Origin of the sequence: Mesorhizobium sp. M0207, assembly GCF_040321995.1 — a bacterium.
In the GTDB taxonomy this organism is placed as follows: Bacteria; Pseudomonadota; Alphaproteobacteria; order Rhizobiales; family Rhizobiaceae; genus Mesorhizobium.
In genome coordinates this window covers 339,267-396,937 of record NZ_JAMYSQ010000001.1, presented here as the reverse complement: position 1 = coordinate 396,937, position 57,671 = coordinate 339,267, and the positions used below count along the sequence as shown (strand labels likewise).

Sequence of the window (57,671 nt, the reverse complement as noted above, 5' to 3'; positions counted from 1 at the left end):
CGCCGCCAGACGCTGAGGCCGCAGGCCGTGCGCCTCGCCGCGCTCGGCGATACAATGAACGGGTTGGTGGCCCCGGTCCTGGGCGGCCTGATCCGTTTCGATTGGCTTGTCGACGACACTGTGTGGCCGGCGCATGTCGATGCCAGCCAGCTGGAGCTCGCGCTGATGAACCTGGTCTTCAACGCGCGCGATGCCATGCCGTCCGGCGGCACGATAATCGTGGAGGCGCAAAATCGAACGCTAGGCCGTGCAGCCGAGGATATTTCGGCGGGCGACTATGTCGTGGTCACCGTCAAGGACACCGGGTCGGGCATACCGGCTGACATTCTCGCCAAGGTCGTCGAACCGTTCTTCACCACAAAACCGGTCGGCAAGGGCACTGGCCTCGGTCTGAGCACGGTGCATGGTTTCGTCAAGCAATCGGGCGGCACGCTTCGCATTGAAAGCACCGTCGGCAGTGGAACATCCGTCCAGCTCTGGCTGCCGCGTTCAATCGAGCGTCCGGTCGAAATCCCCGAGAAATCCGATGCCGACGACAGCGTCGTGAATGCCGGCGAGGACTATCCATCGGTCCTGCTGATCGACGACAGCAACGTACTGCGGGAACTGACGGCGCAATCGCTTCGCCAACACGGCTTTGCGGTTACCTGTGCCGCGGGCGGTGCCGAAGCGCTGGCGATGATCGAGCGCGCGCCGTACGATTTCGATGTCATCGTCACCGATTTTGCCATGCCGCTCGTCTCGGGCCTGGAGGTCATTCGGTTCGCCCGCAATCTGCGGGCCGATTGGCCGGCGGTGATGATAACCGGATATGCCGATGCCGACGCGATCGCCGGCCGGCCCCCCGACGTGCCGCTGCTCGGCAAACCGCTGCGCGATAAGGATCTGGTGGAGAGCATTCTTGCAGCGGCCGCGCGCGCCGGCTCGCAGAAAGCCAGGCAGGCCCAGCCGGTGAAAGGCGGGTACCGGTTTTCGACCTGAGGAGACAAGCCTCATCGAATCGAAACGGTACGTTCCGTATCCTCGATCGTCCGCGACATCCAGCCTGTGCGCAACACGGAGCGCCGGCCATGCCGCGCTCGACGGGCTGTGATGCGATTGATAAGCCCTCTCCGCAAGGAGAGTCGAGACATGACCGTTGCGATCGAGATGGGCCAGACGAGCGCAGGCGCCCCGGCGGCGCTGGATCTCGAGGAGCTGCTGGCGACCCGCCTTTTGGTGCAGGGCAATTCGGGCTCCGGCAAGTCCCACCTGCTGCGCCGGCTCTTGGAGCAGAGCGCGCCCTGGGTGCAGCAGACCATCATCGACCCCGAAGGCGACTTCGTGACGCTGGGCGACCGTTTCGGCCACCTGGTGATCGACGCCGAGGAGCATACCGAGCGCGGCCTGCAGAGCGCCGGCGAGCGGGCGCGCATCCACCGCGTCTCCACGGTGCTCAATCTCGAGGGGCTCGACGCCGAGAACCAGATGCGGCGCGCCGCCGCCTTTCTCGGCGGGCTTTTCGAGGTCGCCCGCGACCACTGGTACCCGATGCTGGTGGTGGTTGACGAAGCGCAGCTGTTCGCGCCGGCTGTCGCCGGCGAGGTTTCCGACGAGGCGCGCAAGCTCTCGCTCGGCGCCATGACCAATTTGATGTGCCGCGGCCGCAAACGCGGGCTGGCCGGCATCATCGCCACCCAGCGGCTGGCCAAGCTTGCCAAGAACGTCGCGGCCGAGGCTTCCAATTTCCTCATGGGCCGGACCTTTCTCGATATCGACATGGCGCGCGCCGCCGACCTGCTCGGCATGGAGCGGCGCCAGGCGGAGGCTTTTCGCGACCTCGAGCGCGGGCAATTCATGGCGCTCGGCCCGGCGCTGTCGCGCCGTCCGCTGGGCTTGCGGATCGGCCCGACCGATACAAGTCCGCGCAACGCGACCCCGCGCCTGATGCCGCTGCCGGAATCGGCGTTGGAGGACGCGCGCGCGATCATCCTGGCGGCCCCGCCGCCCGAAACCGTCCGGCCGCAGCGCCGGTCGTCGCCGGACCTGCTCGACCAGCTGATGGCGGCGAAATCGGCGGCGCTGGAAATCCGCCCCGAAGCGGTGGAGCCGCCGATCAGCGCCGAGGATTTGGCGGAGCGCCGCGAGCGCGTCGACCGGGTGCTGCGCGCCGTGCTGGCGCAACCCGATGCCGGCTTCCGGGTCATCGGCGTGCTTTATCAGGAGTTCGTGGTCCGCTGCCGCATCGAGGGCCTCGCCTCGGTCGTGCCGGACCTGCCGGAGTTCCGCCGCATGCTGACCCGCGCCCGCGCCGGCCTCGGCTCCGACATGGCAGGCGATGACGCATGGCAGGACGTCTCGGCGCGCGCCTCGCTGCTCCCCGAGGACATGCAAGGCGTGTTCATGATGATCGCCCGCGCCGCCAAGGAAGGCTGGCCCTGCCCGAGCGACGCGGCGATCGCCCGCGCCTACGGCTCGCACTCGCTACGCCGCGCCCGGCGCCTGCTGATATATATCGAGGAGCAGGGGCTGATCGTCTGCCAGCTCGACGGGGTTGGAAGGCGGACGGTGACGCTGGTGGAGCTCGCCTGGGCGACCGCGCCGGGCGATCCCAATGCAGAGGACGCGGAGCAGGGGAGGTTGGTGGTGTAAGGGCTGACGCGGTTTGGGCGAAAGCTGACGTCGCTCAACATCAGCAAGCGCCAGAGTGTTCATCGCCGAACCAGTACTCAGACGTCGCGTTTGGGGCCGATAGCGAAATGGCGGCTTTAACGTTTGAAGAAGGATTGCGGACGTTCAGCCCGACGGGACCAAGGTCTGTTCCCAGGTCTTAGCCGCCCCCTCTCAATGGCATCCCCGGACCGCCCGGTGGATCTGCATCGCAAGTGGCGGGTGGCGGGGCAGCCACAGGGTGGACATTTCAGCCCACATCGAAAATGATCATGTTGCCATGCACAACACTGTAGTGCTCTGATTTCGACGAAAAGCCTGAGCGTAGAAGCGGATCAATCGACCTCCGGGTCCAGCGAGCGAGGACGCAAATGGACACCCAAGAGAATGGGCAATTGCATCGCGACGCGGGCGGGCGACCCTGTCGATCGGCCGGCTGGCTTACCCGCGCCGCCGTGTCGGCGGCATTCCTGCTCGGCATGGCTTTCAGCAGCACTGCGTTTGCGCAGGACCAACAGTTACCCGTGGTGACGGCGGCCAAGCCGGTGGTCCGTGAAATCGTCGAAGACGACGAGTTCGTCGGGCGCTTCGAAGCCCTCGACCAGGTCGCCATCCGTTCGCGCGTCAGCGGCTATCTGGACAAGGTCAGCTTCCAGGACGGCGCACTGGTCAACAAGGGCGACCTGCTCTTCACCATCGATCAGCGTCCGTACCAGGCGGCTTATGATGCCGCCAAGTCGCAAGTGGACGTCGCCAAGAGTCTGCTCGAATTCTCCAAGATGCAGCTGGATCGCGCCGACGAACTCGCCAAGACCGGCAATATCTCAACCGCGACGGTCGACGACCGCCGGCGGGAATACCTTTCGGCGCAGGCGCAGATGCAGGGCGCGACGGCTGCGCTGACGACGGCCAGACTGAACATGGAATTCACCGAGATCAAGGCGCCCTTGTCCGGCCGCATCGACCGCCGGCTGGTGTCGGTCGGCAACCTCGTGCAGCCGGATTCCACCTTGCTGACGACCATCGTTACGCGCGATCCGATCGACTTCTATTTCGACGTCGATGAGCGCCTGTATTTCAGCTACGCCCGCGACGCGAAGGAGCGCGGCGGCAGCATGCAGGAAGGCGCCGGCGGGCTCGAGGTGGTGGTTCGCGTCGCCGACCGCGCGGAGGCGGTATTCAAAGGCAAGCTCGATTTTGCCGAGAACCGGATCGACAACGCGACCGGCACCATGCGGGTGCGTGCAAGGTTTCCCAACGCCGACGGCATTCTCCAGCCAGGCATGTTCGGACGCATCAACGTGCCGGGGTCGCTGCCGCATAGCGGCGTGCTGGTGCCCGACGAGGCGATCGGCGCCGATCAGGATCGCCGCATCGTGTTCCTGGTGGATGAGGCCGGGATGGTGTCGGCGAAGCCCGTGCGCACCGGCCCGCTTCTCGACGGCTACCGGGTGATCCGCCAGGGCCTGACCGGCGATGAGACGATCATCGTCAACGGGCTGATGCACGCCAGGCCCGGCACCAAGGTCAAGGTCGAGATGGTGACGTTGCCGCCCAGGGCCGAGACCGCCGAGTTGCAGCAATGAGGTTCGCACATTTCTTCGTCGACCGTCCGATCTTCGCATCGGTCGTTTCGATCGTCCTGCTGATCCTCGGCGGGATTGCTTATACCCAGCTGCCGGTCGCGCAATATCCCGAGATCGCGCCGCCGACCATCGTCGTTCGCGCCCAGTATCCGGGCGCCGACGCCGAGACGGTCGCAGCGACGGTGGCAACGCCGATCGAGCAGGAGATCAACGGCGTCGAGGGCATGCTCTACATGTCGTCCTATTCGTCGGGCGACGGGGCGATGGCGCTGACCATCACCTTCAAGCTGGGCACCGATCTCGACCAGGCGCAGGTGCTGGTGCAGAACCGCGTGTCGGTCGCCGAGCCACGCCTGCCCGAAGAAGTCCGCCGCCTCGGCATCACCACCACCAAGACCTCGCCCGACCTGATGATGGTCGTGCACATGCTGTCGCCCGACAATACCTACGACCAACTCTACGTCTCGAACTACGCCCGCTCGCGGGTGCGCGACATATTGCTCAGACTAGACGGCGTCGGCGACCTCATCATCTTCGGCGAACGCGAATATTCGCTGCGCATCTGGCTCGATCCGGAAAAACTGTCCGCCCTGGGGATGACCTCGGGCGATGTGGTGCAGGCGCTGCGCGACCAGAATGTCCAGGTGTCGGGCGGCTCGATCGGCGCGCCGCCGACCAGCACCGGCACGGCGTTCCAGTACACGGTCACAACGCAAGGCCGCTTCAACGACGCACGCGACTTCCGATACGTGATCGTCAAATCGACCGACGACGGCCGCCTGATCTCGCTCCAGGACGTGGCGCGCATCGAGCTCGGCGCCAAGGATTACGTCACCAACTCCTATCTCAACGGCAAACCGGCGGTGGCGCTCGCCATCTTCCAGCGGCCGGGCACCAATGCGCTCGCCGCAGCCGCGGAGATCCAGGACAAGATGAAGGAGCTTTCCCGCGACTTCCCGAAGGGGTTGAGCTACGACATCGTCTACAATCCGACCGAGTTCGTCGCCGAGTCGATCCAGGAGGTCTACAAGACGATCCTCGAGGCGATGCTGCTGGTCATCATCGTCATCATCGTCTTCCTGCAATCGTGGCGCATGGCGATCGTGCCGATCGTGGCGATTCCCGTGTCGCTGATCGGCACGCTGGCGGTACTTTACGCCGCCGGCTTCTCGCTCAACATGCTGACGCTGTTCGGCCTCGTTCTGGCGATCGGCATCGTCGTCGACGATGCGATCGTCGTGGTCGAAAACGTCGAGCGCAATATCGCCAGAGGGCTGGCGCCCAGTCCGGCGTCGCACCTGACCATGGACGAAGTCGGAACGGCCGTCATCGCGATCTCGCTGGTGTTGATAGCCGTGTTCGTGCCGACAGCCTTCATCCCCGGCATTTCTGGGCAGTTCTATCTGCAGTTTGCTATCACCATCGCGGTGTCGACGGCGATCTCGGCATTCAATTCGCTGACGCTTTCGCCGGCGCTGGCCGCACTGCTGTTCAAGCCGCATCACGCCGCGGCGGCGCCGCCGCGCTTTTTCCTGGCGCGGTTCGGACGGGCGCTCGCCGACGGCTTCAATCGCGGCTTCGACAGGGTCGCCCATTGGTATTCGAGCATTATCCGCGTGCTGGTCGGCTCGTGGATAACGATGGCCGCCATGCTGGCCGTTTTCGCGGCCCTCATCTACGCCACGGTCTACATGGTGCAGGCGGTGCCGCGCGGTTTCATTCCGTCGCTTGACCAGGGCTATGCGATCGTCGTCGTCCAGTTGCCGGACGGCGCTTCGCTGTCGAGGACCGATTCGGTCATCCAGCAGGCGTCGCAGATCATCCAGAAAACGCCAGGCGTCGATTACGCTGTCGCCTTCGCCGGCTTCTCCGGCGCGACCTTCACCAACGCCAGCAACGCGGGCGTGATCTTCGCCAGGTTCAAGCCGTTTGACGAGCGACTGAAAGCCGGCCAGTCGGCGACCCAGGTCATCGGCAATCTGTTCGGCAGCCTGCAAAGCATCAAGGAAGCCTTCATTATCGCACTGCCACCGCCGCCGATCCGCGGCGTCGGCAATGCCGGCGGCTTCAAGCTGCAGATCCAGGAGCGCAACAGCGCCGACATGCGGCAGATCCTGGCGCTTGCCTACGAAATCGCCGGCAAGGCCAACAAGACGCCGGGGCTGACGGGCGTGTTCACCACCTTCTCCGCGTCGAGCCCGCAATTCTTCCTGGCGATCGATCGCGACAAGGCGCGCATCCTGAACGTGCCGATCCCCAACATCTTCGAGACGCTGTCGATCAATTTGGGCACCGCCTACGTCAACGACTTCAACGCGTTCGGGCGCGTCTACCAGGTGCGGGCGCAGGCCGACCAGGCGTTCCGCCTCGATCGCGCCGACATCTTGAAACTGAAGGTGCGCTCGGCGACCGGCGCGCTGGTTCCGCTCGGCACGTTGATCGAGATCCGCGACGTCACCGGCCCGGCGCTGGTCCAGCGCTACAACATGTACGTCTCAGTGCCGCTGCAGGGCAACGCCGCGCCCGGCGTTTCCACGGGCGACGCGCTGGCATTGATGGAAGGGATCACGGCAAAGACGCTGCCGGCCGGTACCTCCTATGAATGGACCGAGCTCGCCTACCAGGAGCGCAACACCGGCAATGCCGCTGTCTATATCTTCGGACTGTCGGTGCTGTTCGTGTTCCTGGCGCTGGCGGCGCAATATGAAAGCTGGGTGCTGCCGTTCGCCATTGTGCTGGTGGTGCCGCTCGGCGTGCTCGCGGCGTTGCTCGGCGTGTCTTTCCGAGGGCTGGACAACAACATCCTCGTGCAGATCGGCCTCATCGTGCTGATCGGGCTTGCCGCGAAGAACGCGATCCTGATCGTCGAATTCGCGCGGCAGGCGCAGGAACGCGGGCTGTCGGCCGCCGAGGCTGCCGTCGAAGCCTGCCGGCTCAGGCTGCGGCCGATCCTGATGACCGCCTTCTCGTTCATCCTCGGCGTCGTGCCGCTGATGATCGCAACGGGACCGGGCGCAGAAATGCGCCAGTCGCTCGGCACCGCGGTATTCTCCGGCATGCTCGGCGTCACCTTCGTCGGCCTGTTCCTGACGCCGGTGTTCTACGTCACGCTCAGGTCGCTGTTTTCACGGCGCAAGCCCCGTGCCGAGGCCGAACCTTCGGGGCCGGCAGAGGCGCCATCGGAGACGGCCGCCGAGTAGGGTTACGAATTCGCCGCGTCGAGCGCGGTTATCACTCCAGAAAATCGGCGCGGCGCGGCAACGGCTACGATCTGCGCAACCTCGGCGTCGAGGTGCCGCGGTGACCCTGCTCGGTCTGATCCAGCCTGACAGCCGCATCCAGTTCAGCGAGACGGTGCCGGGCGGCCAGGCCAATGCGATCTTCTATCTGGTCGACCAGGCGGGGCTTGAGGGCGCAACCGCGACCTCCGGAGTCCTCGCTTGCGATGTCTGCTTCCGCCCGACGCGATCACCGTGCGCCGACAGACCTGCAGGCAGCCGATCAGGCGGGTGCCGGCGCCCGCGGCGTCAAGTTCGTCGCGCCGGCCGTCGTCCAATTCCTCAGGCGGCGCCTGGACGCCGGCTTTGTTTCCGTGAATCTCGCCATGCCGCATTGCACAATCGTCTCGCCTGCGCAAAATGCGGCATGATCCGCAAATCCCTCACTGTTCTGGTGATCGATGAAAACCACATCCGCGCTTCGATAATCGAAGCGGGATTGCGGGAGGCTGGGCATCAGCAGGTCACGGTCATCCACGACGTCGCCGGCATCGCGCGGCGGATCGCCGAGATCGAACCCGACGTGATCGTCATCGATCTCGAAAATCCCAACCGCGACATGCTCGAAAACATGTTCCAGCTTTCGCGCGTGGTGAAGCGGCCGATCGCCATGTTCGTTGATCGCTCGGACCAGGCCTCGATCGAAGCCGCGGTTGAAGCCGGAGTGTCGGCTTATGTCGTCGACGGCCTGCGCCAGGAGCGGGTCAAGCCGATCCTCGACATGGCAATCAGTCGCTTCAACGCCTTCTCGCGCATGGCGCGCGAACTGGAAGAAGCCCGCAGCGAGTTGGAGAGCCGCAAGGTGATCGATCGCGCCAAGGGCATCCTGATGAAATCGCGCGGCCTGTCAGAGGACGCGGCCTACACGCTGCTGCGCAGGACAGCCATGAACCAGAACCGCAAGATCGCCGAAATCGCGCAGAGCCTGGTGACGGCGGCAGGACTTCTGGATCCCGAGGAGAGTTGAGAATGGCGGCCGAGCACCGGATCAATGCTGGCTTCATGCCGCTCTTCGACAGCGCCATCCTTGTCGCGGCGAAGGAAATCGGCTTTGCTTTGCGCGAAGGAATCGAGCTCACCCTCAACCGGGAAACGTCCTGGGCCAACATCCGCGACCGCATCGCCATCGGCCACTTCGATCTGGCGCACATGCTGGGGCCGATGCCGATCGCCTGCAATCTGGGGCTGACGCCGCTCGCCTCCGATACCCTCGTGCCGTTCTCGCTCGGCCTCGGCGGCAATTGCGTGACGGTTTCGAACGCGGTCTGGGCCGGTATGGCCGCGCACGGCGCCCAACCTGATCTCGATCCGGCGCGGGCCGGCAAGGCATTGCGAGCGCTGATTCGCGAACGGGCGAATGGCGGCGGCGATCCGCTGCGCTTCGCCGTCGTCCATCCGCATTCCGGGCACAATTACGAATTGCGCTACTGGCTCGCCGCCTGCGGCATCGACCCGTCGCGTGAAATCGAGATCGTCATCGTGCCGCCGCCATTCATGGCCGACGCGCTCGCCGCCGGCAGGATCGACGGCTACTGCGTCGGCGAACCTTGGAACAGTGCCGCGGTCGTCGCCGGCACCGGCCGCATCGCCACGGTCAAGGCGGCCATCTGGAAGACCAGCCCGGAGAAAGTCGTTGGCGTGCGCAAGGCATGGGCGGAAAGAGAGCCGGACGCGCTTTCAGCCCTGCTGCGTGCGCTTCATCACGCGGCGCGCTGGTGCCAGGATCCGGCAAACCGTGACGAACTCGCGGCCCTGATGGCGCAGCCGGCCTTCCTCGGGCTTGCGCCGGCGCTGCAGATGCCGATTCTCAGCGGGCATCTGGCGCTCGGCGGCGGCGCCGAACTCACCGTCGGTGACTTCTTTCTGCCCTTCAACAAGGCGGCGAACTTCCCGTGGAAGAGCCATGCGCTGTGGTTCTACACGCAGATGGTGCGCTGGGGGCATGTCCCGCACACGCCGGAAAACCTCGCTATTGCCCGCGACTGCTACCGCCCCGATCTCTACCGCTCGGCGTTGAAGCCGCTTGGCGTGGCGCTTCCCGGTGCCAATGCCAAGGTCGAGGGCGCGCTGAAGGCCGCGACTCCGGTCGGTTCGGCGGGGGCAAGCCTGGTGCTCGGTCCCGATGGCTTCTTCGATGGCCAGATATTCGATCCCGACGAGATCGACGCCTACATTGCCGGCCAGAAATTGGCGCGCGCTGAGGCCTGATCATTTCTCCGGCATTCTTGTGCGCTGCACAAAAAATGTGCGTGCAACTGCGCTAATGAACAATCCTTGGCTTGCTCGCCCAGCGGGCCGGCGCGCCGAAGATTGTGGCATGCCGTTGATCTCATTGATGTTTGTCACCCATTCCGAAACTGGCACGGTTCCTGCTTTGTAATAGGCAGACTCTTCTCGGGTCACGGAATAGGCGTCCAATGGCGGGCGCTACAGGCAAAGCTGCCGCTCAGGTCAACACGCGATCCCGGATGGACGGACGCGCGCGGCCTGGCCGGCGGCTTTTTTTGTTTTGGTCGAACACGCAATCGACGGCGCCGATCCCAAGCCGCGCCCAACCGGAGATGACGATGACGAAAAGCACCAATAGCCATTCCGCCCAAACGGCGATCAGCCGCCGGGATTTCCTGAGGATCAGCGCGGCCACCGCGGCAACGCTGGCCGCGGCGCGTGCGCTGCTGCCCTCCGGCGCCTATGCGGCGCCCGCCGCGCCGGAAGTCACCGGCGCCAAGCTCGGCTTCATCGCATTGACTGATGCAGCACCGTTGATGATCGCCAAGGAGAAAGGCCTGTTCGAGAAATTCGGCATGCCCGATGTCGAGGTGCTCAAGCAGGCCTCCTGGGGGGCGACGCGCGATAATCTGGTGCTCGGCGGCGAAGCCAACGGCATTGACGGCGCCCATATCCTGACGCCGATGCCTTATCTGATGCACACCGGCAAGGTGACGCAAAACAAGCAGCCACTGCCGATGGCGATCGTGGCGCGGCTCAACTACGACTGCCAGGGCATTTCCGTCGCCCAGGAATATGCCAGCACCGGCGTCGGCCTCGACGCCTCCAAGCTGAAGGACGCCTTCGCTGCGAAAAAGGCCGCAGGCAAGGAGGTGAAGGCCGCCATGACCTTCCCGGGCGGCACGCACGATCTTTGGCTGCGCTACTGGCTGGCTGCCGGCGGCATCGATCCCGACAAGGACGTCTCGACCATCGTCGTGCCGCCGCCGCAGATGGTCGCCAACATGAAGGTCGGCAACATGGACGTGTTCTGTGTCGGCGAGCCGTGGAACGAGCAACTCGTCCACCAGAGCGTCGGCTTCACCGCCGCCACCACCGGCGAACTGTGGAAGGGCCATCCGGAAAAGGCGCTCGGCCTGCGCGCCGCCTTTATCGACAAGTACCCGAACGCCACCAAGGCGATCCTGATGGCCGTCATGGAAGCCCAGCAATGGTGCGAGGCAAAAGAAAACAAGGACGAGATGGCCGCCATCATCGGCAAGCGGCAGTGGATGAACGTGCCGACTGCCGACATCATCGGCCGCCTCAAGGGCGACATCAACTACGGCAATGGCCGCGTCGCCAACGGCACCGACCTCTATATGAAGTTCTGGAAGGGCGGCGTGTCCTATCCCTTCAAGAGCCACGACAGCTGGTTCCTCGCCGAAAATATCCGCTGGGGCAAGTTCGCGCCGACCACCGACATCAAAGCACTGGTCGGCCAAGTAAACCGTGAGGATCTGTGGCGCGAGGCGGCCAAGGATCTTGGTGTCGCCGCGGCCGATATTCCGGCGTCTACGTCGCGAGGCACTGAAACCTTCTTCGACGGCAAGATATTCGATCCGGTGAACCCGTCGGCCTATCTCGACAGCCTGAAAATCAAGGTGTCGGCCTGAGCCTGACAGGGATGCGCGGCAGGCGGTGGCAGCGCCGCCTGCCTTGCACCTGCCGCCAAGGAGTTTTTCGAGAAATGTCTATCCAAGCCATCGAGGACCGCAAGGTGAAGCCGTTCCCCGCACCGGCCAAGCCCGCCGAGGTCATCGCCTTGACCGCCAGGGCGCGGCGCCGCTTCGACCCGGCCGCGGTCGCCGCCAAGCTGGCCAGCACGCTGGTGCCGCCGGTCATCGTCATCACCATTATGCTCGTCGTCTGGCAGGTCGCCTGTTCGTCGCCCACGGCCAGCCTGCCACCGCCGAGCCAGGTGTGGAACGAGGCCTATGACCTGATCGCCCACCCGTTCTTCGACAATGGCCCGCAGGACATCGGACTCGCCTGGCGGGTGCTGATGTCGCTGCAGCGCGTCGCCATGGGCTTCGGCCTGGCAGCAATCGTCGGCGTCGCGCTCGGCGCGCTCGTCGGCCAGTCGATCTGGACGATGCGCGGTCTCGATCCGGTCTTCCAGATCCTGCGCACGGTGCCGCCGCTCGCGTGGCTGCCGCTGTCGCTGGCGGCGTTCCGCGATTCCAGCCCGTCGGCGATCTTCGTCATCTTCATCACCTCGATCTGGCCCATCATCATCAACACCGCGGTCGGTGTCCGCAACATCCCCGAGGACTACCGCAACGTCGCCCGTATCCTCCGGCTCAACCAGTTCGAGTTCTTTGTGAAGATCATGGTGCCGGCGGCCGCGCCCTACATCTTCACTGGCTTGCGGATCGGCATCGGCCTGTCCTGGCTCGCCATCGTCGCCGCCGAAATGCTGACCGGCGGCGTCGGCATCGGCTTCTTCATCTGGGACGCGTGGAACTCGTCGCGCCTGCCCGACATCATTGTCGCGCTCGCCTATATCGGCATCACCGGCTTTTGCCTCGACCGCCTGGTCGCGGCGGTCGGCGTCTTCGTCACCCGCGGCACAACGGCAAAGTGAGGAGAGGGACGATGACGGCCTATCTGAAACTCGACCACATCAACAAATCCTTCGCCCGCGGCAGCCAGGTCAGCGACGTGCTGAAGGACATCCGGCTGACTATCGACAAGGGCGAATTCGTCTCGATCATCGGCCATTCCGGCTGCGGCAAGTCGACCTTGCTCAACCTGATCGCCGGCCTGACCAAGGTCTCGGCCGGCGCCGTCCTGCTCGAAGACAAGGAGGTCGACAGCCCCGGCCCGGAACGCGCCGTGGTGTTCCAGAACCACAGCCTGCTGCCTTGGCTCACCGTCTACGAAAACATCAACCTCGCGGTATCCAAGGTCTTCGGCGGCAAAAAGAGCCGGGCCGAGCGGCATGAATGGATCATGCGCAATCTCGATCTCGTGCAGATGGCGCATGCCAAGGACAAACGTCCGGCCGAGATTTCGGGCGGCATGAAGCAGCGCGTCGGCATCGCCCGGGCGCTGGCCATGGAGCCGAAGATCCTGCTGCTCGACGAGCCCTTCGGCGCGCTCGACGCGCTGACCCGCGCGCATCTTCAGGACGCGGTGATGGATATCCATTCGAGGCTCGGCTCGACGACGATCATGATCACTCACGATGTCGACGAGGCGGTGCTGCTGTCCGATCGCATCGTCATGATGACCAACGGGCCGGCGGCCACCATCGGCGAGGTTCTTCCCGTGCCGCTGGCCCGGCCGCGTCGGCGCATTGAGCTTTCCTCCGACCGCACCTTCCTGCGCTGCCGCGAGGCGGTGCTGAAATTCCTCTACGAACGCCACCGCTTCGTCGAAGCCGCGGAGTAAGGCCATAATTGGAAACTCGTCATCATCATTGGCAAATCTGCATCGGCAATGGGCAATCTACCGCATTGCACAAATATTATGCTGCTGTGCAAGGCATTTTGACTAATCTTTGATCCGCTGCCGAGCTTGGTCAAAAGTCGCGCGGCTGCGGTTCATATTGATTTCATTCTATAATTAAGAGCGCTGTCGAATTGGCACGCTTCCTGCTTTCCAAAATGTAGGGTCCGCAAGGGCCAAGTGACACGGCGTCCAATGGCGGGCGCCACAGGCAAAGCTGCCGCTCAGGTCCACACGCGCTCCCGAAATCCCGGACGCGAAGACCTGGCCGGCGGCTTTTTTGTTTTGACGCAATCGACACGCTGGTCCCAAGCGGCGCCAACCGGAGACGACGATGACGAAACGGATCGGAACTGGCGCGTCCCTCGCGGACTTCACGCGCCGCGATTTTCTGGCCGCCAGCGCGCTGACGGCGGCGCTGTTCACCGCCGCGCTCCTCCTCTTTCCCGCCGGCGCCAAGACTGACGGCAAGGGTCTTGAAGTGACCGCGCAAAGGTCGGTTTCAACCAGTTCGCCGATGCTGCGCCGCTGACAGTCGCGAACGAACAGACAAGGGCGGTGCCTCCCACGCCGCAAACCGGAGCCAGAAAATGACCGCAAATCTCCCAGCCGCGCCCAGCCAGGACAGCGCTCCCCGGCAGGCGCTTGCCATGTCCACCATCGCCTTCACCGTCTGCTTCGCGGTGTGGACGATCTTTTCAATCATCGGCGTGCGCATAAAGCAAGAGCTGGGGCTGAACGAGACGGAGTTCGGCCTGCTCGTCGGCACGCCGATCCTCACCGGCTCGCTCGTGCGTATGGTGCTCGGTGTCTGGACCGACCGTTTTGGCGGACGGCTGGTATACACCGCGACCATGCTTGCGGCGGCGGTCGCGACCTTTCTGCTCGCTTTTGCGCACACCTACGGGCAGATGCTGGTCGCCGCACTAGGCGTTGGGCTCGCCGGCGGTTCCTTCGCCGTCGGTGTCGCCTATGTCTCGCGCTTCTTCCCGGCCGGCAAGCAGGGTACGGCGCTTGGCATTTTCGGTGTCGGCAATGTCGGCGCCGCCGTCACCAAGTTCCTGGCACCGTTCGTGCTTCTCTCCTGGGGCTGGCAGTCGGTCGCGCTGATCTGGGCGGCAGCACTCGTCGTCATGGCCGCCGTCTTCTGGTTCACGACTGGCGACGATCCGGTCATCCGCGAGCGCCGCGCCGGCAAGGCAGCGCCCAAGAGAAGCTTCTTGCAGGAATTCGCGCCGCTCAAGAACCTGCAGGTCTGGCGCTTCGCCTTCTATTATTTCTTCGCCTTCGGTGCGTTCGTGGCGCTCTCGCTGTGGCTGCCCCGCTACCTGATCGGCGTCTACGGCTTCGGGCTTGCGACCGCCGGCATGATCGGCGCGGCCTATTCAATACCGGCAAGTATTTTCCGCGCCTATGGCGGCGTGCTTTCCGACCGGATCGGCGCCCGCACCGTGCTCTACTGCACCTTCGCTGTCAGTGCCGTCGCGACTCTCGTTCTGTCTCTCCCCTCGGCAGACTACGTCGTGCGCGGTATCAGCGGGCCGATCGCCTTCCATTTCGAGATCGGCCCGCTCGCCTTCATAGCCGTTGCCTGTGTGCTCGGCTTCTTCATGAGCCTCGGCAAGGCCGCCGTCTACAAGCACATCCCGGCCTACTATCCGCAGAGTGTCGGCGCGGTCGGCGGCGTTGTCGGCATGATTGGCGGGCTCGGCGGCTTTGTCCTGCCAATCGCCTTCGGCGTGCTCAACGACCTCACCGGCGTCTGGTCGAGCTGCTTCATGCTGCTCTTCGTCATCGTCGCCACCTGCTTTGCCTGGATGCATCTTTCCATCCGGCGGATGGAGCGCACGGCGCCTGCCGAAGCTTCAGGCCTTTCCTACGCGGCTGAGTGAGAGCGGAGTGGATCAGGACATGACCGAGAAACTCGTCATCATCGGCAACGGCATGGCCCCCGGGCGCATGCTGGAGCATCTCCTGGAAAAGGCGCCTGGGCGCTACCAGGTCACCATCTTCAACGCCGAGCCGCGCGTGAACTACGACCGCATCATGCTGTCGCCGGTTCTGTCGGGCGAAAAGGCCTATGAGGAGATCATCATCCATGGCGACGGCTGGTACATCAAGCACGGCATCACCCTCTACAAGGGCCACAAGATCGTCGCCATCGACCGGCAGGCAAAGACCGTCACCTCCGATCATGGCGTGACCGAGCCCTACGACAAGCTCGTCATCGCCACCGGCTCGGTGCCGTTTATCATTCCGGTGCCAGGCCATGATCTGCCCGGCGTGCTCACCTATCGCGATCTCGACGACGTCCGGGCGATGATGCTTGCCGCCCAGTCGCGGGCCAAGGCGGTCGTCATCGGCGGCGGCCTGCTCGGCCTGGAAGCGGCTGCGGGTCTGAACGCGCAGGGCATGGACGTCACCGTGCTGCACGTCATGCCGACTCTGATGGAGCGTCAGCTCGATCCGGCCGCCGGATATCTCCTGCAGCGCGCCGTCGAGCAGCGCGGCATCAAGGTCATCACCAAGGCCAACACCCAGGCGATCACCGGCAACGGCAAGGTCGAGCGGGTGGAGCTTGCCGACGGCACAGTCATTCCCGCAACGCTCGTCGTCATGGCGGTGGGCATCAGGCCGAATGCGGCGCTGGCGAAGGAAGCCGGCATTGCGGTCAATCGCGGCATCGTCGTCGACGCCGGCATGCGCAGCAACGATCCCGATATCTACGCAATCGGCGAATGCGCCGAGGTCAACGGCCAGGTCTACGGGCTGGTCGCGCCGCTCTACGAGATGGCGCGCGTCGCCGCCAGCCATCTGGCCGGCAATGAGGCGGCGGCTTTCGTCCACATGGACACGCCGACTAAGCTCAAGGTCACCGGCATCGAGCTGTTCTCTCTCGGCGACTTCGCCGAGGGCGATGACCGCCAGGAGATCGTGCTGCGCGATGCCGCGGCCGGTGTCTACAAGCGCCTGGTACTCAAGGACGACCGCATCATCGGCACCGTGCTCTATGGCGAGACGGCGGACGGCGCCTGGTTCAACGACCTCAAGAAGAAGCAGACCGACATATCCGAGATGCGCGATACGCTCATCTTCGGCCAGTCCTACCAGGGAGGCGCCCCCCTGGACCCTATGGCGGCCGTTGCAGCCTTGCCGGATGATGCGGAAATCTGCGGTTGCAACGGCGTATGCAAGGGAAAGATCACCGGCGCGATCACGGCCAGGGGCTTGACCTCGCTCGACGATGTGCGCGCCCACACCAAGGCATCGGCCTCCTGCGGCTCCTGCACCGGGCTGGTCGAAAAGCTGATGGTGCTGACCATCGGCGACAAATACAACCCCGCGGCGGTCCAGCCGATGTGCAGCTGCACCGCGCTTGGCCATGACGAGGTCCGCCGGCTGATCAAGGCCAAGGGCCTGAAGACCATTCCCGCCGTCATGCAGGAACTGGAGTGGAAGACCTCCTGCGGCTGCGCCAAATGCCGGCCGGCGCTCAACTATTATCTCGTCTGCGACTGGCCCGACGAATACGCCGACGATTACCAGTCGCGCTTCATCAACGAGCGCGTCCACGCCAACATCCAAAAGGACGGCACCTACTCGGTAGTGCCGCGCATGTGGGGCGGCGTCACCAACGCCGCCGAATTGCGCGCCATCGCCGACGTCGTCGACAAGTTCGAGATCCCGATGGTCAAGGTCACCGGCGGCCAGCGCATTGACATGCTCGGCATCCGCAAGGAAGACCTGCCGGCGGTATGGGCCGATCTCGGCCAGGCCGGCTTCGTCTCCGGCCACGCCTATGCCAAAGGACTGCGCACGGTGAAGACCTGTGTCGGCTCGGACTGGTGCCGCTTCGGCACGCAGGATTCGACCGGCTTGGGCATCCGTATCGAAAAATTCATGTGGGGCTCGTGGACCCCGGCCAAGGTCAAGATGGCGGTGTCGGGCTGTCCGCGAAACTGTGCCGAGGCGACCTGCAAGGATGTCGGCGTGATCTGCGTCGATAGCGGCTACGAGATCCATTTCGCCGGCGCCGCCGGTCTCGACATCAAGGGCACCGAAGTGCTCGGCCTGGTCAAGACCGAGGACGAGGCGCTGGAGCATATCGTGGCGTTGACGCAGATGTATCGCGAGCAGGGTCGCTATCTTGAGCGTATCTACAAATGGGCCAAGCGCGTCGGCATAGCTGAGATCAAGCGTCAGATCATGGACGATGGCGAGAAGCGCAAAGCCTATTTCGACCGCTTCGTCTTTTCGCAGAAATTCGCCCAGGTCGACCCATGGTCGGAACGTGCTTCCGGCAAGGACAAGCATGAATTCCGGCCGATGGCTTCGGTCGGCTTTGCCCAGGCGGCGGAGTAGGCGCGTGTTCCCGAAAAGTGGAATGCGGTTTTCGGACAAGAACACGCGCAAAAGAGGAATGGCCACATGAATTGGGTATCGATCGGCACGCTCTCGGACATTCCGCGTCGCGGCGCGCGCTGCGTCGCCACGCCGGAAGGAAAGATCGCCGTCTTTCGCACGGCCGACGATCAGGTCTTTGCCATCGACGACCATTGCCCGCACAAAGGTGGGCCGCTCAGCCAGGGCATCGTCCATGGCACGGCGGTGACCTGTCCCTTGCACAATTGGGTGATCTCGCTGGAGACAGGCAAGGCGCTCGGCGCGGACGAGGGCGCGGTGCGCACCATTGCGGTGCGGATCGACGGCGAGCGGCTGTTCATTGCGCTGGAAGCGCTGGCCAGCCGCGCGGCGTGAACCATGCAGATTGATGAAGCGCGCGAGGTGAGGACCACCTGCCCCTATTGCGGGGTGGGTTGCGGCGTGCTGGCGAAGGTCGCCGCGGACGGTGAAATAACCGTTCGCGGCGACCCGGACCACCCGGCGAATTTCGGCCGGCTCTGCTCCAAAGGCTCGGCGCTGGCTGAGACCATCGATCTCGACGGCAGGTTGCTATACCCGGAGATCCACGGTCGCCGCACCGACTGGGACGAAGCGCTCGACCTTGTCGCTTCGACCTTCTCGCAAACCATTGCCGAACACGGCCCTGGTTCGGTCGCCTTTTATGTTTCCGGCCAGTTGCTGACCGAGGACTATTACGTCGCCAACAAGCTGATGAAAGGCTTTATCGGCTCGGCCAATATCGACACCAATTCGCGCCTGTGCATGGCCTCGTCGGTCGCCGGCCACCGCCGCGCCTTTGGCTCGGACACCGTTCCGGGAAATTACGAGGATCTGGAACTTGCCGACCTGATCGTGCTGGTCGGCTCCAATCTCGCCTGGTGCCATCCTGTACTCTACCAGCGCATTGCCGCCGCCCGGGAAAAGCGGCCCGAGATGAAGGTGGTGCTGATCGATCCTCGCCGCACCATGACCTCAGACATCGCCGACATGCATCTGGCGATCGCGCCCGATGGTGACGTCGCTTTGTTCACCGGCCTGCTCGCCTATCTCGGCCAGCACAACGCGCTGGACCGCACCTATATCACGGCGCACACGACCGGCTTCGGGCAAGCGCTTTTCGCCGCCTCGGCGCTCGATCTTGCCGGCATCGCGGCTGCCACGGGTCTCAGTGAGGACGAACTGGCCCGCTTCTACAGCCTGTTCGCCGCGACGGCGAAGACGGTGACCGTCTACAGCCAAGGCGTGAACCAGTCGTCTTCGGGCACCGACAAGGTCAACGCCATCATCAACTGCCATCTGGCCACCGGCCGCATAGGCCAGCCCGGCGCCGGGCCGTTCTCGGTGACCGGCCAGCCCAACGCCATGGGCGGCCGTGAGGTCGGCGGCATGGCCAACATGCTGGCCGCCCACATGGAGATCGAAAACCCCGAGCACCGCGAACGCGTGCAGCGCTTCTGGAATGCCCCAACCGCCGCCGAAAAACCCGGCCTGAAAGCGGTCGAGATGTTCCAAGCGGTGGCCGACGGACGCATCAAGGCGCTGTGGATCATGGCCACCAACCCCGTCGATTCGATGCCGGACGCCGATGCCGTCGAGGCGGCGATCAAGGCCTGCCCGTTTGTCGTGGTGTCGGACGTGCTGGCCAAGACCGACACGGTCCGCCACGCCCATGTCCGGCTGCCGGCCACCGCATGGGGCGAAAAGGATGGCACCGTCACCAATTCGGAGCGCCGCATCTCGCGCCAGCGAGCCTTTTTGGCCACGCCTGGTGAGGCAAGGCCAGATTGGTGGATCATCGCTGAAGTCGCCAAGCGGATGGGCTTCGGCGAGGCTTTTTCGCATGTGTCGCCGGCCGACATCTTCGCCGAGCATGCCGCGTTGTCGACATTCGAGAATGACGGGGCACGCGATTTCGACATCGGCGCCTACGCCGGGATCGATGCAGGGACGTATGAGGAGTTGGCGCCATTCCAATGGCCAGCGCCGAGCCAGGGAACCCCCCTCTGGCCTGGCGGCCATCTCCCTCTCAAGGGGGGAGATTGGATGTCGCCACCGGTTTCGCCAATCGTTGCCATTGCTGAAAAGGCGGTGCCGGCAAAACTGTCAATCTCCCCCCTTGAGGGGGAGGTGGCCGGCAGGCCAGAGGGGCGCGCGCGGCGCCAGCTGGAGGACAAAAGCACCCGCTTCTTCGCCAACGGCAATTTCTACACACCCGACGGCAAGGCACGCTTCATTGCCATCCGCCCAGCCGCACAAACCCGCACCAGCCCGGACTTCCCGCTGGTGCTCAACACCGGGCGCGTGCGCGACCATTGGCACACCATGACGCGGACCGGCAAGAGCCCGCGCTTGTCGCAGCACATGGCCGAACCGTTCGTCGAAATCCACCCGTCGGATGCGCAGCACTTCGGCATCGGCGATGCCGAGATCGTCCGCGTCTCGACTGCCCATGGCGAGGTGCTGGTCCGCGCCCTGGTGACGGTGCGCCAACGCCAAGGCTCTGTATTCGTTCCGATGCACTGGACCGATCAGTTCTCCGGCCGCGCGCGCGTCGATGCACTGGTCGCGCCGACGACCGATGCGATTTCAGGCCAACCGGCCTCGAAGAATGTTGCCGCCCGCATCGAGCGGTTCGCCGCCACAGCCTTCGGCTTCGCCGTGCTTGCCGAACGGCCCGCATCGATCGACGCCGATTACTGGAGCCTCGCCCGCGGCCCCGCCGGCTGGCGGCTTGAAATTGCGCTGCAGGACAGCCGCGACTGGACCGGGTTTGCCGCCGCGCTATTAGGCATGGAAGGCGAGACGCTCGCCTATCACGACATCGCCGGCGGGCACCATCGCTTCGCCCGTTTCGCAGGCAATAGGCTGGTCGGCGCGCTCTATCTTGCGCCAACCCCGGTGGCGGTGTCGCGCGGCTGGGCAGTCGAACAACTTGGCGCTGACCATGCCAATCGGCAGGCGCGGCTGGCGATTGTCGCCGGGCGGCCGGGCGGCAACAGCGTCGACCGCGGTGCCATCGTCTGCGCCTGTTTCGGGGTTGGTGCCAACCAGATCGCGGAAGCGGTACGCGGCGGCTGTACCAGCGTCGCGGCAATCGGCGCCGTCCTTCACGCCGGCACCAATTGCGGCTCTTGCCGCGCCGAGATCAAGACCATTATCGACGGGCGGCGTCTGCAAGCTGCGGAGTGAATGCGCCGAGAAACTCTGCCGTGCCGCCGCATGATGCTTACTAGCAATTTACAAACCATGGGCTACCAACGTTCTGACTTCGATTCGCTCGGAACGGGAGCCTCATGAGCAAAGCCCTGACCTCATTCGCGCTTGCCGCCGCGCTGGCGGCCTTGCTGATGGCGCTCTGCCTGATGGTGGCCAGGCATGGCTATCCCTATGGCGCGATCGGTGCCAAGCGCTTGAGCGACATCGCCGATGCGGGGACGTTCATTCCGCTCGCGGCGATCTATTTTTTCAGCGCACTGCTGATGATGGTTCTGCCGATCAGGCTCGCTGGCATCGTCCTGACACATGCCGCCGATGCGATCTTCTGGACGGTCATATTGTTGTTTGCGGTCATCGTTGGATGTCTCGCCGCGAGATTTGCTTTCGGTCAGCGCGATGTGCTCCCGGCACTGCTGAACTGGCGGTTCCTGTTTGTCGCAGCCGTCGTCGGATGCCATCTCTTCATCAACGAGCTGCGCCGGAACATCCTGTTGCGAAGCCTGTTCTTCGTCGTCTTCGCCGCAGCGACACTGGCCTGCCTGTTTTGGTCCTTCACCATCTGAGCATGTGCGACCCGTCGGGCAGACGGCCTAATTCTTGTCGACCGGCTTCGAACGCATTCGCGAAACGGTCTCACGCTCGGCCCGCTTCGAACGCATCGGCGGCAGGCCGCGGTCGACCAGGTCCATGTCTTCCAGCACCATGTCGCCCATCCGCTTGAAAGCGATGTCGAGCGCACCGGCCCGGTGGGCGGAGCGCAGGAACCCCGGCAATGTGCGGACCGGGTGATCCTGGCCAAGCGGCTCCTCAGGAAAAACATCGCTGGCGGCGACGATATGGCCGCTGCGGACGATGTCCATCAGCGCCGGGAAATCGACCACGCCGGCTCGGCTGAGCAGGATGAAAGCGGCTCCCTTGCGCATCCTGGCAAACGCCTCGGCGCCGAGGAAGCCCTGGTTTTCGCTAGTCACCGAAGCGACAACGAAGACGAAATCGCTGTTCGACAGAACGTCGTCGAGAGAGGCGGGCTCGACGCCGTTTTCGATCAGGATCGACGGCGGCAGCCACGGGTCGAAGACTTTTGTCCGCGTGCGAAAGCCTGACAGCAACCGGTTGAGCGCACGGCCAAGATCGCCGAAGCCGATAATGCCGACATCCGCGCCGGAAAGAAGCCGCGCCGCCCGGTTGCCGTCGCCGCCCCACAGCTCCTTGCCCTGACGAAATGCGAGATCGGCGTCGACGATGCCGCGGGCGAGGTTGAGCGCCATGGCAAGGCCGAGCTCGGCCACCGGTTCGGCAAACACCAGCCCGGTGGTGACGACATGGATGCCGCGCGAAAACAGCGTCTCGTAGGGCATGTTATTGATGAGGTTGCTCTCGACATTGAAGATGCAGCGCAGCGCCTTCATTCTTTCCAGCGTCTCCGGCGCGATAGGTGGCTGACCGACGATGTAGCGCGCCTCGGCAAGGATATCGGCCGGCAGCGCCGCCACCGCTTCGGGCGATATTTCGATGATGCGGTATTTCGATCGAAATTTCGCCAGCGCAGCCGGCGTGAAGATCAGGTCGAGCGTGCGCGGTTCGGGTGCGCTGATCACCAGCGGCAAGGCGCTGTCGGACATGATGATTTCCTCCCGTGCGATCCGCGTCGCACCACACTAGAATCGTCTTCCCCGCCCCGACACCTATCACATGCCTGTCGAGGAGGAGAAGTTTGCCTGGCTTCGGCCTTGCGGTGCGGCGGTCGGTGGTCCAGATAGACGGCGATCGAAGGACGACAAGGAAGACAGCGACATGATCCCGTTTCGAAAGAACCTCATCGATGGAGAGTGGGTAGGCGATGCCGGCTCCCGTAACATCAACCCGTCCAATCTCGACGACGTGGTCGGCGAATATGCATCGGGAGGCGCCGAGCACGCCCGGCAGGCCATCGCGGCGGCGAAGGCGGCATTTCCGGCGTGGTCCCGATCGGGCCTGCTGGCCCGCCATGCGGTGCTGAGGAAGGCGTCGGACGAGATCACCGCGCGGAAAGATGAAATTGGCCGGGCGTTGGCGCGCGAGGAAGGCAAGACGCTGGTCGAGGGCATCGGCGAGACTGTCCGCGCCGCCCAGATATTCGACTTCTTCGCCGGCGAGACGCTGCGCCTGTCGGGCGAGCTGGTGCCGAGCGTGCGGCCCGGCGTCGGCGTCGAGATCACCCGTGAAGCGGTCGGCGTCGTCGGCATCATCACGCCGTGGAATTTCCCGATCGCCATTCCGGCTTGGAAAATCGCTCCGGCGCTGGCCTACGGCAACACCATCGTCTTCAAGCCGGCGGAACTCGTTCCGGAGAGCGCCTGGACTATTGTCGACATCCTGCACCGCGCCGGGCTGCCCAAGGGTGTGCTTAACCTGGTGATGGGCAAAGGTTCGGTGGTCGGCCAGGCCATGCTCGACAGTCCTGACCTCAACGCGATCACCTTCACCGGATCGGTCGGCACCGGCAAGCGCGTCGCCGCCGCCAGCGTCGAGCACATGCGCAAGTTTCAGCTCGAAATGGGCGGCAAGAACCCGCTTGTCGTGCTCGACGATGCCGACCTTGCCGTCGCTGTCGACTGCGCCATCAACGGTGCCTACTTCTCGACCGGCCAGCGCTGCACGGCGTCGTCCCGGCTGGTGGTGACGGACGGCATTCACGACCGCTTCGTCGAGGCGCTCAAGGACCGCATGGCCAAGTTGGTCGTCGGCGACGCTCTCGATGCCAAGACCCAGATCGGGCCGGTTGTCGACCAGAGCCAGTTGAAACAGGACGAGGACTATATCGCCATCGGACGTCAGGAAGGTGCCGATCTCGCCTTCGGCGGCGAGCGGCTCGATCGTGAAACCCGCGGCTTCTATTTGCAGCCGGCGCTGTTCACCGAAACCACCAACGCCATGCGCATCTCGCGCGAGGAGATTTTCGGACCGGTCGCCAACGTCATCCGCGTCAAGGATTATGACGAGGCGCTGGCGGTGGCCAACGACACGCCGTTCGGCCTGACCTCCGGCATCTGCACCTCGAGCCTCAAGCATGCCACGCACTTCAAGCGCAATTCGGAAGCCGGCATGGTCATGGTCAATCTGCCGACGGCGGGCGTCGACTTCCACGTGCCTTTCGGCGGGCGCAAGGGATCGAGCTACGGCCCGCGCGAGCAGGGCCGCTATGCCGCAGAGTTCTACACCACGGTGAAGACCGCTTACACGTTTGCCGGCTAAGAAAAGGCGGCAGACCAGCCAGGCAGCGAGCAAGTCGATGGCATCTGAGAATACGGACCTGACCTGGCTCAATCCGCCGCCGCACCACGCCTTCGGCAACAATACGGTGCATGTACGGACCGGCGAGGAGACCGACTTCTGGCGCGAGACGTTCTACGGCTTCTGGCGCGACAATGGCCATTTCCTCTATCGTGAGGTCGAGGGCGATTTCAGCGCCGAAGTCACGGTCAAGGGGCACTATGAGGTGCTTTACGATCAGGCCGGGCTTATGGTCCGCCTGAGCGAGACGCACTGGATCAAGGCCGGCATCGAATACACCGACGGGCTGATGTATTTTTCCGTCGTCGTCACCAACGATGCCTCCGACTGGTCGCTGGCCAGCATTCCGGCCGATCCGGACGGGGTCAGGATCCGCATGACCCGCCATGCCGAGACGATCCGCGTCCAGTATCGCGACCCATCTGACAAGCACTGGAAACCGGTGCGGCTTGCCTATTTCCCCCCGTCGAAAACGGTCGATGTCGGCATGATGTGCTGTTCGCCGCAGCGCGAGGGCTTCGAAGTGACATTCAGCGACTTTTCGATCGGCCCGCCGATCTCGCGGGAACTTCACGACTGAGGCGCCGCGATCCGGTCGGGCGGTTTGCGTCCGGCCCCGCCTCAGTAGGTCGCCCGGCCGCCGGAGACGTCGAAGACGGCCGCCGTTGTGAACGAGCATTCCTCGGACGCGATCCAGCAAATCAGCGCCGCCACCTCCTCGACCTCGCCGAACCGCGCCATTGGTATTTTGGACAGCATAAAGTCGATGTGTTGCTGGCTCATCTGCTGGAAGATCGCGGTGCGCACGGCCGCCGGCGTGACGCAGTTCACCGTTACTTTGGTCTTGGCCAGTTCCTTGCCGAGCGATTTGGTCATGCCGATCACCGCCGCCTTGGAGGTGCTGTAGGCCGAGGCGTTCGGGTTACCTTCCTTGCCGGCAATCGAGGCGATGTTGATGATCCTGCCGTAATTGCGTTCGAGCATATGCGGGACCAGCGCCTTGTTGCAGAAGAAGACGCCGTTGATGTTGATGTCGGTGACCCGGCGCCAATCCTCCACCGAATACTCCCAGGTCGTCATGTTCGGCCCGGTGATGGCAGCACTGGTGACAAGGACATCGACCGCGCCAAGCGCTTCGATCGTCTCTCCGGCGGCGGCTTCGACCGCTATGGGGTCGGCGACGTCTAAGGTGACGCTGTGCAGGCCTGGAACAATGGCCTTGGCCTGCTCGATCTGGGCGGCATCGCGATCCCAGACCGAAACACGCCCGCCTTCGCCAGTGATCCTTTGCGCGACGGCCAGGCCGATGCCTGAGGCGCCGCCGGTGATAACAGCAGATCGTCCGGCAAATCGTCCCGCGAAACTCATCGGCATGTGGTCTTCCTCCCAATTGGCGGCGAATGTGAAGTCAACGGCGGACAAGTTCAAGCGCGGACTTGCAACCTCAGAACAGCTTATGATGGGCCAGCACCGGTCAATTGTACGGCACTGCCTTCTGGCCAAATCGTCTCGCCCGGTATGGAGAGAACGGCTGGAACGACGCGCCCGGTTGGCATCCGGGTGACAGGCGGCGCCGGATGGGTTATATTGCACTGCACAATGCGAGCGCCTGCAGGCGAGGCTCCCATCGATCCGACGAATCGGCCCACGAGCGGCCCATGAAATCGGCATTGAGCTGCAAGGACGGAAAACCGCTATCGAGATGAAGATTCCAAAATCTCTGTTGATCGATCCGGACAAGAACACCGTCTACGGCAGCTTTGCCGTTGCCGTCTCGATCTGGGCGTTTTCCTACTCGACCATTTTCGGCCAGGCCATGATCCTGGCCTACTATGCGGTCTGGCTACCGCTCATCCTGGTCGACTACCGCAAGATATTAAGGCACGCTTCCAGCGCCTGGCTTCCGCTGGCCTTCGCAACCTATGTCTGCTTCTCGGTGTTCTGGTCGGCAGCTCCCGGCACCACGGCAAGGACGGCCGTCCAATATTGCTCCCATATCGCCTGCGCCTACATTGCCGCGCGCACCGTCAGCGTCCGGACCTTGACCATAGGTGCCCTGATCGGGATTTTCGTCGTCCTGCTCTACTCGCTCAAGGTCGCGGGCTATTCCTACGATGTTCTCGATGGGACGTATAATTTCGTCGGCGCGTTCAGCTCCAAGAACCAGATCGGCTTTGTCGCATCGCTTGGCATCTATTTCTGCGTTGTCTACCTCGCCTTTCTCAGGCGCGGCCGGATAAGCTGTTTGTTGATCGTACCGATTGTCCTTCTATCGGGCTATCTGCTGGTGGTGTCGCATTCCGCCACTTCAATGGCATCTACCCCCGCGGTTCTCGCTCTGGTCGCCCTGCTTTCCATCGGCAAGCTGCTTTCGCTCCGCCATCGCCGGGTGATTTTCATGATCGGTGCGGGCGGGCTGGTCGCCTGCACCGTGATTGCGCTGAATCTCGGGCTGATGGACTTTGTCCTTGGCCTTTTCGGCAAGGATTCGACGCTCACCGGACGAACCTACCTCTGGCAACAGGGCTGGAATGCCGCGCAGCAATCGCCCATCCTCGGCGTCGGCTACGCGGCTTATTGGGTTCAGGGCTTCTCCGAGGCCGAGCGGCTGTGGAACGAATTCTATATCGCCGCGCGAAGCGGCTTCCACTTCCACAACACCTACATCGAGACCTTGGTGGAACTCGGCTTCGTCGGCGCGACACTGCTTTCGCTGATCATCCTGCGCACGCTCTGGGGTCACGTCTCGGCGCTGATATTCAGGACATGGCAAGCCGATTCCGTGATTCTTGCCGGCGTCATGGTGCTTCTGTTCATCCGATCCTTCGTCGAGGTCGAGACCCTCAATCCCTACATCATGGGATCGTTCCTGCTGTACTACAGCTACTTCAAGCTGGTGAGGGTGCCGGCCGTCGCTCCTTCCCGGTGGAGCGCCGTGAACCATCTAGAGGAACCGGACGCCGTGCGAGGCTAGAGCGGGCGGATCCAGGCGGTTCGTTGCCCGAAGGCCGGCTTGTTTTCTGATCCATAAGATCCCAAACGCAAAAACCCCGCAGACCGCTGCCTGCGGGGTTGGTGCTTTGCTCCGGTGGAAAGAAGCTACTGGATGGCCAGGGGCGCCGGTTTGACCTTGATCACGTCCCCTGGCAGCACCGGCGTGTCTTCATCGGCGGTGATTTCGCTGGTCTTGCCGTCGACCACCCGCACCAGGGAAAATGATAAGGCCGCTGGTTCGTTGTTGCCGTAGAATTGCGGCATGGGGCTGCCCGACAAGGCTTCGGACATCAAGGCCTTTTCCATATTCAGCTTCAGCGTCACCTCGTTGAGATCGGCTTCCGTCTGTTGCCGGTCGGTCGCGAGGCTGGAGTTCTGGGTATTCTCGAGATCGATGGCGTCCTGGGTGGCCTTGCTGATCGACTGCTTGGCCGTGAGAATCGCCGTTTCGTAATCCAGGATCTGGCCCTCGAGATCGGCGATGGTTTGCTGCGAGTTCAAAACCCGCGTGTTGACGACCAGGCCCTTTTGCGCCAGCGAGCCGATGCCGTTGAGCTGCTCCTTCGCCAGATCAACCTGCTTCTGCTGGTTGACGATCTTTTTCTGCAGCGAATCGATCTCGCTCTGCAGCAGCGCCTTCAAATCGTCGAGCGCCTGCAAGCGCAGCTTGAGTTTCTTCTGGTCGGCCGCCAGGATCGCCGTCTCATCGGCAACGATGCTGGGCAGCTTCGGATCGTCGGCCACCTCTTTCGGCACCGCGAATGCCGGCTTGTCCGCCAGTTCCGCTTCGATGCGGGCGCGCTTGACGGTCAGCCTGACCAATTGGTCTTGTAATACGTCGAAATTGCCCTTCGCATTGATCAGGTCGCGGTCGTAGCGCTGCCCGCTCTCCGGGTTCCGCCGGGCTCCGCCGGCAATGCTCATCGCTTTCAGCACGGACAACCCAGGCACACAAGGATACTGGCCGGGCGATTGCACCTCGCCGGAGATGTAGAATGGCCGGTACTGTGCCATTTCGACGGAAGCCTCCGGCTTGTCGGCCAGAGCGAGCTTGCGCTGCAGCGCCTCGCCGAGCGATGCGGCGATCTCCGAAGTCGTCTTGCCGGATGCGGGCATCTCGCCGACGAAGGGAACCGACAAGGTTCCAGCGGGCCCAACCGTGTATTCTCCATTGATGGCCGACCAGTCACGGAACGTGCCTTCGACGGTCTGCCATTCCGCCACGCGAATGGTCAGCTTGTCCTGTGCTCCTAGGCGATAGTCGTCGGCGAAGGCAAACTGTGGCAAGGCGAGCGACAGCGTCAGGCCGGTCGCCATTGTAAGGCAAGTCGTCAAAAGCCGTACTCGCCGCATGCGTCTGGAGAGAATACCGGTGCAAAAAATATCGATTATATCTGCTTTCAACTGAGCGTTTCCGATCTGGTTTGCCCCGCCCGATGAGCTGCCGATGCCTGAGTTAGGGGCCTGAGTTCCAGGCCCGAATTCTGGACAGTCGCTCCTCGATGCACGGCCAGCAAGCGGCCGTCAGTAGCAGCCTCGCGACATCCAGACCGCGGGTACGGTCTTGATGATGATGCGGATGTCTTCGAACATCGACCAGTTCTCGACATAGTGCCTGTCGAATGCGACGCGGCTGTCATACGAAACATCGTTGCGTCCGCTGACCTGCCACAGCCCTGTCAGGCCGGGGCGCGATTTAAGATAATAGACGGCCGAATTGCCATAAATCTCCAGCTCATCGCGCACCACGGGACGAGGCCCGACCAGGCTCATATCCCCCTGCAGGATGTTGATGATCTGCGGCAACTCATCGAGGCTGAGCTTCCTCAGCACCGCTCCGACGCGCGTGATCCGCGGGTCGTTCTTCAACTTGCGGGTCGCTATCCATTCGGCGTTGGCCTCCGGATTCGCGGCGAGATAGGCAGCAAGCACCCGCTCGCCGTCTGGAACCATGGTGCGGAACTTGAGGCACGGAAAAATCCGTCCTCCGCGGCCGATCCGGCTGTGACCATAGAAAATCGGCCCGCCATCGGAAAACCTGACAAGCAGCGCTATCATCACGAACAGCGGGCTGAGAGCGACCAGGCCGATCAGCGAACCGACAATATCGAAGCTGCGTTTGAGCAGGCCGCCAATCGGTGGCGGAAAATCGACGCCGGCCTGCGAAAAATCCGCATCGGCCGGCTTGGCTACGTCCCTCATGCGTAAACTCCATACGTTGAACGGATGGTTTACCGCACGATACCAAAAAAATGTTGCAGCGCAACACACAATTTCCCAGACGGCTGTAATAGTCGCGTCATGAACTGACTAAATAATAAACTCGTCCTGCACAAAATTTCGCCTTTATGTCGCAAAAGAGCCAGATTATGGGCAATTTTGGAAAAACTAGTCCAATTTTGGGGCTGATTTTAGGCGAATCGCTCTTTATACCCTCCTGTGGAGCTTTGCCGTCATTTAGAATTTCAAGATAATGACTGATGTTATGCTAAAATACTATTCAATATTATAAATCTTACTGGAGCGAGTCGATATCCGGCAATCAGTGGTGATGCCGACGTGTGCGTTGCACCATGGGAGAGTCGATCCCGAGGATTCGTTTAAAATTTATTGCGCAGCTGCCCTTGCCGCCTATTGCGCGGCTCAATAGAGTTGCAAATTGTTTCTGTCGGACTATGGACAGATTGGGCTAGGCCGGAAGCAACCGGCCAGAAGCGGGCAACCTAAATAAGCTCGCAGAGTTTAAGGGAGGTGCTCGGGGTGGGCTTGTCGACATTTTTTCCCGAGCCGGTTGATGGGCTATCGGGTATGTCACTGCCAAAGTTCATTATCGGAATGTGTTTTGCGCTGGCGATCGTGATCGTCTGGTCCTATTTAGGCGGCGCCTCGCTCGGTACGACGCTGTTTCGTGTCATCGGCTGCGCTATAGTCATCCAACTGGGTTATTTTCTGCTGGTCTTTGCCATGGTTGCCAGAAATGCCCCGACCCCGGCCGACAAAATCCGCGACGCTGAACGAAAGCTGAGTTCGAACGAAGCGGCCGAAGCCGAGAAACTCAGCGCCAGGAGAGGCCTTCACTGATTTCGGGCCTGGCCGCGGTCTGCGATGTCCATGTGACCTGTGGTTAAGCTCGCCGGTCCCCTGACGAATTGCTCACCTCAACGACACCGGCAGTCGGCATTCCTGTTCTTTCAATTCCTTGACACTGCGGGCCTCGACGCGCTCGCTCCGCCCCGCCGCCGTCCGGTCGGCGAGGATCAGCAACTGGTTTCTGCCAGTTGAGCGCTCTGATGGAGCGTGTAGGAACGGCTCTGCCAAGCGGCGCATTTCTGGAGCCGTCCCGATTGAGGCTCGCCGCCTGCCCAACCGGGCCATGACATCCAGCAAAATGAAAAACTGGACGGCGCCGATGATTTTGGCGATGCTTGCTTCGCAATTGCAGCATAGGCGTTTGGGCCGATGCATTTCAGAATGGGCGGTGGGGCATTGAGCGGACGGGGCGAGGAAATCCGCAACGGCTTCTGCAACCGAGAGGCATGTCCATGACATCATTCCAGGTCTGCGTGATCATCGCCGCCCGCAATGCGGCGCGGACAATCCCGGCTGCCATTGCATCGGCATTACGCGAGCCTGAGGTTGCGGAAGTTGTCGTCGTCGACGACGCGTCCACCGACGACACCGCGAAAGTCGCCAACGCGGCCGGCGACGGCACGGGCCGTCTTTCCGTCATCCGCTTCGACGCCAATCGCGGCCCATCCTTTGCACGCAACGCCGCGATTGCCGGTTCCAGGTCGCCGTTCATCAGCATTCTGGACGCTGATGATTTCTTTTTCGAAGGCAGGTTTCACAGACTGTTCGCCAGCACCGATTGGGATTTCGCCGCAGACAACATCATGCTTGTCAGGGATGACGCGGCAACCGACGTTTCGAAAATCGTGGCTCCACCGTTCTCGCCCGAGCCGGAATTCCTCGATTTCGAGGGTTTCATCGACGCCAACATCTCCAGGCGCCGTGTGCAACGAGGGGAACTGGGGTTCCTCAAACCCGTGATCAGCCGCGCCTTCCTCGATCGGCATGGGCTGCGCTACGACGAGAAGCTGCGCCTGGGTGAAGACTATGAACTCTATGCGCGTGCGGTTGCCCTTGGCGCGCGCTTCAAGGTCATCAAATCCTGTGGCTACGGCGCGATCGTGCGCGCCGATTCGCTGAGCGGACGGCACAAGACCCAGGACCTGAAGCATCTGGCCGATGCCGACCTGGCACTGCTTGCGATCGACAGTTTGCCGGAGGCATCGAAGGCTGCGCTGAGAAGGCACGAGCGGCACATCCGCGACAAATATCGATTGCGGAAGTTTTTAGACGTGAAGGCTGAGCGCGGGTTGGCACCGGCCGCGGCCTACGCCTTGGCCGGCTCGTCCAACCTCACAGCCGTCGTCCGCGGCGTTGCCTCCGACAAGCTGGATGCGCTGTTTCGCCGCGCTGGCCTCGCCGCGAAGCGTCAGCATGTGCCGCCGCTGCGCTTCCTCATGGCCGGAACCAGCACGGCCAACGAAAGCTAGGCCCGTCAACGTGCGATGGCGGTAGCCACTCCCTTACCCTTCGGTCGGCTCGCACCATTTCAACGAGATTCATGAGTTTACGATCTAGGTGGTTGCCTATGCGCGCAGGGAATGGCAATCTATGTTGCGGTGCAGCAATTTTGGACGGCCAACCGAACTGGCCCGAGACATACCCTGTCGGAGGAGCTGGACGATGCAAGAAATGTCTTTTGAATGTGGACGGGCACTAAGGCCGTTCACCAGCTCGACGATGATGGGGCGCTGACTGCATGGCCTCGATCTTTCGCTTCCGGTCGAGAGATCCGGCGCGCGACACGCAGACCGACACCTCGCGCCTTGATCGGTTGGCAAAGCTGCTGGACCAGATCTCGGCCGAAGTCGAGGCGGAGAAGAGCGGCCTTGAGAACCGCTACAGGACAACGGCTACCAATGCCGCCTTTCTGGTTGAGGCGATGGAGAACGGAACGGTCTCCTCTCGCAGGTCTTCCGAAGTCGGCGAACTGACCAGGTCGATCCTGAATTGCGAGCGGCGCATCGCAGCGCTGTCGCGCCAGATGCAGAAGATGAAGGATCTCCGTCATTCGCTGGATGAAATCTTCGAAGAGAAGCGGCAGAACGGTCCCGACATAAGGACCGATTTTGTGAAGCCCGCCGATTCCGGCACAGGCTGAGCGAACACCCGGGTCGGCGCAATGGTTTTAGGCACAACACGGAGCTTGGGAGCGACAGAGGTCAAGATCAGGTTGTTTCGTCACGGTTCGAACGATCGCTTTGGGGGCGCACAGCACAAGGTGAGTTTGATATGAACGCAGATCTTAAAAGCACGCCCGCCCCGGCAACCCGAGGCACCCCGTTCACGCGCCCGATCCCAGGCAAGCTGCGGCGGCTCCGTTCAGACGGCGCGTTTCTGCTGGTCGTTCTCGGCAGTCTGGTTGCGGGCCTGGTGCCCGCCGGCGCGCAGGATCTCCCAACCGCGCCGTCCTTTGTCGATGATTTCACCAGCCTCAGTCGCGCGCGCTGGTACATTTCCGACGGCTGGACGAACGGCAAGCATCAGAACTGCACCTGGTCCAAAAGCCTGATCGGGCTTTCCGACGGCATGCTGACGCTCGGTTTCGAGAAGCGCAAGCTGAAGGATCGCGAATTCGCCTGCGCCGAGATCCAGACCAAGCAGCGCTTCGGCTACGGCACCTACGAGGCGCGGATGAAGACCGACACGGGCTCTGGCGTCAACGCGGCATTCTTCAGCTTCGTCGGCGATGCCGATAAGCAGCCGCATGATGAAATCGACTTCGAGGTGCTGACCAAGGACACGTCCAAGGTCCAGGTCAATGCCTACATAGCCGGCAAAGGCAAGAACGAGAAACTGGTCGACGTCGCCGGCGGCACCGACAAGGCCTTCAACGACTACGCCTTCGTCTGGGAAAAGGACCGGCTGCGCTGGTACGTCAACGGCAAGCTTGTCCACGAGATCACCGATCCGGCGAAGCTGCCCACCCATTCGCAAAGGATCTATTTCAGCCTGTGGGGCAGCGATACGATGAAGGGGTGGATGGGGCCGTTCTCGGATCCGGGCCGCAAGCTCACCATGCAGGTGGATCGTGTTGCATTCACCGCACTTGGCCAGCCCTGCCAATTCCCCGAATCGCTGGCATGCAACACAAACTAGAAGCGCATCTGAACCGGCCGGGCCGAAGGTGGTCGGAAAACCGAAGCTCGAACAGGCCCGAAGCCTTGAACAGGGATGAAACCGAATGAATTTGACTGTCTTTGGAATCGGCTATGTCGGTCTTGTACAGGCGGCGGTGCTTGCCGAAGTCGGCCATCAGGTGGTCTGCGTCGACATCGATGCAAAAAAGGTCGAGCGGCTCAACCAGGGTCATGTCCCGATCTTCGAGCCTGGGCTCGAAAACATCGTCAAGGAGAACCATGCCGCCGGCCGCATCAAGTTCACCACCGACGCCGCCGCGGCGATCAAGCATGGCCAGATCCAGATGATCGCCGTCGGCACGCCGCCGGGCGAGGATGGTTCGGCCGACCTCAAATATGTGCTGGCCGTCGCCGAGGCCATCGGTCGTGAGATGGACGAGCCCAAGATCGTCGTCGGCAAGTCGACCGTGCCCGTCGGCACCTGCGAAAGGATAAAGGCCAGGATCGCCGCAACGCTGAAGGCGCGCGGGCGCGAGGATCTGGCTTTCGACGTCGCCTCCAATCCGGAATTCCTCAAGGAAGGGTCCGCTGTGAGCGACTGTATGAAGCCCGACCGCATCATCGTCGGCACCAGCAACGAGGACACCGAGGCGGTGATGCGCGAGCTCTACGCGCCGTTCAACCGCAACCACGAAAAGATGATCGTCATGGATGTGCGCAGTGCCGAGTTCACCAAATACGCGGCCAATTGCATGCTGGCGACCAAGATCAGCTTCATGAATGAAATGGCCAACCTGGCCGAGCAACTGGGCGCCGACATCGAGGAAGTCCGCAAGGGCATCGGCAGCGACCCGCGGATCGGCTACCACTTCATCTATCCGGGCCTCGGCTATGGCGGCTCGTGTTTCCCGAAGGATGTGCGTGCCCTGATCAAGACCGCCGAGGCCGTCAAGTTCGACGCCAAGCTGCTGCGTGCCGTCGAGGAGCGCAACAACCAGCAGAAGTCGGTCCTGTTCGAGAAGGTGGACCGCTATTTCAAGGGCAATCTCAAAGGCAAGACATTTGCGCTGTGGGGCTTGGCCTTCAAACCCAATACCGACGACATGCGCGAGGCCCCGGCCCGCACGCTGATGGAAGCGCTCTGGGCCGCCGGTGCCAATGTCCAGGCCTACGATCCCGAGGCGATGCAGGAATGCCAGGCGATCTACGGGCTCCGCGATGACCTGCAACTGTGCGGCACCAAGGAGGCCGCGCTGCGAGGCGCCGATGCGCTCTTGATCGTGACCGAGTGGAAAAGCTTCAGCGCGCCGTCTTTCGATGCGCTGAAGAACGCGCTGACCACGCCCGTTATCTTCGACGGACGCAATCTCTACGACCCCAAGGTCATCGCCCGCCACGGCATCGAATACCACAGCATCGGCAGAATGGCGGCGTGACGCTAGGGCGGTCCAGCAAGGAGCCAGGTCCATGAAAGTTCTGTTTGCGGGCGGCAACGGCTACACGCCGCAGTTCAGCGGTGGCGTTCAGTCGAGCACGCATCATCTGGTCGAGCAGCTGCGCGAGCACGGTCATGACGCCTCGGTTCTGGCGGCGCTGTTCGGTGACGGCATGTTCGGCTTCAAGGCGCGCGCCAAGATGAAGCTGCTTCGCCAACGAGCGGTCATCGACAGCTATCCCGGCTATCCGGTCGTGCGGGCATGGTTTCCCTGGGAGGCGGCGCGCTTCGCGGTCGAACGGCTCGATCCCGATGTCGCCGTCGTGCAGTGCCATAAATCGGTGCCGATCGGAAAGGCGCTGCAGGCGCTCGGCGTGCCGCTGGTGGTCTATCTGCGGAACGTCGAGTTCCACGAACTGGCCGGCGACCTGCGCGAATTGCATTCGGCGCTTTATATCGCCAACTCCGAATTCACCGCGCGCACCTATAAGGAAAAGTTCGGCATCGACTCGACGGTAATCCCGCCGACCATCAATCCCGGGCTCTACAGCACGCCGACCACCGGTGAATTCGTCACGCTGATCAATCCTTACAATGAAAAAGGGTTCGAACTCGCCGTGCGCATCGCCGGCCAATGCCCCGAAATTCCGTTCCTGTTCGTCGAAAGCTGGAAGCTCGACGACGACCATCGGGCGCAGATCGAACAGATCATCGCCCCGCTGCGCAACGTCAGGCTGGAAAGCCGCACCAGCGACATGAAGACCGTCTATGGCCGCACCAAGATTCTGCTGGCGCCCAGCAAATGGGAAGAGGCCTGGGGGCGGGTGGCATCCGAGGCCCATTGCAGCGGCATTCCAGTCGTCGGGTCCCGTCGCGGCGGCCTGCCGGAAGCGATTGGCGCCGGCGGCGTGGTGCTCGACTATGACGCACCGCTCGACGACTGGGTCGCCGCGGTCAGGCGACTATGGAGCGACAAGGCCGAGTACGACCGTCTGTCGGCGGCGGCGCAGCTGTTTTCGGAGCGGCCGCAAATGAACCCCGACAGCCAGTTCGCGACTTTTCTCGGCGTTCTCGACCGCGCCAGGCAAGGCGCGCTGGAGCGTGCCGCCTGATGTATTTCGTCCAAAGCCATGCATGTCGCCTAAAAGCCGGCTCTCGCGCCTGACCAGGGTGGGAGCTGCTTTGGGACAACGACACGCACAACACCAGACGCTTGAGGCGCCTCGCACGGCGGCGACGGGCGTCATCCCTCATCCGCGCGAGCAGATCGCCGACCGGCCTCGAAAGATCGTCCATTCGATGAAGATTTGCTTCGTAGTTGATAAGTTCCCCTCTTTGTCGGAGACCTTCGTCCTCGACCAGATAGAAGGGTGCCTCGAGCGCGGCATGCAAGTCGGCGTCATCTGCAACGAGACGTCCTTCGGCAAGGACAGCAACATCGACGATCGCCGCTGGCAGGCTCTCCCTGGCAAGGTCGTCTGCTGGTGGGGCGGGCTGGGGCGCTTTCGCCCGACGCTCAGGAGATGGTCGGGCAGGTTCTGGGATAAGCTCTCGACCGCTGTCGACATCGCGTTTGCGCGCAAGTTGCAGAACGCCGATGTGATCGTCGCGCATTTCGGCAATAACGGCATGCGCGTCGCCCGCGCCATGAAACGAGGCCGGATTTCCGCTCCGCTGGTGACCATATTCCACGGCCGCGATGTCGGCGAACCGCTGCATGACAACACGCTCACGCGCTACAAGGTTGTCTTCGACAAGGGCGTTCTCCAGCTCCCGGTGAACGCGTTTTTCCGCGATGCCCTGATCGGCGTCGGCGCACCCCCGGCGCAAGTCATGGTTCACCATATGGGCGTGCGGCCCGGTGAGATCGGCTACCATTGGCGTTCCTGGGACCGGGACACGCTGTCCTTCATCTCGGTCTGCCGGCTGACCGAAAAGAAGGGCATCGAATTCGCCCTTCGGGCGCTCGCCAGCCTGCCGCGGCGCGACTGGGTCTATTCGGTGATTGGCGGCGGCGAATTGCTGGACGACTTGAAGAAGCTCGCCGCAAATCTCGGCATTGCCGACCGGGTGACTTTCCTCGGGCCGCGTCCGCATGCCGAGGTCAAGCAGCGCCTGCGCAATGCCCACGTATTCCTGCTGCCTAGCGTAGCCGCGCGAGACGGCGATCTCGAGGGTATTCCGGTGGCGCTGATGGAAGCTATGGCCGCCGGGCTGATCGTCGTCAGCACCTATCACTCGGGCATCCCCGAACTGATCGAGGATCAGGAGACAGGCTTCCTCGCACCGGAGCGAGACGTTGCGGCGTTGGCCCGCAAGCTTGTCTGGGTGGCAGAGAACCCGGACAAATGCGAGCGCATCGCATATGCGGCGCGCCGCAAGATCGAGCAGGATTTCAACGCGGACGTACTCAACGAACGTTTTGCGCAGATCGTTGCTCAACTGGCCGAAGCCAGGCAGCCGGCATGAACGCCAACCCGCCCCCCCAGTTCGGTCGCGTCGCCCTGCGCGGCGGCATGGTGACGATCGGCGCGCAAGGCTTCAAGATGGCGATCCAGTTTCTCTCGGTCATCGTGCTTGCCCGTCTGCTCGTGCCCGAGGATTTCGGCCTGGTGGCTTCCGTCGGGCCGATCGTGGCCTTTGTCGGGCTGCTTCAAAATCTTGGCCTGCAACAGGCTGTGGTCCAGCGCAAGGATATCAGCACCGAGCAGCTCAACCAGGTATTCTGGATCAGTGCGCTGGTGGGGATGGGCAGTGCCGTGGTGGTTGCATGCCTGGCACCCGCCATCGCTGCCTTCTATGGCGATCAACGCATGGTCGGGATCACCATCGGCTCTGCCTTGCCGCTGCTGCTTGGCAGCCTCGCCGCGGTGCCGCTGGCGCTGATGAACCGTCACTTGCGCTTTGGCCAACTCGCGCTGAACGATGTGATTACCGCCGCTGCCGGACTTGCGACTACCGCAATCGCCGCCTATGCGGGGCTGGGCTACTGGTCGCTGGTCATTGGCCCGGCGGTTTCGGCTGTTGTCGCGCTGGTCGCGGCATGGCAGGTGGCGCGCTGGACGCCGTCGCGGCCGGACCTGAAGGTCGATACCGACATATTGTCCTTCGGCGCCAATCTGACCGGCTTCAATCTGGCCAACTTCTTCTCGCGCAATCTCGACAACATCCTGATCGGAAAATATTCGGGCGCGATCGAGCTCGGCTATTATGACCGCGCCTACAAGCTCCTGCTGTTTCCGCTGCAGAACATCAACCAGCCGCTGACACGCGTGATGGTGCCGCTGCTGAGCCGCATCCATGAGGACAAGGCGCGGTTTCGCGACATCTACGTGCGAACCAATTGGATGCTGGCGGCCATCACTATGCCCGGCATCGCGGCGCTGACGCTGACGTCGGACCAGGTCGTCGGGCTCCTCTTCGGCGAGCGCTGGACGGCGGTGGCGCCGATCTTCGCCTGGCTGGGCATCGCCAGCCTGATCCAGTCCGTCTCGAGCACCACCGGATGGATCTTCATCTGCCAGGGCAAGACCAAGACCATGTTCCACTGGGGCATCTACTCGTCGCTGACGACGGTCGCCGCCTTCATCATCGGCCTGCACTGGGGCGCCGTCGGTGTCGCGGCGGCCTACGCGATCAGCGGTTATGTGCTGCGCGTCCCGGTACTTGCCGTTCTTGTCCACCGGGTCGGCCCGGTGACCGCAGCCGACTTCCTGGTCATGCAGGGACTATTCATCGCGTCGTCGCTGCTTGCCTGGTCCGTGTACCGCGAGTTGCCGGCATCGCTGACCAGCCAGTCAGACCTGCTCGCGGTGGTCCTGGCGGGTGCCCTCAATTATTCGATCGGCCTGGTCCTCATGCTCGCCCTTCGCCAGTCGCGCAGCGCCCTGTTCACCACGCTTTCCAGCGCCATGCGCAACGCCCGCTAGGCCGGCAATCACCGGCCTCAAAAGCTCACCTGCCGACATCGCCGACGCATGCTCCTCAAGCACTGCCTGAAGGCTCGTCCTGCGATAGAGGTCGAGATTGGCGGTAAGTCTGCCGAGCTTCGCGCTCGCTTCCTCGGGCGTCACCGTGTCGATGTCGAGCAGCAGGTCGGCGACGCCGATCCGCTTGGCAAGTTCCTTGGTCTTGAATTCATAGGCAATCGGCAGCACCGGCGTGCCGACGCAGAGCGACATGATCATCATGTGCATGCGCGTTGCGACGACGAAGTCGAAGCCTTTCACCAGTGCCATCAGTTGCTCCGGCGTGTGGAACGAAGCGTCCACGCTGACATGCTTGGCGATCTCCGGATCGAGTTCGGCAACGATAGCCCGCGCCGTCTTGGAATCATCATGGGCGTATTCCGGCACGCCCTGGCAGGTGGAGACGAAGGTGACCTCCTTGGCGTGGTCCCTGACCAGGATGGTCGCGATCGCGCGGATCGAGTCGATGTAGCGGCGCATGCCACCCTCGCCGTCGCTGACATAGTTCCAGTGACGGACGGAAATGGCGACGCGGCCGGTGACGGTCGCCGACTGGCAGGAGGCCAGAATTTTTCCGATCCTGTCAGTATCGGCCAGGGCAAAGACGGCGTCGGCCACGACGTGGCATTTGCCGGGGTCTTTCACTATGTCCACAATGTGGCCTCGCGAACGTTCGTCGCGCAGCAGGATGAGCGGGCTCCGGTCGAAGATCGGGCTCAACTCCTGGCGATTGTAAATTTTGTTGAACGGGCCGAGCGATTGCGTGAAGAAGACGGGGTCCTTGCCCAGAATCGCGTCGATCCGGAATTGATTAAGTCGCCGTTCCAGATTGTAAGTCTCGACAAGATAGGTTCCGCCTGTCGTGACCACGAGGTCGGCGTCTTTGTAGATATCGAGACCACGGCGATTGCTTGAACTGAACAAACGCCCGAGAACGCCGCGGAAGCCGAACCGCCGCAGGGCATTGAGGACGAGCCGATTGTAGATCGGCTTGAACAGGTTCTTCAGCCCGCTGCCGTATTTGTAGCGGAACAGCGATTCCGACAGCAGCTTGTGGAATTCGAGATCAGGATACTCTTTCTTCGTGTAGAGCCTCGCCGCCACCTCCGGCTGGCTGTCGAAGACGTAGAACTGGATATCGTCTGGCACGATCGTCTTGAAAACATGGCGGATCGCCAGGAGAATCGCTGCATCCCCGGTATTCAGGCAGACGGTGTTTTCAACCGCGATCTTCATGGAATGACCTCATTTCGTGAGTAGTCCCGTGCTTCCATCGACGGGTGCGAAGGGGCGGATTGCAGGCGGGTTGGCCGAAAATGCTGCACGCCAAGGATGGTCCTCGCGTCGTGATTATTGGCGCGCAGCCCGATGGCAGGCCAACGCGCGGTCCATGTGGCCCAAGCAGAGCGAGATTAACCCATCGATTTTGCAGTGCAACAAAAAACGGGGATCTTTGCTACGCTGCAACCAAAAATGTTGCGATGCAGCAAGAGCTGTACTAGCATTGTCGCGGGCGGGCCAACAGCGGTCGAGTTTTCATGCTGCATGTCTTGTACTTGGTACACGACGTCTCCGACCCGGCAGTGCGCCGGCGGATCATAATGCTCAAGGCAGGCGGCGCCCAGGTTACGCTGGCGGGCTTTCGTCGTACGGCAAGCGCAGTTGCTGATGTCGAGGGCTTGCAGCCGATCGATCTCGGCCCGACTCGTGATGGCCGATTCGCCCAACGTCTGGCCGCGATCATGAAGGCAGTCGTCTCGACCGGCTCGAAGCTGGGCTCAATGCCACGGCCCGACCTCATTATCGCGCGCAATCTGGAAATGCTGGCGCTTGCCCGCCGCGCCAGGTCGGCTTTCCAGGCAACGGTGCCGATCGTCTACGAGTGCCTGGATATCCATCGCCTGCTGCTTCGCGACGATCCGCTGGGCTGGGCGATGCGCGGCGCAGAACGCTTCCTGGCCAGGGATGTGAAGCTTCTGGTGACCAGCTCTCCGGCCTTCATCGCCAACTATTTCAAGCCGTTCGGACAGATTGCCGCCCCGGTCGAACTGCTCGAAAACAAGTATTTCGAGCCAGCCGCGGCCTCGCTGGATGACCGCGCGGCGCCGGAGAACCCCGTTGCGCCACCTTGGCGGATCGGCTGGTTCGGGGCGCTCCGCTGCCGCCGTTCCCTGGAGCTTCTGGCCGAATTTTCGCGCCGCCTCGACGGCCGCTTTGAAATCGTCCTCAGGGGCCGCCCGGCGCTGTCCGAATTTCCCGATTTCCACGGTTTCGTCGAATCGGAACCCTGGCTCTCGTTTGGCGGGCCCTACCGCAATCCCGAGGACATGGCGGCGATCTACCGCGAGGTTCACTTTTCCTGGGCCATCGACTTTTTTGAGCAGGGCCTGAACTCCGAATGGCTGCTGCCCAATCGGCTCTATGAGGGCTGCCGCTTCGGAGCCGTGCCGATTTCGATGGGAGCCACCGAAACCGGCCGGTTCCTCGACCGGCAAGGCATAGGGGTTCTTTTGCCAGAAGCCACGCCCGAGGCGCTCGAAGCCGCCGTCGGCACGATGGAGCAGCATCGGTTCGAGACATTGAGGGCGCGTGTTCTCGCCCGCAATCCGCGCACATGGAGCTACGACCGCGCCGATTGCCGGGCGCTCGTCGAAAAGCTCCGCGGGCTGACTGCGGCTCCCGGTCCATATGCTGCCGAAGCATTGGCATAGAAGGACTGCCGATGACGCAAACCGACATTCCATCCTGCATGATCGTGGTTCCGTGCCTGAACGAAGCAGCCCATATCGGCGCGTTGCTTCGAGAGCTCCGCCCTGCGGCCGAGAGGCTGGGCGCCGTGATCATCGTTGCCGATGGCGGCAGCACGGACGGCACCAGGACGATCGTCGCGGACATCGCCGCAAAAGATCATCGGGTGATCCTGCTGCACAATGAAAAGCGCTTGCAGAGCGCGGCAATCAATCTCGCCGTCGCCAGGTTCGGGAATGGCGTCGATTACCTCATCCGCATCGACGCGCATGGCGGCTATCCCGCGGATTATTGCGACCGGCTGGTCGAAGAAGCGCAGGCCACCGGTGCGGATTCGGTCGTCGTCTCGATGCTGACCAGTGGCAGCGGCATGGTTCAGAAAGCAGCGGCAGCGGCGCAGAACTCCAGGCTCGGCACCGGCGGCTCCAAGCACCGGCATCTTTCGGCGGGGGAATGGGTCGATCATGGCCACCACGCACTGATGCGGATATCGGCCTTCACCGCGGTCGGCGGCTATGACGAAACCTTCAGCCACAATGAGGATGCCGAACTCGACTATCGGCTCCGCCAGGCCGGCTACCGCATCTGGATGACCGGCAAGACGCAAATGGTCTACTACCCGCGCTCCTCGCTGAAGGGCCTCTATTTTCAATATCTCGGCTATGGCCGTGGCCGGGCGAAGAACGTTCTCAAGCACCGCATGATCCCGAAGATCCGGCAGATGGTGCCGCTTCTGGTGTTCCCCGTGGTTCTTCTCGCCGCCTTTTCCTTCGTCCACTGGCTGGCGGCCGTGCCGCTTTTGCTATGGGCGTCGGTCTGCCTCGGCTACGGCTTTTGGACCGCCGTCAGCCAGCGCAAAGCCGACATTGCGCTGGCCGGGGTCTCGGCAATGGTCATGCATTTCGGCTGGTCGGTCGGTTTCTGGCTGCAACTGCTCGCACCGCGACCGCAGCGCGGGGTAGCGTGATGGACCCGGTCAGGAAAAATCGAAGCATCGATATCTGCGTCTGCACATTTCGCCGGCCGGAGCTTGCCGACACGCTTCGCTCCATAGCGGCCATGGATATGCCCGCGGGATTCGACGTCGGTGTTATCATCGCGGACAACGACGATACGCCGACGGCCGAACAGATGGTGACGACGCTGGCTGCGGAGTTGAAGCTGCCGGTGACCTACCGGCACGCCCCGGCCCGCAACATCTCGATCGCGCGCAACGCTTGCCTCGATACCAGTGCGGCGGATTTCGTCGCCTTTATCGACGATGACGAGACGGCCACCGCTGGCTGGCTTGCCGAACTGGTGGCGACGGCGGAAGCAACAGGTGCTGCGACGGTGCTTGGGCCGGTGCAAGCTCGTTACCTGCCGGATGCGCCCGCCTGGATGCGCAAAGGCGATTTCCACTCGACCTTCCCGGTCTGGGTGAGCGGCGAAATCCGCACCGGCTACACCTGCAACGTCCTGCTCAGGATTGGCGCTGAGAGCCTGCGCGGCCGGCGCTTCAGCCTGGCGCGTGGCCAGACCGGCGGCGAAGATACGGAATTCTTCGACCAGATGGTCAAGGCCGGCGGCCGCATCGCCTTTTCGCCGGAGGCTTGGGTCGACGAAGCGGTGCCACCTGCCAGGGCGGCATTCGACTGGCTCGGCCGCCGCCGGTTCCGCGTTGGGCAGACGCATGGTCATCTTCTGGGGCGCAACGCACACGGCCTTGCCCGGCTCAAGCAGGTCGGCATTGCCGCGGCAAAGGCCGCCTACAGTTTCCTGTCGGCAATTCCGGTCGCCATCGACCCCGTACGTCGGAACCGCAGCGTGCTTCGCGGCATTATGCATGTCGGCGTCGTCAGCGGCCTCGTCGGGGTTCGTGAAATCCGCCAATACGGCCTGTCTTCGCCGCAGCAAGGGGGCAAGCGTGCAGCCTGACGTGAGCTTCGTGATTGCCGCCTACAATGCCGAGGCGACCATCGATCGGGCGATTGCCAGCGCCGTCGCCCAGCGCAATATCAGCGTCGAGGTCATCGTCGTCGACGACAAGTCGCGCGACCGGACGCTCGACCTGGCAAGATCCTACCCCGAAGACATCGTACGCGTTGTCGCGCTTGAGCAAAACCGTGGCCCCGGCGGCGCCAGGAATGCCGGCCTTGAGCTTGCACGCGGCAGGTGGGTCGCGGTCCTCGATTCCGACGACGCGGTCTATCCCGGGCGACTCTGCACCATGATCGAGCGCGCGGAGAAAGCGGGCGCCGAGATCGCGGTCGATAATCTGCAGGTCGTTCGCGAGGATGGCGTTGCCGAAGAGACGATGTTCCCGGCTGACTATCTGGAAGGCCTCGGTGAAATCTCGCTGGTAGATTTCATCGGCGGCAATGTCCTCTTCGAATCGAGGTTCAATCTCGGCTACCTCAAGCCGATCTTCCAGCGCCGGTTCCTGAACGAGAACGGGCTTCGTTACGATGAAAGCCTGATCATTGGCGAAGACTATATCCTCCTGGCCAGTGCTCTGGCTAAAGGCGGCAAATGCATGGTCGAGCCGACGACGGGCTATATCTACCACATTCGCACCGGTTCCATCTCCCGGGTGCTCGAACTTCATCACGTCGAGGCGATGCGCAGGGCCGATGCCACCTTCGCCGCGACCCATTCCATGGATGCTGCGGCCGAGGCGGCGTTCGCCAGGCGCGCTCGCAGCCTGCGGCGGGCGGCATCATTCCTGTCGCTGGTTCAGCACATCAAGGCGCGGTCGCCGCTCAAGGCGATATGGACGGCGCTCAGCGATCCGGCGGCGGTTCGGCATATGAGCATGCCGATCGCCGTCCGGCTGCGAAGGGTAGCGGCACAGTTTGCCGTAGTGGCGGGGAGGTGAAGGGCTGCAGGTGAATGAAGACAGTTTCGCCGCCTGCGACAGGGTTGAAATCGATCTCCTCAGAAGGAACATGCAATGAAAAAAGTCAGGAAGGCAGTCATACCGGTGGCGGGGCTCGGAACGCGGTTCCTGCCGGCGACCAAGTCCATGCCGAAGGAAATGCTGCCGGTGGTCGACAGGCCTGTCGTGCAATATGCGGTTGACGAGGCGTTCGAGGCCGGCATCGAGCACATCGTCTTCGTCACCGGCCGCAACAAGGCGGTGATCGAGGACTATTTCGACCTGCATCCTGAACTGATCGGAACCCTGGAGCAGAGCGGCAAGAAGGCGCAACTCGAATCGCTTGAAAGCCTGCTTCCCGTCGCCGGCGCGACGAGCTTCATCCGCCAGCAGTCGCCGCAAGGCCTCGGCCATGCCGTCTGGTGCGCGCGCGAAGTCATCGGTGACGAGCCCTTCGCATTGCTTTTGCCGGACATGGTGTCCTTCGGCGGGCGTGGCTGTCTCGCCGAAGTCGCTGATCTTTACGCACGGACTGGCGCAAACGTCATCGCCGTCGAGCGTTGCGATCCGACCGAGACCAGCAAATACGGCATTGTCGGGCGCGGCGCTGATGTCGGCACGGGCTTCGAGGTAACGGCCATGGTCGAAAAGCCGGCTCCTGCCAACGCGCCGTCGAACTTCTACATCAACGGCCGCTACATCCTGCAGCCCGAGATATTCTCGTTGCTTGCCAGCCAGCAACGCGGCGCCGGAAACGAGATCCAGCTGACCGACGCAATGGTGCGTCTCGCACAGACCCAGGCCTTCTTCGCCCAGCCTTTCGACGGCCGCATGTTCGACTGCGGTTCGAAGGAGGGTTTCATCCAGGCCAATATCGCTTTCGCGCTGGCGCGGGAGGACATGAAGGGCCCGATCTTCGAGATGCTGCAGGAATTCGTCCGGTCGCATCAGCGTCGGGAAGAAGCCGCATAATGTCCATTTTTTCGAGGCATTGTGGGTGCGGCTGATGACGCAGGACAGGCCGTTGCGCCGCGCGTAACGCGCACTGTCCGGCGCAAGGTTTGCACCCTATGTCCCGACCTTCGAGGCGGTAGCGCCTGCAAACTAGAATTGGACCGAAGATGAACTATGCCAATTTTCCTGTCGACAAGAGGACGCCATTGCCGGCTTCTAATGCGGCAAACGCCGAAGACTTCATCGACATCGAGCGCCTGCTTGGCATGGCCGCGCGGCAGGCGAAAGTGGTTGCCGCCTGCGCCGTCATCGGTCTCTTTCTCGGCGTGCTCTATTTGCAGACGACGCCTCCTACCTATGTGGCGACGAGCAGCGTGCTGATCGACGAAGGATTGAACAAGGTCGTCGACGACATTTCGGCGGCGTCGGTCAGCATGCAGACCGACTCCGCCGTTCTGAGCCAGATCGAAATACTACAGTCGGCCAGGCTGGCTGGGGTGGTCGTCGACAAGCTGAAGCTCGATCAGAACGACGCTTTCATGAACCCTCCGACATCGGCCCTGTCGAAGGTTGCTGGCTTTGTGCGCAGTATCGTCCAGTCTGTCCGCCCCAAGCGCGCCGCTAGCACAACCGATGTCACTCAGCTTGATGCTGCGACGCGTGACGCGATCACCGCATCCTCATCGCCCCGTGACTACGCAATCTTCAAACTGCAGACCCAACTCGATGCCGAGCGGATCGGCCGGAGCTTTGTCATCAGCATCTCCTTTCAGGCGACCGATCCGGCGCTTGCGACCGCCATCACCAAGGCCTATGCCGATGCCTATCTAGCCGATCAACTCGATGCCAGCTTCGACGCGACCGAGCGGGCGGCGGTCTGGCTGCAAGGCAGGCTGACCGAGCTTCGTGAGAGCTCCCAGGCGGCTGCACTGGCGGTCGAAAAGTTCAGGGCCGAACACGGATTGGCCGTCAATGACGGCCAGCTGATCAGCGACAAGCAATTGTCCGATCTCAACACCCAGCTGATCGTCGCGCAGGCCGATACAGCACGTGCCGGCGCCCGCTATCAGCAGTACAAGTCGATCGTCGAAAGCGGCTCGGACAACGCGTTCAAGGACGCTGCGATATCGAACGACCAGCCGAGCAGCTCGGTCATCACGACGCTGAAGAACCGCTATCTCACCGTATCCAAGCGACAGCAGGATGTCGAAGCCAATTTCGGCCCGCAACATCCGCAGGCCGTCGCGCTCGCCAAGGAGAAGGCCGACATATCGGCGCAGATTTTCGGCGAGCTGAAGCAACTGACCGAAAGCTACCGCAACGAATACGAGGTCGCTCTGGCGCGCGAAACCGCGCTCCGCGCAAATGTCGCCTTGGCGGCTGGCAAGAGCTCCATCGACAACCAGTCGCAGGTCAAGCTGCGTGAGCTGGACCAAAAGGCGACGGCGCTGTCGACGCTCTACCAGACGTTCCTGAACCGCTATGAGGAGGCCGCCCAGCAGCAATCCTTCCCGGTCGGCAAGATCCGGGTCATCTCGGACGCGACGATGCCGCAGTCGGCCGCAACCCCCCGCACAGCCATCGTGCTGGGACTTTCGCTGGCGCTTGGCATGATGCTGGGGGCAGGAGTTGGTGGCCTGAATGAATTCAGGGAACGCTTCTTCAGGACCGGCGAGGATGTGCGCGACCGGGTCGGCCTCAAATTCCTCGGCTACCTGCCGGTCATCGGCAAGGCTGGCAAGGATGACCAGCGCAATGGCGGTCAGCCTGACGTCAAAGTCGTTGAATCCAAGACCGCCAGGTCCTCCAAGTCCCAGCCCTCCAAAACATTGTCGGCAGCCGAAAAACGTGCGCGGATGCGGGTAACCGTCGATGCCCCGGCATCGATGTTCTCCGAGACGCTGCGCAACGCCAAGATCGCCTTCGATGTCGTCATGGAAGGCCAGGGCAGCCGGGTCATCGGCGTGGTCTCGGTGCTTCCCGGCGAGGGCAAGTCGACGGTGGCGGCCAATCTTGCCGGGCTGCTTGCCGTCAACGGATCGAAAACGCTGCTGATCGACGGCGACCTGCGCAATCCCGGCCTCAGCCGCAGCCTCGGTATGGAGGCCGAGCAGGGCCTGATGGAAGCTGTGGTGAGCGGGCAGACATGGCAGTCGGTCGGCAAGATCGACCGGCAGACCAAGCTGGCTATCATCCCGGCCGTCCTGCGTGGCCAGTTTTCGCATACCAGCGAGCTTCTGTCTTCAGCCGGCATGCGGCGTTTCATCGATAACGCCAAGGAAACCTTCGAATACATCATCGTCGATCTGCCGCCGCTCGGGCCTGTCGTCGACGCCAAGGCCTTCGCTCCGCTTGTCGACGGCTTCGTGCTGGTCACCGAATGGGGACGCACGCCGCGTGCGATGGTGCAATCCATGCTCAGCTCGGAGCCCTACATCGCCAAGAAGATCATTGGCGCGGTGCTGAACAAGGTCGAACTGAAGAAGCTGGCCAAATATGGCGCGATCGGCGGCTCGGAAAAATTCTTCGACAAATATTCGAGCTACTATCTGGAAAAATCGGAAGCGCGCACCAAGGCAGCCGCCTGAGCGACGACATCGCGCTCAGGAAAATATCAACCTGGCGCGGTTGTCGACGATCCTGAGGGCGGTCAGCTGGCCGGTTTGGAAGGCGCCGGTGTCTATGCCAAGCCGGCGTCCCTCGAGCTTCGGAGTGTCGACCGGCGTATGTCCGTGCACGACATAGCGGTCGAGAAGATGCGCAGCGTCGAAGAAGTCCGAACGGATATTCAGCAGGTCGTCCTCGTCCTGCGCGGCGAGGTCGATGCCGGGCCTGATGCCGGCATGGACGAACACGAATTTCGCCGAACAGACCATGACCGGCAGCGCGCGCATGAAGCTAATGTGGTCGGCTGGAATGACTTCCCGAATGCGCTTGTCGACCTCCTCGCTTGACCCATAGAGATCGGCCATGCGCGACGGGTCGACGCCGTAGGAAAACAGCGTTTGCAGGCCGCCTATCGCCAGCCACGACTCTCTCGAAATGATCCCGTCGACGTAGTTCAGCATCACGACTTCGTGGTTGCCGGCAAGGCAGATGCGCTGGAAATCACGGAGCGGTGGCGCCAGCAGATGATCGAGCACACGCGCCGACTGGCGTCCACGATCGACGTAGTCGCCAAGCATGATTATGAGCTTGCGCCCTTCGAAGGGCGCCGAATCGAGCACGATCTTCTGCTCCAGGGCGCGGAGTTCCTTGTAGCAGCCATGCACGTCGCCGATCGCATAGACGACTGCGCCCCGCATATCGATCTCCAGCCGCTGGCGTGCCGCGGCCTGGGGCTTTCTCGATCGCTGGAACAGGGTCACGTATGGCGTCTCGCATGGCTGTGGGTGCGTCTCGATTCCGAAACAACATGACGACACCGCGCGTGGATACCACGTCCGGCGCCGGTCGTTCCATACCGGAGCTTCGGACGCAACTCGGCTTCGGCGCCCATTACAGGCCGATGCCGCGGCGGTTCAGCGCGGCGGTGATCTCGTCGAGGATGGCCGGGTCGTCGATCGTTGCCGGCATGGCCCATTCCTCCTTGTCGGCGATCTTCTGCATGGTGCCGCGCAGGATCTTGCCGGAGCGCGTCTTCGGCAGGCGCTTGATCGTCACCACCGTCTTGAAGGCAGCGACCGGGCCGATCCGTTCGCGCACTAGGGTGACAACCTCGTTTTCGATGATGCCGGCGTCGCGGTCGACGCCGGCATTCAGCACGACGAAGCCGAGTGGAACCTGGCCTTTCATAGCATCGGCAATACCGACGACGGCGCATTCGGCGACGTCGGGATGCGCGGCCAGAATCTCCTCCATGGCGCCGGTCGATAGCCGGTGGCCGGCGACATTGATGATGTCGTCGGTGCGAGCCATGACATAGAGATAGCCGTCCTCGTCCATCATGCCGGCATCCGCGGTTTTGTAGAAGCCGGGGAACTCGTCGAGATAGGCTTGGCGAAACCGCTCGTCGGCATTCCACAGCGTCGGCAGGCAGCCGGGGGGCAACGGCAATCTCACCACGACATTGCCAAGCGTACCACGCTTGACCTCATGCCCGGCATCGTCGAGCACGCGGATGTCATAACCGGGCATCGGCACGCCGGGCGAGCCGTATTTGACCGGCAACAGGCCCAGTCCGGCGGGGTTGATGGTCATCGGCGAGCCGGTCTCGGTCTGCCACCAATGGTCGATCACCGGCAAGGTCAATTTCTGCTCCGCCCATTTGATGGTTTCGGGATCGGCGCGCTCGCCGGCGAGGAACAGCGTCCGGAATTTGGACAGGTCGTATTTCGGGACGAATTCGCCCTTCGGGTCCTGTCCTTTGATGGCGCGAAAGGCGGTTGGCGCGGTGAACAGCGCGACGACGCCATGCTCGGCGATCACACGCCAATAGGTGCCGGCATCGGGCGTGCCGACCGGCTTGCCCTCGAACAGGATCGTTGTGCAGCCATGCAGCAGCGGGCCGTAGACGATATAGGAATGGCCGACCACCCAGCCGACATCGGAAGCCGCCCAGAACACTTCGCCCGGTTTGACGCCGAACTCGTTTTCCATCGACCATTTCAGCGCGACCATATGGCCGCCATTGTCACGCACGATTCCCTTCGGCTGGCCGGTCGTGCCCGACGTGTAGATGATGTAGAGCGGATCGGTGGCAAGCACCGGAACACAGTCGACATTGGCACCCGCGGCCCGCTCCCGCGCCACGGCGTCGGCATAGTCGATATCGTGGTTTTCCCTGAGTTCGCAGCGCAGTTGGTCGCGCTGCAGGATAAGGCAGCTTTCCGGCTTGTGCCGCGACATCTCGATCGCCTTGTCGAGCAGCGGCTTATAGGCAACCACGCGCCCTGGCTCCAGGCCGCAGGAAGCGGAGATGATCAGCTTCGGCTTGGCGTCGTCGATGCGGGTGGCGAGCTCATGCGAGGCAAAGCCGCCGAAGACCACCGAATGCACGGCGCCGATCCGCGCACAGGCAAGCATGGCGAAGGCTGCTTCCGGCACCATCGGCATGTAGATGATGACGCGATCGCCTTTTTGGATGCCACGATTCTTGAGCACCGAGGTCAGCGCGATCACCTCGCGCTTCAACTCGGTATAGGTGAACTTCCTGATTGTGCCGGAAATCGCGCTGTCATGGATCAACGCGATCTGGTCGGCACGGCCGCCCGCCACATGACGATCGACGGCATTGAAGCAGGTGTTGCACGAGGCGCCAATGAACCACCTGCCATAGACGCCGGCATTGGCGTCGAACACCGTCTCAAAGGGCGAGAACCAGTCGATTTCGCCCGCGGCATCGGCCCAGAATTTTTCCGAGTCGCGTTTCCAGTCGTCATAGACCTCGTGGTAGCGTGACGCCATCCAGCTTCCTCCCCAGGAATGTTTGCTGTCCTTGAAATAGCGTATGCTGGTTTGTGTAACCATGTATTTGTGCGTTTCGTTTGCCGTCGTTCTAACTTGGCCGCAAGTGCGGGTCATGGTGGTCTGGGGGCCGGTATCGTTCGAATTTTCGGCATTAGGGGCAGGGCGCGATGAAATTGCGATATGAGCTTGGGTTTGCCGCGGTTGCGACGCTGGCGGTGGTGCTCGCTTCAGCTGCTCAGGCAGGCGACGCGGCGGCTCGGCGCGTCATCGGCTTTTCGCCAGACGGCAACTACTTCGCCTTCGAACAGTACGGCACGCTCGATGCCGGTGCTTCGGATTCGGGCTGGTCGGAGATCGACATCATCGACACGCGGACCGATGAGTTCGTCGGCGGCAAGCCGATCGTCATCGCCGACGAGACGGAGGATTCGACATTGACGCTTGCGCAGGCGAGGGCACAGGCCGCCGAACTGGCGGCGCCCTTGCTGGCCAAATATGCCATCGCGCCGCGCGGCGAGCGGACTGCCTTGGACAGGTTCACCTTTCCCGACGACATGGTCGCCTACAATGACATTGCGCGCCTCGAGCAGGTTTCGCAAAAATGGCTTTCGCCGGCCTATGACGAGCTTGGCACCATCCAGCTCGAGCAGATCCGTGCCGACAGCACGGCGGATTGTTCAGCGAGTTTCGACGCGACGCTGCAAGGCGAAACGACCGGCAAGGCGCTCGGCTTTCGCCTGACGCTGCAGGGTCAGGACGGCAAGCCGATCAAGCTGCTGCATGAGGACAAGGCGGTGCCCGGTTCGAGGAATTGCCCGACTTCCTACAGCCTGTCGGAATCTTACGCATTCACCCCGGATGGAAAACCGGGCGTGCTTGCGGTGCTCGTGCAGCGCTTCAGCCAGGGATTTGAAGGGCGCGACCGCCGTTTCATCGCCGTGACTGGCCAGGCGCACTGAGGCAACGCGCTGAGACGTAGTCCGCTACCCGAGTTTGTTGTCCCTAAAGCGGGAGGGCAGCGAGCATAAGTCCGACCCCGCCGACGATCAGCAAGGCGGCTGCCAGCACCTTTCCATGGCGCTCGAAACCCGTCGGCGCCCGATCCCAATTGTAACGCATGCTCGAACTCCCCAAACCCGCAGATTCTTTATCTTACGCAGGGTGAGGAGGGCAACTGTCTGGCGATGCGCGGCGTTGCCGGTACCGGTCTTGTCACCGACTATTTCTGGGGCATTCTCCGCCGCTACATGCCCCAGCGCAGCGCGGCCGTATGTACCGGTGCATCCCACCAAACAGCCGCCTCGTCGTCGAGCATGCTCAGCGTGATCGAACAGCCGGCCATATCGAGCGAGGTCACATAGGACCCGACCAGCGACCGGATCACCGTCACGCCGTGCTTCTCGAAGATTTTGCGGGCGCTGTTGTACATCAGATAAAGCTCCATCAACGGTGTGCCGCCAAAGCCGTTGACGAAGAGTAGCGCCTGGCCTCTGGCACCGTCGCCCAGGTCACCCAGGATTGCGGTACAGATCTCCTCGGCGATAGCATCGGCGCTTTTCAATGTGTCGCGCCGCCTCCCAGGCTCGCCGTGGATGCCGACCCCGAACTCCATCTCGCCGTCGCCGATATCGAAGGTCGGCTTGCCCGCCGCCGGCACGGTGCAACTGGTCAGCGCCACGCCCATCGAGCGCGTCGCGCCGTTGACGCGCTCGCCGAGCGCCTTCAACGGCTCCAGTGCCATGCCTTGTTCGGCCGCCGCGCCGACGATTTTCTCGACCACCAGCGTGCCGGCGACGCCGCGCCGGCCGGTGGTGTAGGACGAGTTTTCGACCGCAACGTCGTCATTGGTCACGATTTGCATCACGCCTTCCGACATTTCAGCGGCCATGTCGAAATTCATCACGTCGCCCTCGTAGTTCTTGACGATGAACAGGCAGCCGGCGCCCGTATTGACGACTTCGGCCGCCGCCATCATCTGGTCAGGCGTTGGCGAGGTGAATACCTGGCCGGGGCAGGCCGCATCCAGCATGCCGTGCCCGACGAACCCGCCATGTAGCGGCTCGTGACCCGAGCCACCGCCGGAGATCAGCGCCACCTTGCCCGGTGTGAGCAGCTTGCGGCGGACAAATCTGTGTTCCGCGCCAAGCGCCAGGATATCGGCATGCGCGGCAACGAAGCCGTCGAGGCTCTCGGTCAGCACCGTATCGACCGAATTCAAAAATTTCTTCATGGCCGTCCTCCCGAAATAGCCCAGCGTCAGCTGCCCTTGCCGGCGATGCTGGTGATCTTCTGGATGAAATCGTTGACCGCCCGGTCGAGCGCCGCGTTCTGCTTGTCGTCGCCGAAATCGGGAACGATCAGCGAGACATGGCGTGTCTTGCGCAAGCCTGCGGCCAGCGACATCTTTCCCGGATGCGCCCGATGGTAGGCCTCAAGGAAATGATCGCGTTCGGCCGGGCTGAAATGGCAGACGGAGAAGATAGCCGGCAAATGCTTCGACGGGATCGGCGTCGAATAGGCCGGGCTGGAAATCTGCGTGACGAAGCTGCGATGCTTGCCCAGCGCATCGGCGAGGCGCTGGCGCATGCCGGACGGGCGCTGGTCGATCACCTGCGACAGGATCGTCTTGTAGGCGCGGATCGCCTCTTCGGGGCCGGATTGCGACGCCTTGTCTGCCATACCGGGGCCTAGATCGAAACGTCCGCGATGGCCGCCTTGGCCATCGCGAGTTGGGCGGGAGCGACGGAGAGGTCACGCAGGCCGGTTTCGAGCAGCGCCGGGATCGAGGCGGGGTCGCCGCCGGCATCGCCACACAGGCTGACCGGGATATTATGCTCGCGGCCGAAGGCGGCAACCGAGGCGATCAGCCGGAGCACGGCCGGATGCCTGACGGAATTCAAATGTGCGACCGACGCATTGTCGCGCGCGGCGGCCATCACGTATTGGGTCAAATCATTCGAACCGATCGAGAAGAAAGCGGCCTTGGCGAATGCCTCCGGTGCGATGGCCACCGACGGCACCTCGACCATGATGCCAAGCGGCGGCATTTTGTGCGCGATGCCGCGCGCCAAAAGGTCAGCCTGCTCCTCAGCGAACAGCGCGGTGGCGTGTTCATACTCTTCCGGAACGGCGATCATCGGGAACATCACCTTCAGATTGCCGTGCATGGCGGCACGTAGCAAGGCGCGGATCTGCACACCAAAGACCTCCGGACGCATCAGCGACAGCCTGATCCCGCGCAGGCCAAGGAATGGATTACCTTCCTCGACGGTCAGGCCCGGCACAGGTTTATCGCCGCCCGCATCGACAGTACGGATCGTCACCGGCCTGTCGCCTGCCCATTCCAGCACTCTACGGTAGGCGCGATATTGCGTCTCCTCGTCCGGCAGCGTCTTGCCGAACAGGAATTCGGTCCGCATCAGCCCGACACCGTCGCACGCCGCAGCATCGATGCGGTCGACATCGGACGGATCGGCAATATTCACCTGCACGTGGACCGCTATGCCGGTCTTCGTTGCTGCCGGCCTTGTCAAATAGGCTGCCGCTTTGTCGCGATGCGCCGCGAAAGACGACGACGATCGCCGGAATGCGTCGATCTCCACTTTCGAAGGCGCCAACACGATGCCGCCATGTTCGGCATCGAGCAGTGCGATTCCGGCAAGGTGAGCCGGCGAAGCACCGGGCCCGGCTACCCCACGCGCTACGAGCCCCAACCCCACCACCATTGGCACGCCGCGTGAGCGTGCCAGCATTGCGACATGACTTGCGGCACTTCCGGCCGTAAGTGCTATGCCGCCGCCGGCACTCCAGTCGGTTTCGAGGAAGCGCGTCGGTGCGATATCCTCGCCGTAGAAGATCGCACCTGCCGGCGCGGCAATGTCGCCGCCCCCGGCAAGCGCGCGTAGCACCTGGTCGCGTATGTCGCGCATGTCGGCCGCGCGCGCCCGGAAATAGTCCTGCTCGGATGTTTCATAGCCGGCTATCTCGGCGTCGAGCGCTTTTCGCCAAGCCACATCAGCAGCCATGCCCTCGGCAATTCGCTCAAAGGCCGAGCCGGTCAGCGCGTCGTCCTCCAGCATGGCGAGCTGGAATTCGAGGATACCGGCCGCCTCGCTGTCGCTGGTTTCCATCAATGTCGCGAGCCGGCCTGCGGCAATGGAGATGGCGGCCTCAAGCGCCGCCTTCTCGTCCGCGGCAGTCGCCTTGCGGACATAACGCACAGCAGCCTGGTCCAGATTGAACAGCGGCCCCTCGGCATAGCCGGCCGATGCCGAAATGCCCTGCAGCCTAAGCGGTTCGGGCATGGTCCTTGCCTTCGTCGAAATCGCGCCGCACCAGCTCGACCAGTGCGCCGACCGCCTCGCCGGCGCCGTCCCCTTTGGCTCTGATATGCAGGACAGTGCCTTTCGGCGCTTTCGCCGCCATCACCTTGACGATGCTCTTGGCGTCGAACCATGGCCCGTTGGCGGCGAGCGCAATCTCGACGTCGGCCGAAAACGTCTTGGCAAGCTTGGTGAACTTCACCGAAGGACGCGCATGCAGTCCCACCTCATGGGTGATCAGGACGCTGGCTTCGGCTGCTGCGGACATGCTTGTCAAAATTCCCGTTCGTTCACGACGGCGACAATTCGTGCGCCGTCGCCACCACTTCCCTGAGCGAGGCGCCGCCGGAAGCCTCGGTCGCCGCCATCACCGCGCCTTCGACGATCGGCGCATTGCAGACAATGATCTTCTGGGCGCGTGGTTCGCCGATCATCTCGACCGCCATCTCGCTATTGGTCTCGGCACCGCCGAGATCGACGAGGATCGCGACCCCCGCCTCCGACCAGGCCTTGTCGATGGCGTCCATGATCGCCTCGACATTGGTTCCCAGCCCGCCATGGCCGTTTCCCCCGCACCATGCAAGCGGCACTTCGTTGCCGACCATCTGCCGCACCATGTCGGCGGTGCCTTCGGCGACCAGCGGCGAATGCGATACGATGACGATGCCGACATTGCTCATGCGCGCCTCTCGATTGCCTCGGCTACGGCCCGCACCAGAAGCGCAGTCGAGCGTGCGCCGGCATCCATATGACCGATCGAACGGTCGCCAAGGAACGAGGCGCGCCCACGCAGCGCCTTCATCGGCACGGTCGCGTCGGCCGCGTTGTCGGCGATCTCGACGATGTCCGCTGCCGTCTTTCCCTGCAGCAGGGCCTCATGCACCGGCTGCAGCACGTCTAACATGGTTTTTTGCCCGGCCTGCGACTTGCCTCTGGCGGCAACCGCTTCGATCGCCTTGCCGAAGGCCGCCGCCAGGTCGGCGCGACCCGGCGCGGCGGAAATCTCCTTGCCGAGCGCCATGAACAGCGTGCCGAACAACGGACCGGAGGCTCCGCCGACGGTCATCACCAGTTTGGTGCCGATCGCCTTCAGCGCCTCGGGCAACGGCTTTGTCGCAAACGCGCCGGCCTCGGCCCGCACTGCCTCGAAGCCGCGTCTCATGTTGAGCCCATGGTCGCCGTCGCCGATGGCCTGGTCGAGACTGGTCAGCTCGTCGGCATGTGCGGCGATCGTGTTTGCCGCCGCCTCGATCAGCCTGGAAATATCCGCTGCCGCCATATCACCCATGCTCCTGGCCCCTGCGCTGCCGGCAGTACGAGAAAATTGCATATCCGGCAATTGAAGCATTCTTTTCCCCAGTCAAGCGGGTTCGAGCAACGCAGCGAGGGCAGTGAAGACCTCGGCGACGGCAAAGGCGCCGGGGTCGACCACGCCGTCGAGCTGGCTGCCAATATAAGCGGACCGCCCGGCCTTGGCCTTGCGCATGGCAGCGGTGGCCTCGGCGCCGCGTTGCGCCGCGACCGCCGCATCTTCCAGACTCCCCCTATCCAGCGCCCTCAAGGCGGGTTCCAGGGCATCGATCATCGTGCGATCGCCGACCCTCGCTCCACCATAGAAGGACATCCGATCGAGGCCGGCGAGAAGCGCCTTGGGAAGCGTTTCGCCAGACTCCAGCGCCTGCGCGGCGGCGGTGAAGAAGATCGACAACAGCACGCCGCTAGAGCCGCCCATGCTGGCGCTCAGGATGTCGCCGACGACGGCGAGCGTTGCGGCAGGGTCAGCGAGCGGCAGTGTTGCAATGCGGCCAAGCACACTGCGCGCACCGGCCGCCACTGTCGATCCGGTGTCACCGTCTCCCGCCTTGGCATCCAGTCCGTTCAACGAGCCTTCAAGCGAGATCAGCCGTTCGCAGACCGCGACAACCAACCGGTCGGTGCGTGCGTCCTGGCTGGCTTTCGACGCGTTGTTCGGGCCGGCGGCTTTGGCCATCGGCACGACGCTGGCTTGGCGAACGGCTCTTGCCGGCAGCCAGGCGTGGGGGCCTACCGGCGCCCGCAACGCCGCTTCGCGCGACGCATCGAGCCGGATCAGCGACAGGGAAAAGCCGTTCATGTTGAGCGCGGTCATAAGCTGCCCGGGCCCGATTGTCAGCGTCACCTTTTGCGCCAGCGGTGAAGCCAGTACCGCATTGGCGACAAGCAACATTTCCAGCGGTGGCACCGAACCGAGATTATTGATCAGCAAGGCGTAGTGGCTGACCGGATCAAGCCGCGCGGCAAGGCGCTCCGACATGATCGCAACCAGCCTTTCGGCACTTTGCACCGCAATCCGCTCAACGCCCGGTTCGCCATGGATGCCGAGGCCGAGTTCGGCATCGTCCGCCCCGAATCTTTCTTCATGGCTCTGGCCGGGGATCGAGCAGGATGACAGCGATATGCCGAGCGAAACGATATCCGCCGCCACTGCCCGCGCCGCCCCGGCAATCGCCGCCAGGTCAATGCCGGCTTCCGACTGGTGGCCGGCGATCTTGTGCACGAACAAGGTGCCGGCCAGGCCACGCGGCTGGGCAATGTCCGGCAGGGCGATATCGTCGGCGACAATCACCATCTCGACCCGGAAGCCTTCGGCGCGCGCCTTCTCGGCTGCC

The 57,671-nt window shown here is 63.0% G+C and carries 48 protein-coding genes and 1 pseudogene (2 of these 49 cut by a window edge); 34 read left to right on the top strand and 15 right to left on the bottom strand.

The genetic code is table 11. The features are described from left to right. The 16 genes from NKJ15_RS01820 to NKJ15_RS01745 form a co-directional block, all read left to right on the top strand. On the top strand, window positions 1–981 hold the 3' portion of the coding sequence (locus NKJ15_RS01820) for a PAS domain-containing hybrid sensor histidine kinase/response regulator (protein WP_352813849.1). It extends 1,086 nt beyond the left edge of the window; the window shows 981 of its 2,067 coding nt (coding positions 1,087–2,067); its start codon lies beyond the left edge, outside the window; its stop codon occupies window positions 979–981. Window positions 982–1,131: 150 nt separating this feature from the next. After that, on the top strand, window positions 1,132–2,631 hold the full coding sequence (locus NKJ15_RS01815; protein ID WP_352813848.1) for a helicase HerA domain-containing protein: 1,500 nt from the start codon (window positions 1,132–1,134) through the stop codon (window positions 2,629–2,631). 497 nt (window positions 2,632–3,128) lie between these two features. Continuing rightward, entirely contained in the window at window positions 3,129–4,235 is a 1,107-nt protein-coding gene (locus NKJ15_RS01810; protein ID WP_352470181.1) for an efflux RND transporter periplasmic adaptor subunit, read from the top strand. After that, on the top strand, window positions 4,232–7,435 hold the full coding sequence (locus NKJ15_RS01805) for an efflux RND transporter permease subunit (RefSeq protein WP_352540391.1): 3,204 nt from the start codon (window positions 4,232–4,234) through the stop codon (window positions 7,433–7,435). Before NKJ15_RS01810 ends, NKJ15_RS01805 begins: the two co-directional genes overlap by 4 nt. A gap of 245 nt (window positions 7,436–7,680) precedes the next feature. After that, window positions 7,681–7,884 carry a hypothetical protein gene (locus NKJ15_RS01800; protein WP_352813847.1) on the top strand — a complete coding sequence of 68 codons (204 nt, stop codon included), beginning with the start codon at window positions 7,681–7,683 and terminating at the stop codon, window positions 7,882–7,884. After that, window positions 7,881–8,480 carry an ANTAR domain-containing response regulator gene (locus tag NKJ15_RS01795; RefSeq protein ID WP_254816075.1) on the top strand — a complete coding sequence of 200 codons (600 nt, stop codon included), beginning with the start codon at window positions 7,881–7,883 and terminating at the stop codon, window positions 8,478–8,480. Before NKJ15_RS01800 ends, NKJ15_RS01795 begins: the two co-directional genes overlap by 4 nt. A 2-nt stretch (window positions 8,481–8,482) precedes the next feature. Continuing rightward, window positions 8,483–9,721 carry a CmpA/NrtA family ABC transporter substrate-binding protein gene (locus tag NKJ15_RS01790; RefSeq protein ID WP_352813846.1) on the top strand — a complete coding sequence of 413 codons (1,239 nt, stop codon included), beginning with the start codon at window positions 8,483–8,485 and terminating at the stop codon, window positions 9,719–9,721. Window positions 9,722–10,080: 359 nt separating this feature from the next. Continuing rightward, on the top strand, window positions 10,081–11,397 hold the full coding sequence (locus NKJ15_RS01785; RefSeq protein ID WP_352813845.1) for a CmpA/NrtA family ABC transporter substrate-binding protein: 1,317 nt from the start codon (window positions 10,081–10,083) through the stop codon (window positions 11,395–11,397). Window positions 11,398–11,471: 74 nt separating this feature from the next. Beyond that, window positions 11,472–12,368, top strand: a complete 897-nt coding sequence (gene ntrB, locus NKJ15_RS01780) for a nitrate ABC transporter permease (RefSeq protein ID WP_352813843.1) — start codon at window positions 11,472–11,474, stop codon at window positions 12,366–12,368. 11 nt (window positions 12,369–12,379) lie between these two features. Further along, window positions 12,380–13,177 carry an ABC transporter ATP-binding protein gene (locus NKJ15_RS01775; protein WP_352681456.1) on the top strand — a complete coding sequence of 266 codons (798 nt, stop codon included), beginning with the start codon at window positions 12,380–12,382 and terminating at the stop codon, window positions 13,175–13,177. Window positions 13,178–13,568: 391 nt separating this feature from the next. Next, window positions 13,569–13,766, top strand: coding sequence for a twin-arginine translocation signal domain-containing protein (locus NKJ15_RS01770; protein WP_352469909.1), 198 nt, complete (start codon window positions 13,569–13,571; stop codon window positions 13,764–13,766). Between the two features lie 58 nt (window positions 13,767–13,824). Next, window positions 13,825–15,126 (top strand): MFS transporter, encoded by a 1,302-nt coding sequence (locus tag NKJ15_RS01765; protein WP_352540396.1) that lies wholly within the window; start codon window positions 13,825–13,827, stop codon window positions 15,124–15,126. A 19-nt stretch (window positions 15,127–15,145) separates the two neighbouring features. Beyond that, entirely contained in the window at window positions 15,146–17,596 is a 2,451-nt protein-coding gene (gene nirB / locus NKJ15_RS01760) for a nitrite reductase large subunit NirB (protein WP_023676296.1), read from the top strand. A gap of 66 nt (window positions 17,597–17,662) precedes the next feature. Continuing rightward, complete coding sequence (gene nirD / locus NKJ15_RS01755) at window positions 17,663–17,992, top strand: nitrite reductase small subunit NirD (RefSeq protein ID WP_023676297.1); 330 nt, start codon at window positions 17,663–17,665, stop codon at window positions 17,990–17,992. A gap of 3 nt (window positions 17,993–17,995) precedes the next feature. Then, on the top strand, window positions 17,996–20,827 hold the full coding sequence (locus NKJ15_RS01750) for a nitrate reductase (RefSeq protein WP_352813842.1): 2,832 nt from the start codon (window positions 17,996–17,998) through the stop codon (window positions 20,825–20,827). Window positions 20,828–20,931: 104 nt separating this feature from the next. Continuing rightward, complete coding sequence (locus tag NKJ15_RS01745) at window positions 20,932–21,417, top strand: hypothetical protein (RefSeq protein ID WP_352813841.1); 486 nt, start codon at window positions 20,932–20,934, stop codon at window positions 21,415–21,417. Window positions 21,418–21,444: 27 nt separating this feature from the next. Here the strand turns inward: NKJ15_RS01745 and NKJ15_RS01740 are convergent, their stop codons facing one another. Further along, on the bottom strand, window positions 21,445–22,476 hold the full coding sequence (locus NKJ15_RS01740; protein WP_352813840.1) for a hydroxyacid dehydrogenase: 1,032 nt from the start codon (window positions 22,474–22,476) through the stop codon (window positions 21,445–21,447). Between the two features lie 175 nt (window positions 22,477–22,651). Between NKJ15_RS01740 and NKJ15_RS01735 the strand changes: the two genes are divergently transcribed. Both NKJ15_RS01735 and NKJ15_RS01730 read left to right on the top strand, forming a co-directional pair. After that, window positions 22,652–24,088: an aldehyde dehydrogenase family protein gene (locus NKJ15_RS01735; RefSeq protein WP_352454833.1), complete on the top strand. Its 1,437-nt coding sequence runs from the start codon at window positions 22,652–22,654 to the stop codon at window positions 24,086–24,088. 37 nt (window positions 24,089–24,125) lie between these two features. Then, on the top strand, window positions 24,126–24,707 hold the full coding sequence (locus NKJ15_RS01730; protein ID WP_352448444.1) for a DUF1349 domain-containing protein: 582 nt from the start codon (window positions 24,126–24,128) through the stop codon (window positions 24,705–24,707). A 41-nt stretch (window positions 24,708–24,748) separates the two neighbouring features. Here the strand turns inward: NKJ15_RS01730 and NKJ15_RS01725 are convergent, their stop codons facing one another. Continuing rightward, the gene (locus NKJ15_RS01725; RefSeq protein ID WP_352448445.1) at window positions 24,749–25,501 is read right to left on the bottom strand and encodes an SDR family NAD(P)-dependent oxidoreductase; all 753 of its coding nucleotides are present in this window, start codon (window positions 25,499–25,501) and stop codon (window positions 24,749–24,751) included. A 328-nt stretch (window positions 25,502–25,829) separates the two neighbouring features. On the opposite strand from NKJ15_RS01725, the gene NKJ15_RS01720 reads away from it, so the two are divergent. Continuing rightward, the gene (locus NKJ15_RS01720; RefSeq protein WP_352813839.1) at window positions 25,830–27,101 is read left to right on the top strand and encodes an O-antigen ligase family protein; all 1,272 of its coding nucleotides are present in this window, start codon (window positions 25,830–25,832) and stop codon (window positions 27,099–27,101) included. Between the two features lie 125 nt (window positions 27,102–27,226). Here the strand turns inward: NKJ15_RS01720 and NKJ15_RS01715 are convergent, their stop codons facing one another. Beyond that, window positions 27,227–28,438 carry a polysaccharide biosynthesis/export family protein gene (locus NKJ15_RS01715; RefSeq protein WP_352540403.1) on the bottom strand — a complete coding sequence of 404 codons (1,212 nt, stop codon included), beginning with the start codon at window positions 28,436–28,438 and terminating at the stop codon, window positions 27,227–27,229. Between the two features lie 207 nt (window positions 28,439–28,645). Beyond that, entirely contained in the window at window positions 28,646–29,323 is a 678-nt protein-coding gene (locus NKJ15_RS01710) for a sugar transferase (protein ID WP_023676307.1), read from the bottom strand. A gap of 558 nt (window positions 29,324–29,881) precedes the next feature. On the opposite strand from NKJ15_RS01710, the gene NKJ15_RS01705 reads away from it, so the two are divergent. After that, the gene (locus NKJ15_RS01705; RefSeq protein WP_352469919.1) at window positions 29,882–30,202 is read left to right on the top strand and encodes an exopolysaccharide production repressor protein; all 321 of its coding nucleotides are present in this window, start codon (window positions 29,882–29,884) and stop codon (window positions 30,200–30,202) included. A 72-nt stretch (window positions 30,203–30,274) separates the two neighbouring features. Here the strand turns inward: NKJ15_RS01705 and NKJ15_RS01700 are convergent, their stop codons facing one another. After that, a complete protein-coding gene (locus NKJ15_RS01700) occupies window positions 30,275–30,673 on the bottom strand; it encodes a hypothetical protein (RefSeq protein ID WP_352813838.1) in 399 nt (132 codons plus the stop codon). Between NKJ15_RS01700 and NKJ15_RS01695 the strand changes: the two genes are divergently transcribed. The 7 genes from NKJ15_RS01695 to NKJ15_RS01665 all read left to right on the top strand — a co-directional run bounded on the left by NKJ15_RS01695 (window position 30,658) and on the right by NKJ15_RS01665 (window position 38,694). Beyond that, complete coding sequence (locus NKJ15_RS01695) at window positions 30,658–31,680, top strand: glycosyltransferase family 2 protein (protein ID WP_352681441.1); 1,023 nt, start codon at window positions 30,658–30,660, stop codon at window positions 31,678–31,680. The genes NKJ15_RS01700 and NKJ15_RS01695 overlap by 16 nt on opposite strands. Before the next feature lie 269 nt (window positions 31,681–31,949). Continuing rightward, complete coding sequence (locus NKJ15_RS01690) at window positions 31,950–32,351, top strand: hypothetical protein (protein WP_352469921.1); 402 nt, start codon at window positions 31,950–31,952, stop codon at window positions 32,349–32,351. A gap of 131 nt (window positions 32,352–32,482) precedes the next feature. After that, entirely contained in the window at window positions 32,483–33,349 is an 867-nt protein-coding gene (exoK, locus tag NKJ15_RS01685) for an endo-1,3-1,4-beta-glycanase ExoK (protein ID WP_352767249.1), read from the top strand. A gap of 85 nt (window positions 33,350–33,434) precedes the next feature. Then, window positions 33,435–34,766: a UDP-glucose dehydrogenase family protein gene (locus NKJ15_RS01680; protein WP_352469923.1), complete on the top strand. Its 1,332-nt coding sequence runs from the start codon at window positions 33,435–33,437 to the stop codon at window positions 34,764–34,766. A 31-nt stretch (window positions 34,767–34,797) separates the two neighbouring features. Next, complete coding sequence (locus NKJ15_RS01675; protein WP_352487965.1) at window positions 34,798–35,877, top strand: glycosyltransferase; 1,080 nt, start codon at window positions 34,798–34,800, stop codon at window positions 35,875–35,877. A gap of 70 nt (window positions 35,878–35,947) precedes the next feature. Next, entirely contained in the window at window positions 35,948–37,234 is a 1,287-nt protein-coding gene (locus NKJ15_RS01670) for a glycosyltransferase (protein ID WP_352813836.1), read from the top strand. Then, a complete protein-coding gene (locus NKJ15_RS01665) occupies window positions 37,231–38,694 on the top strand; it encodes a lipopolysaccharide biosynthesis protein (RefSeq protein WP_352813834.1) in 1,464 nt (487 codons plus the stop codon). The genes NKJ15_RS01670 and NKJ15_RS01665 overlap by 4 nt, the downstream gene beginning before the upstream one ends. A 222-nt stretch (window positions 38,695–38,916) precedes the next feature. On the opposite strand, the pseudogene NKJ15_RS01660 reads toward NKJ15_RS01665, so the two are convergent. Further along, window positions 38,917–39,969: pseudogene (locus tag NKJ15_RS01660) on the bottom strand (polysaccharide pyruvyl transferase family protein); the annotation flags it as partial. 302 nt (window positions 39,970–40,271) lie between these two features. Between NKJ15_RS01660 and NKJ15_RS01655 the strand changes: the two are divergent. The 6 genes from NKJ15_RS01655 (at window position 40,272) to NKJ15_RS01630 (ending at window position 47,880) form a co-directional block, all read left to right on the top strand. Beyond that, window positions 40,272–41,444, top strand: a complete 1,173-nt coding sequence (locus NKJ15_RS01655; protein ID WP_352645380.1) for a glycosyltransferase family protein — start codon at window positions 40,272–40,274, stop codon at window positions 41,442–41,444. Window positions 41,445–41,455: 11 nt separating this feature from the next. After that, complete coding sequence (locus NKJ15_RS01650; protein WP_352813832.1) at window positions 41,456–42,448, top strand: glycosyltransferase family 2 protein; 993 nt, start codon at window positions 41,456–41,458, stop codon at window positions 42,446–42,448. Next, the gene (locus NKJ15_RS01645) at window positions 42,448–43,398 is read left to right on the top strand and encodes a glycosyltransferase family 2 protein (RefSeq protein ID WP_352813830.1); all 951 of its coding nucleotides are present in this window, start codon (window positions 42,448–42,450) and stop codon (window positions 43,396–43,398) included. The genes NKJ15_RS01650 and NKJ15_RS01645 overlap by 1 nt, the downstream gene beginning before the upstream one ends. Continuing rightward, on the top strand, window positions 43,388–44,338 hold the full coding sequence (locus NKJ15_RS01640; protein WP_352813828.1) for a glycosyltransferase family 2 protein: 951 nt from the start codon (window positions 43,388–43,390) through the stop codon (window positions 44,336–44,338). The genes NKJ15_RS01645 and NKJ15_RS01640 overlap by 11 nt, the downstream gene beginning before the upstream one ends. A 75-nt stretch (window positions 44,339–44,413) precedes the next feature. Further along, complete coding sequence (locus NKJ15_RS01635) at window positions 44,414–45,310, top strand: UTP--glucose-1-phosphate uridylyltransferase (RefSeq protein ID WP_352540412.1); 897 nt, start codon at window positions 44,414–44,416, stop codon at window positions 45,308–45,310. Between the two features lie 149 nt (window positions 45,311–45,459). Beyond that, on the top strand, window positions 45,460–47,880 hold the full coding sequence (locus NKJ15_RS01630) for a polysaccharide biosynthesis tyrosine autokinase (RefSeq protein ID WP_352813826.1): 2,421 nt from the start codon (window positions 45,460–45,462) through the stop codon (window positions 47,878–47,880). Between the two features lie 15 nt (window positions 47,881–47,895). On the opposite strand, the gene NKJ15_RS01625 is transcribed toward NKJ15_RS01630, so the two are convergent. After that, window positions 47,896–48,597 carry a metallophosphoesterase family protein gene (locus tag NKJ15_RS01625; RefSeq protein WP_352813824.1) on the bottom strand — a complete coding sequence of 234 codons (702 nt, stop codon included), beginning with the start codon at window positions 48,595–48,597 and terminating at the stop codon, window positions 47,896–47,898. A 193-nt stretch (window positions 48,598–48,790) separates the two neighbouring features. Continuing rightward, entirely contained in the window at window positions 48,791–50,698 is a 1,908-nt protein-coding gene (locus NKJ15_RS01620; protein WP_352681427.1) for a propionyl-CoA synthetase, read from the bottom strand. Window positions 50,699–50,868: 170 nt separating this feature from the next. Here NKJ15_RS01620 and NKJ15_RS01615 point away from each other — a divergent pair, with 170 nt between their 5' ends. Next, window positions 50,869–51,660, top strand: a complete 792-nt coding sequence (locus NKJ15_RS01615; RefSeq protein WP_352454688.1) for a DUF2259 domain-containing protein — start codon at window positions 50,869–50,871, stop codon at window positions 51,658–51,660. Window positions 51,661–51,944: 284 nt separating this feature from the next. Here NKJ15_RS01615 and dhaK read toward each other — a convergent pair whose 3' ends face one another. From dhaK to NKJ15_RS01580, 7 genes are all read right to left on the bottom strand, one after another. Continuing rightward, window positions 51,945–52,931 carry a dihydroxyacetone kinase subunit DhaK gene (gene dhaK / locus NKJ15_RS01610; protein ID WP_352448464.1) on the bottom strand — a complete coding sequence of 329 codons (987 nt, stop codon included), beginning with the start codon at window positions 52,929–52,931 and terminating at the stop codon, window positions 51,945–51,947. Window positions 52,932–52,957: 26 nt separating this feature from the next. Beyond that, window positions 52,958–53,380 carry a hypothetical protein gene (locus NKJ15_RS01605; RefSeq protein ID WP_023676327.1) on the bottom strand — a complete coding sequence of 141 codons (423 nt, stop codon included), beginning with the start codon at window positions 53,378–53,380 and terminating at the stop codon, window positions 52,958–52,960. Window positions 53,381–53,388: 8 nt separating this feature from the next. Then, window positions 53,389–55,005 (bottom strand): phosphoenolpyruvate--protein phosphotransferase, encoded by a 1,617-nt coding sequence (gene ptsP, locus NKJ15_RS01600; RefSeq protein ID WP_352813821.1) that lies wholly within the window; start codon window positions 55,003–55,005, stop codon window positions 53,389–53,391. Then, window positions 54,989–55,291: an HPr family phosphocarrier protein gene (locus NKJ15_RS01595; protein ID WP_023676329.1), complete on the bottom strand. Its 303-nt coding sequence runs from the start codon at window positions 55,289–55,291 to the stop codon at window positions 54,989–54,991. Before NKJ15_RS01595 ends, ptsP begins: the two co-directional genes overlap by 17 nt. Window positions 55,292–55,313: 22 nt before the next feature. After that, window positions 55,314–55,703, bottom strand: coding sequence for a dihydroxyacetone kinase phosphoryl donor subunit DhaM (gene dhaM / locus NKJ15_RS01590; protein ID WP_352469937.1), 390 nt, complete (start codon window positions 55,701–55,703; stop codon window positions 55,314–55,316). Next, complete coding sequence (gene dhaL / locus NKJ15_RS01585; protein ID WP_352469938.1) at window positions 55,700–56,302, bottom strand: dihydroxyacetone kinase subunit DhaL; 603 nt, start codon at window positions 56,300–56,302, stop codon at window positions 55,700–55,702. The genes dhaM and dhaL overlap by 4 nt, the downstream gene beginning before the upstream one ends. A gap of 81 nt (window positions 56,303–56,383) precedes the next feature. Beyond that, window positions 56,384–57,671, bottom strand: partial view of a dihydroxyacetone kinase subunit DhaK gene (locus tag NKJ15_RS01580; protein ID WP_352813819.1) — the 3' portion only. Its footprint extends 356 nt past the window's final position; only the last 1,288 of its 1,644 coding nucleotides appear in the window; its start codon lies beyond the right edge, outside the window; it ends in the stop codon at window positions 56,384–56,386.

Excerpts from the sequence above, each read along its gene's own strand:
- NKJ15_RS01730 (WP_352448444.1), top strand. The coding sequence starts at position 24,126 with ATGGCATCTGAGAATACGGACCTGACCTGGCTCAATCCGCCGCCGCAC.
- NKJ15_RS01815 (WP_352813848.1), top strand. The coding sequence starts at position 1,132 with ATGACCGTTGCGATCGAGATGGGCCAGACGAGCGCAGGCGCCCCGGCG.
- dhaL (WP_352469938.1), bottom strand. The coding sequence starts at position 56,302 with ATGGCGGCAGCGGATATTTCCAGGCTGATCGAGGCGGCGGCAAACACG.
- NKJ15_RS01805 (WP_352540391.1), top strand. The coding sequence starts at position 4,232 with ATGAGGTTCGCACATTTCTTCGTCGACCGTCCGATCTTCGCATCGGTC.
- NKJ15_RS01655 (WP_352645380.1), top strand. The coding sequence starts at position 40,272 with ATGCTGCATGTCTTGTACTTGGTACACGACGTCTCCGACCCGGCAGTG.
- nirD (WP_023676297.1), top strand. The coding sequence starts at position 17,663 with ATGAATTGGGTATCGATCGGCACGCTCTCGGACATTCCGCGTCGCGGC.
- NKJ15_RS01790 (WP_352813846.1), top strand. The coding sequence starts at position 8,483 with ATGGCGGCCGAGCACCGGATCAATGCTGGCTTCATGCCGCTCTTCGAC.
- NKJ15_RS01630 (WP_352813826.1), top strand. The coding sequence starts at position 45,460 with ATGAACTATGCCAATTTTCCTGTCGACAAGAGGACGCCATTGCCGGCT.
- NKJ15_RS01745 (WP_352813841.1), top strand. The coding sequence starts at position 20,932 with ATGAGCAAAGCCCTGACCTCATTCGCGCTTGCCGCCGCGCTGGCGGCC.
- NKJ15_RS01725 (WP_352448445.1), bottom strand. The coding sequence starts at position 25,501 with ATGCCGATGAGTTTCGCGGGACGATTTGCCGGACGATCTGCTGTTATC.
- NKJ15_RS01665 (WP_352813834.1), top strand. The coding sequence starts at position 37,231 with ATGAACGCCAACCCGCCCCCCCAGTTCGGTCGCGTCGCCCTGCGCGGC.
- dhaK (WP_352448464.1), bottom strand. The coding sequence starts at position 52,931 with ATGAAGAAATTTTTGAATTCGGTCGATACGGTGCTGACCGAGAGCCTC.
- NKJ15_RS01740 (WP_352813840.1), bottom strand. The coding sequence starts at position 22,476 with ATGTCCGACAGCGCCTTGCCGCTGGTGATCAGCGCACCCGAACCGCGC.
- NKJ15_RS01675 (WP_352487965.1), top strand. The coding sequence starts at position 34,798 with ATGAAAGTTCTGTTTGCGGGCGGCAACGGCTACACGCCGCAGTTCAGC.
- NKJ15_RS01615 (WP_352454688.1), top strand. The coding sequence starts at position 50,869 with ATGAAATTGCGATATGAGCTTGGGTTTGCCGCGGTTGCGACGCTGGCG.
- NKJ15_RS01710 (WP_023676307.1), bottom strand. The coding sequence starts at position 29,323 with ATGAGGGACGTAGCCAAGCCGGCCGATGCGGATTTTTCGCAGGCCGGC.
- NKJ15_RS01795 (WP_254816075.1), top strand. The coding sequence starts at position 7,881 with ATGATCCGCAAATCCCTCACTGTTCTGGTGATCGATGAAAACCACATC.
- nirB (WP_023676296.1), top strand. The coding sequence starts at position 15,146 with ATGACCGAGAAACTCGTCATCATCGGCAACGGCATGGCCCCCGGGCGC.
- NKJ15_RS01695 (WP_352681441.1), top strand. The coding sequence starts at position 30,658 with ATGTCCATGACATCATTCCAGGTCTGCGTGATCATCGCCGCCCGCAAT.
- NKJ15_RS01690 (WP_352469921.1), top strand. The coding sequence starts at position 31,950 with ATGGCCTCGATCTTTCGCTTCCGGTCGAGAGATCCGGCGCGCGACACG.
- NKJ15_RS01680 (WP_352469923.1), top strand. The coding sequence starts at position 33,435 with ATGAATTTGACTGTCTTTGGAATCGGCTATGTCGGTCTTGTACAGGCG.
- NKJ15_RS01810 (WP_352470181.1), top strand. The coding sequence starts at position 3,129 with ATGGCTTTCAGCAGCACTGCGTTTGCGCAGGACCAACAGTTACCCGTG.
- ptsP (WP_352813821.1), bottom strand. The coding sequence starts at position 55,005 with ATGCCCGAACCGCTTAGGCTGCAGGGCATTTCGGCATCGGCCGGCTAT.
- NKJ15_RS01635 (WP_352540412.1), top strand. The coding sequence starts at position 44,414 with ATGAAAAAAGTCAGGAAGGCAGTCATACCGGTGGCGGGGCTCGGAACG.
- exoK (WP_352767249.1), top strand. The coding sequence starts at position 32,483 with ATGAACGCAGATCTTAAAAGCACGCCCGCCCCGGCAACCCGAGGCACC.
- ntrB (WP_352813843.1), top strand. The coding sequence starts at position 11,472 with ATGTCTATCCAAGCCATCGAGGACCGCAAGGTGAAGCCGTTCCCCGCA.
- NKJ15_RS01650 (WP_352813832.1), top strand. The coding sequence starts at position 41,456 with ATGACGCAAACCGACATTCCATCCTGCATGATCGTGGTTCCGTGCCTG.
- NKJ15_RS01605 (WP_023676327.1), bottom strand. The coding sequence starts at position 53,380 with ATGGCAGACAAGGCGTCGCAATCCGGCCCCGAAGAGGCGATCCGCGCC.
- NKJ15_RS01765 (WP_352540396.1), top strand. The coding sequence starts at position 13,825 with ATGACCGCAAATCTCCCAGCCGCGCCCAGCCAGGACAGCGCTCCCCGG.
- NKJ15_RS01750 (WP_352813842.1), top strand. The coding sequence starts at position 17,996 with ATGCAGATTGATGAAGCGCGCGAGGTGAGGACCACCTGCCCCTATTGC.
- NKJ15_RS01785 (WP_352813845.1), top strand. The coding sequence starts at position 10,081 with ATGACGAAAAGCACCAATAGCCATTCCGCCCAAACGGCGATCAGCCGC.
- NKJ15_RS01595 (WP_023676329.1), bottom strand. The coding sequence starts at position 55,291 with ATGTCCGCAGCAGCCGAAGCCAGCGTCCTGATCACCCATGAGGTGGGA.
- NKJ15_RS01770 (WP_352469909.1), top strand. The coding sequence starts at position 13,569 with ATGACGAAACGGATCGGAACTGGCGCGTCCCTCGCGGACTTCACGCGC.
- NKJ15_RS01700 (WP_352813838.1), bottom strand. The coding sequence starts at position 30,673 with ATGATGTCATGGACATGCCTCTCGGTTGCAGAAGCCGTTGCGGATTTC.
- NKJ15_RS01645 (WP_352813830.1), top strand. The coding sequence starts at position 42,448 with ATGGACCCGGTCAGGAAAAATCGAAGCATCGATATCTGCGTCTGCACA.
- dhaM (WP_352469937.1), bottom strand. The coding sequence starts at position 55,703 with ATGAGCAATGTCGGCATCGTCATCGTATCGCATTCGCCGCTGGTCGCC.
- NKJ15_RS01720 (WP_352813839.1), top strand. The coding sequence starts at position 25,830 with ATGAAGATTCCAAAATCTCTGTTGATCGATCCGGACAAGAACACCGTC.
- NKJ15_RS01800 (WP_352813847.1), top strand. The coding sequence starts at position 7,681 with ATGTCTGCTTCCGCCCGACGCGATCACCGTGCGCCGACAGACCTGCAG.
- NKJ15_RS01715 (WP_352540403.1), bottom strand. The coding sequence starts at position 28,438 with ATGGCGACCGGCCTGACGCTGTCGCTCGCCTTGCCACAGTTTGCCTTC.
- NKJ15_RS01625 (WP_352813824.1), bottom strand. The coding sequence starts at position 48,597 with ATGCGGGGCGCAGTCGTCTATGCGATCGGCGACGTGCATGGCTGCTAC.
- NKJ15_RS01620 (WP_352681427.1), bottom strand. The coding sequence starts at position 50,698 with ATGGCGTCACGCTACCACGAGGTCTATGACGACTGGAAACGCGACTCG.
- NKJ15_RS01775 (WP_352681456.1), top strand. The coding sequence starts at position 12,380 with ATGACGGCCTATCTGAAACTCGACCACATCAACAAATCCTTCGCCCGC.